This is a genomic window from Flavobacterium muglaense, assembly GCF_014305155.1.
Lineage (GTDB): Bacteria > Bacteroidota > Bacteroidia > Flavobacteriales > Flavobacteriaceae > Flavobacterium > Flavobacterium muglaense.
Genome location: NZ_JACRUK010000009.1, coordinates 1 through 57,671, shown reverse-complemented (window position 1 = coordinate 57,671; position 57,671 = coordinate 1). Strand labels below are relative to the sequence as shown.

Annotated in this window: 48 protein-coding genes, 1 tRNA gene and 2 pseudogenes (1 of these 51 running past the window's edge); 33 read left to right on the top strand and 18 right to left on the bottom strand. The window is 35.6% G+C overall.

What is annotated here, in order from left to right; genetic code table 11:
* The 3 genes from H8R24_RS06015 to metG all read right to left on the bottom strand — a co-directional run.
* Nucleotides 1–130, bottom strand: partial view of an HAD family hydrolase gene (locus tag H8R24_RS06015; RefSeq protein WP_187017657.1) — the start only. It extends 557 nt beyond the left edge of the window; the window shows 130 of its 687 coding nt (coding positions 1–130); it begins with the start codon at nt 128–130; its stop codon lies beyond the left edge, outside the window.
* Between the two features lie 68 nt (nt 131–198).
* A complete protein-coding gene (locus tag H8R24_RS06010) occupies nt 199–1,080 on the bottom strand; it encodes a DMT family transporter (RefSeq protein ID WP_187017656.1) in 882 nt (293 codons plus the stop codon).
* A 101-nt stretch (nt 1,081–1,181) separates the two neighbouring features.
* On the bottom strand, nt 1,182–3,266 hold the full coding sequence (gene metG / locus H8R24_RS06005; protein WP_187017655.1) for a methionine--tRNA ligase: 2,085 nt from the start codon (nt 3,264–3,266) through the stop codon (nt 1,182–1,184).
* Between the two features lie 473 nt (nt 3,267–3,739).
* Here metG and gndA point away from each other — a divergent pair, with 473 nt between their 5' ends.
* From gndA to H8R24_RS05975, 7 genes and pseudogenes are all read left to right on the top strand, one after another.
* Entirely contained in the window at nt 3,740–5,617 is a 1,878-nt protein-coding gene (gene gndA / locus H8R24_RS06000) for an NADP-dependent phosphogluconate dehydrogenase (protein WP_187017654.1), read from the top strand.
* 56 nt (nt 5,618–5,673) lie between these two features.
* The gene (locus H8R24_RS05995; protein ID WP_187017653.1) at nt 5,674–8,028 is read left to right on the top strand and encodes a polysaccharide lyase 6 family protein; all 2,355 of its coding nucleotides are present in this window, start codon (nt 5,674–5,676) and stop codon (nt 8,026–8,028) included.
* 87 nt (nt 8,029–8,115) lie between these two features.
* Nucleotides 8,116–8,571, top strand: a complete 456-nt coding sequence (locus H8R24_RS18350) for a FadR/GntR family transcriptional regulator (protein WP_317172567.1) — start codon at nt 8,116–8,118, stop codon at nt 8,569–8,571.
* Between the two features lie 15 nt (nt 8,572–8,586).
* Nucleotides 8,587–8,826: pseudogene (locus tag H8R24_RS18345) on the top strand (FCD domain-containing protein); the annotation flags it as partial.
* A 239-nt stretch (nt 8,827–9,065) separates the two neighbouring features.
* Complete coding sequence (locus H8R24_RS05985) at nt 9,066–9,836, top strand: SDR family NAD(P)-dependent oxidoreductase (RefSeq protein ID WP_187017652.1); 771 nt, start codon at nt 9,066–9,068, stop codon at nt 9,834–9,836.
* 270 nt (nt 9,837–10,106) lie between these two features.
* Nucleotides 10,107–10,541 (top strand): RbsD/FucU domain-containing protein, encoded by a 435-nt coding sequence (locus H8R24_RS05980; RefSeq protein ID WP_187017651.1) that lies wholly within the window; start codon nt 10,107–10,109, stop codon nt 10,539–10,541.
* A 69-nt stretch (nt 10,542–10,610) separates the two neighbouring features.
* Nucleotides 10,611–11,852, top strand: coding sequence for an MFS transporter (locus tag H8R24_RS05975; protein ID WP_187017650.1), 1,242 nt, complete (start codon nt 10,611–10,613; stop codon nt 11,850–11,852).
* A gap of 192 nt (nt 11,853–12,044) precedes the next feature.
* Here the strand turns inward: H8R24_RS05975 and H8R24_RS05970 are convergent, their stop codons facing one another.
* Together H8R24_RS05970 and H8R24_RS05965 are read right to left on the bottom strand one after the other, a co-directional pair.
* A complete protein-coding gene (locus tag H8R24_RS05970; RefSeq protein WP_187017649.1) occupies nt 12,045–12,377 on the bottom strand; it encodes a HepT-like ribonuclease domain-containing protein in 333 nt (110 codons plus the stop codon).
* Entirely contained in the window at nt 12,346–12,675 is a 330-nt protein-coding gene (locus H8R24_RS05965; protein ID WP_222617368.1) for a nucleotidyltransferase family protein, read from the bottom strand. Before H8R24_RS05965 ends, H8R24_RS05970 begins: the two co-directional genes overlap by 32 nt.
* 132 nt (nt 12,676–12,807) lie before the next feature.
* Between H8R24_RS05965 and H8R24_RS05960 the strand changes: the two genes are divergently transcribed.
* Nucleotides 12,808–12,981: a hypothetical protein gene (locus H8R24_RS05960; RefSeq protein WP_187017647.1), complete on the top strand. Its 174-nt coding sequence runs from the start codon at nt 12,808–12,810 to the stop codon at nt 12,979–12,981.
* A gap of 75 nt (nt 12,982–13,056) precedes the next feature.
* Here the strand turns inward: H8R24_RS05960 and H8R24_RS05955 are convergent, their stop codons facing one another.
* Together H8R24_RS05955 and H8R24_RS05950 are read right to left on the bottom strand one after the other, a co-directional pair.
* Nucleotides 13,057–13,494, bottom strand: coding sequence for a TlpA family protein disulfide reductase (locus H8R24_RS05955; protein WP_225876775.1), 438 nt, complete (start codon nt 13,492–13,494; stop codon nt 13,057–13,059).
* A 435-nt stretch (nt 13,495–13,929) separates the two neighbouring features.
* Nucleotides 13,930–14,000, bottom strand: a tRNA-Trp gene (locus H8R24_RS05950).
* A 470-nt stretch (nt 14,001–14,470) separates the two neighbouring features.
* Here H8R24_RS05950 and H8R24_RS05945 point away from each other — a divergent pair.
* The 4 genes from H8R24_RS05945 to H8R24_RS05930 all read left to right on the top strand — a co-directional run bounded on the left by H8R24_RS05945 (nt 14,471) and on the right by H8R24_RS05930 (nt 17,179).
* Entirely contained in the window at nt 14,471–14,641 is a 171-nt protein-coding gene (locus H8R24_RS05945; RefSeq protein ID WP_187017646.1) for a hypothetical protein, read from the top strand.
* 104 nt (nt 14,642–14,745) lie between these two features.
* Nucleotides 14,746–15,285, top strand: coding sequence for a DMP19 family protein (locus H8R24_RS05940; protein WP_187017645.1), 540 nt, complete (start codon nt 14,746–14,748; stop codon nt 15,283–15,285).
* A 204-nt stretch (nt 15,286–15,489) separates the two neighbouring features.
* Complete coding sequence (locus H8R24_RS05935; RefSeq protein WP_187017644.1) at nt 15,490–16,356, top strand: polysaccharide lyase family 7 protein; 867 nt, start codon at nt 15,490–15,492, stop codon at nt 16,354–16,356.
* Between the two features lie 115 nt (nt 16,357–16,471).
* On the top strand, nt 16,472–17,179 hold the full coding sequence (locus H8R24_RS05930; RefSeq protein ID WP_187017643.1) for a FadR/GntR family transcriptional regulator: 708 nt from the start codon (nt 16,472–16,474) through the stop codon (nt 17,177–17,179).
* 194 nt (nt 17,180–17,373) lie between these two features.
* On the opposite strand, the gene H8R24_RS05925 is transcribed toward H8R24_RS05930, so the two are convergent.
* The 3 genes from H8R24_RS05925 to H8R24_RS05915 form a co-directional block, all read right to left on the bottom strand.
* Complete coding sequence (locus H8R24_RS05925; RefSeq protein WP_187017642.1) at nt 17,374–18,966, bottom strand: RagB/SusD family nutrient uptake outer membrane protein; 1,593 nt, start codon at nt 18,964–18,966, stop codon at nt 17,374–17,376.
* An 80-nt stretch (nt 18,967–19,046) separates the two neighbouring features.
* Nucleotides 19,047–20,375 (bottom strand): SusC/RagA family TonB-linked outer membrane protein, encoded by a 1,329-nt coding sequence (locus H8R24_RS05920; RefSeq protein WP_187017641.1) that lies wholly within the window; start codon nt 20,373–20,375, stop codon nt 19,047–19,049.
* A 39-nt stretch (nt 20,376–20,414) separates the two neighbouring features.
* Complete coding sequence (locus tag H8R24_RS05915; protein WP_187017640.1) at nt 20,415–22,232, bottom strand: SusC/RagA family TonB-linked outer membrane protein; 1,818 nt, start codon at nt 22,230–22,232, stop codon at nt 20,415–20,417.
* A 185-nt stretch (nt 22,233–22,417) separates the two neighbouring features.
* Between H8R24_RS05915 and H8R24_RS05910 the strand changes: the two genes are divergently transcribed.
* The 11 genes and pseudogenes from H8R24_RS05910 (at nt 22,418) to H8R24_RS18415 (ending at nt 32,939) form a co-directional block, all read left to right on the top strand.
* Entirely contained in the window at nt 22,418–22,807 is a 390-nt protein-coding gene (locus tag H8R24_RS05910; RefSeq protein WP_187017639.1) for a hypothetical protein, read from the top strand.
* Between the two features lie 63 nt (nt 22,808–22,870).
* Complete coding sequence (serS, locus tag H8R24_RS05905; protein WP_187017638.1) at nt 22,871–24,142, top strand: serine--tRNA ligase; 1,272 nt, start codon at nt 22,871–22,873, stop codon at nt 24,140–24,142.
* Nucleotides 24,143–24,329: 187 nt separating this feature from the next.
* The gene (locus H8R24_RS05900; protein WP_187017637.1) at nt 24,330–26,108 is read left to right on the top strand and encodes a tetratricopeptide repeat protein; all 1,779 of its coding nucleotides are present in this window, start codon (nt 24,330–24,332) and stop codon (nt 26,106–26,108) included.
* Nucleotides 26,109–26,169: 61 nt separating this feature from the next.
* A complete protein-coding gene (locus tag H8R24_RS05895; RefSeq protein WP_187017636.1) occupies nt 26,170–26,481 on the top strand; it encodes a DUF4286 family protein in 312 nt (103 codons plus the stop codon).
* Between the two features lie 157 nt (nt 26,482–26,638).
* Complete coding sequence (gene rsmA, locus H8R24_RS05890) at nt 26,639–27,418, top strand: 16S rRNA (adenine(1518)-N(6)/adenine(1519)-N(6))-dimethyltransferase RsmA (RefSeq protein ID WP_187017635.1); 780 nt, start codon at nt 26,639–26,641, stop codon at nt 27,416–27,418.
* Nucleotides 27,408–28,760: a magnesium transporter gene (gene mgtE / locus H8R24_RS05885; RefSeq protein ID WP_187017634.1), complete on the top strand. Its 1,353-nt coding sequence runs from the start codon at nt 27,408–27,410 to the stop codon at nt 28,758–28,760. The genes rsmA and mgtE overlap by 11 nt, the downstream gene beginning before the upstream one ends.
* Before the next feature lie 50 nt (nt 28,761–28,810).
* Nucleotides 28,811–29,587 carry a pyrroline-5-carboxylate reductase gene (gene proC, locus H8R24_RS05880; RefSeq protein ID WP_187017633.1) on the top strand — a complete coding sequence of 259 codons (777 nt, stop codon included), beginning with the start codon at nt 28,811–28,813 and terminating at the stop codon, nt 29,585–29,587.
* Between the two features lie 329 nt (nt 29,588–29,916).
* Complete coding sequence (locus H8R24_RS05875) at nt 29,917–30,870, top strand: Fic family protein (protein WP_187017632.1); 954 nt, start codon at nt 29,917–29,919, stop codon at nt 30,868–30,870.
* A gap of 62 nt (nt 30,871–30,932) precedes the next feature.
* A complete protein-coding gene (locus H8R24_RS05870; RefSeq protein ID WP_187017631.1) occupies nt 30,933–31,322 on the top strand; it encodes a hypothetical protein in 390 nt (129 codons plus the stop codon).
* Between the two features lie 255 nt (nt 31,323–31,577).
* Nucleotides 31,578–32,543 (top strand): annotated as a pseudogene (locus H8R24_RS05865) (2-hydroxyacid dehydrogenase); the annotation flags it as partial.
* Between the two features lie 72 nt (nt 32,544–32,615).
* Nucleotides 32,616–32,939: a VOC family protein gene (locus H8R24_RS18415; RefSeq protein ID WP_394354170.1), complete on the top strand. Its 324-nt coding sequence runs from the start codon at nt 32,616–32,618 to the stop codon at nt 32,937–32,939.
* A 61-nt stretch (nt 32,940–33,000) separates the two neighbouring features.
* Here the strand turns inward: H8R24_RS18415 and H8R24_RS05860 are convergent, their stop codons facing one another.
* Nucleotides 33,001–34,806 carry a GNAT family N-acyltransferase gene (locus H8R24_RS05860; protein ID WP_187017630.1) on the bottom strand — a complete coding sequence of 602 codons (1,806 nt, stop codon included), beginning with the start codon at nt 34,804–34,806 and terminating at the stop codon, nt 33,001–33,003.
* A 137-nt stretch (nt 34,807–34,943) separates the two neighbouring features.
* Between H8R24_RS05860 and H8R24_RS05855 the strand changes: the two genes are divergently transcribed.
* From H8R24_RS05855 to H8R24_RS05845, 3 genes are all read left to right on the top strand, one after another.
* A complete protein-coding gene (locus H8R24_RS05855; RefSeq protein WP_187017629.1) occupies nt 34,944–35,708 on the top strand; it encodes an exodeoxyribonuclease III in 765 nt (254 codons plus the stop codon).
* A gap of 41 nt (nt 35,709–35,749) precedes the next feature.
* A complete protein-coding gene (locus tag H8R24_RS05850) occupies nt 35,750–36,691 on the top strand; it encodes an OmpA/MotB family protein (protein WP_187017628.1) in 942 nt (313 codons plus the stop codon).
* 83 nt (nt 36,692–36,774) lie between these two features.
* A complete protein-coding gene (locus H8R24_RS05845; protein ID WP_187017627.1) occupies nt 36,775–37,812 on the top strand; it encodes an aldo/keto reductase in 1,038 nt (345 codons plus the stop codon).
* A gap of 53 nt (nt 37,813–37,865) precedes the next feature.
* Here the strand turns inward: H8R24_RS05845 and H8R24_RS05840 are convergent, their stop codons facing one another.
* The 7 genes from H8R24_RS05840 to panC all read right to left on the bottom strand — a co-directional run bounded on the left by H8R24_RS05840 (nt 37,866) and on the right by panC (nt 46,282).
* Complete coding sequence (locus H8R24_RS05840; RefSeq protein WP_187017626.1) at nt 37,866–39,497, bottom strand: DUF4139 domain-containing protein; 1,632 nt, start codon at nt 39,495–39,497, stop codon at nt 37,866–37,868.
* Nucleotides 39,498–39,720: 223 nt separating this feature from the next.
* Complete coding sequence (locus tag H8R24_RS05835; protein ID WP_187017625.1) at nt 39,721–41,682, bottom strand: transglycosylase domain-containing protein; 1,962 nt, start codon at nt 41,680–41,682, stop codon at nt 39,721–39,723.
* Nucleotides 41,683–41,846: 164 nt separating this feature from the next.
* Nucleotides 41,847–42,359, bottom strand: coding sequence for a hypothetical protein (locus H8R24_RS05830; protein WP_187017624.1), 513 nt, complete (start codon nt 42,357–42,359; stop codon nt 41,847–41,849).
* A 15-nt stretch (nt 42,360–42,374) separates the two neighbouring features.
* Complete coding sequence (radA, locus tag H8R24_RS05825) at nt 42,375–43,736, bottom strand: DNA repair protein RadA (RefSeq protein WP_187017623.1); 1,362 nt, start codon at nt 43,734–43,736, stop codon at nt 42,375–42,377.
* Nucleotides 43,736–44,884 (bottom strand): alpha/beta hydrolase, encoded by a 1,149-nt coding sequence (locus H8R24_RS05820; protein WP_187017622.1) that lies wholly within the window; start codon nt 44,882–44,884, stop codon nt 43,736–43,738. Before H8R24_RS05820 ends, radA begins: the two co-directional genes overlap by 1 nt.
* Nucleotides 44,885–45,068: 184 nt before the next feature.
* On the bottom strand, nt 45,069–45,419 hold the full coding sequence (gene panD / locus H8R24_RS05815) for an aspartate 1-decarboxylase (RefSeq protein ID WP_187017621.1): 351 nt from the start codon (nt 45,417–45,419) through the stop codon (nt 45,069–45,071).
* A gap of 14 nt (nt 45,420–45,433) precedes the next feature.
* Entirely contained in the window at nt 45,434–46,282 is an 849-nt protein-coding gene (gene panC, locus H8R24_RS05810) for a pantoate--beta-alanine ligase (RefSeq protein WP_187017620.1), read from the bottom strand.
* Between the two features lie 108 nt (nt 46,283–46,390).
* Between panC and H8R24_RS05805 the strand changes: the two genes are divergently transcribed.
* The 7 genes from H8R24_RS05805 (at nt 46,391) to H8R24_RS05775 (ending at nt 57,556) form a co-directional block, all read left to right on the top strand.
* On the top strand, nt 46,391–47,194 hold the full coding sequence (locus H8R24_RS05805) for a glycogen/starch synthase (RefSeq protein WP_187017619.1): 804 nt from the start codon (nt 46,391–46,393) through the stop codon (nt 47,192–47,194).
* Between the two features lie 20 nt (nt 47,195–47,214).
* Nucleotides 47,215–48,831 (top strand): DUF4270 domain-containing protein, encoded by a 1,617-nt coding sequence (locus H8R24_RS05800; protein ID WP_187017618.1) that lies wholly within the window; start codon nt 47,215–47,217, stop codon nt 48,829–48,831.
* 9 nt (nt 48,832–48,840) lie between these two features.
* On the top strand, nt 48,841–50,688 hold the full coding sequence (gene glmS, locus H8R24_RS05795; protein WP_187017617.1) for a glutamine--fructose-6-phosphate transaminase (isomerizing): 1,848 nt from the start codon (nt 48,841–48,843) through the stop codon (nt 50,686–50,688).
* A gap of 301 nt (nt 50,689–50,989) precedes the next feature.
* Nucleotides 50,990–53,824 carry a TonB-dependent receptor domain-containing protein gene (locus H8R24_RS05790; protein WP_187017616.1) on the top strand — a complete coding sequence of 945 codons (2,835 nt, stop codon included), beginning with the start codon at nt 50,990–50,992 and terminating at the stop codon, nt 53,822–53,824.
* A 37-nt stretch (nt 53,825–53,861) separates the two neighbouring features.
* The gene (locus tag H8R24_RS05785; RefSeq protein WP_187017615.1) at nt 53,862–55,427 is read left to right on the top strand and encodes an SGNH/GDSL hydrolase family protein; all 1,566 of its coding nucleotides are present in this window, start codon (nt 53,862–53,864) and stop codon (nt 55,425–55,427) included.
* Between the two features lie 258 nt (nt 55,428–55,685).
* Nucleotides 55,686–57,197 (top strand): F0F1 ATP synthase subunit beta, encoded by a 1,512-nt coding sequence (atpD, locus tag H8R24_RS05780; RefSeq protein ID WP_187017614.1) that lies wholly within the window; start codon nt 55,686–55,688, stop codon nt 57,195–57,197.
* Nucleotides 57,198–57,274: 77 nt separating this feature from the next.
* Nucleotides 57,275–57,556: a F0F1 ATP synthase subunit epsilon gene (locus tag H8R24_RS05775; protein WP_187017613.1), complete on the top strand. Its 282-nt coding sequence runs from the start codon at nt 57,275–57,277 to the stop codon at nt 57,554–57,556.
* The last annotated feature ends 115 nt before the right edge of the window (nt 57,557–57,671 follow it).

Below are 57,671 nucleotides of genomic sequence, written 5' to 3'. Positions count from 1 at the left end.
GAGAGATGCTTTGCTTAGAATGATAATCACTCATTAGCGCACAGAATTTTTCTTCTGCTTCCGCAAAATAGGTTTCGTTGACAAATAAAGTATCGTCGGCATCAAAGGCTATTATTTTAAAATCGGTCATGTTTTTTGTTTTTAAAGAAACGCAGTTGTGGTTTTTTAGGGATGAACAAAGGCTCTTTTATAATGGTGTTATGTTGTCGGTTTTTGGGTAATAATGTTTTTTGTGTAAAAAGTGATTCGTATTCCTAATAATAATATCATTCCACCTATAACCATATTGAATGTTATTTTTTCATCTAGAAATACCCAGGCGAGAAGTGCGGTGATTACTGCTTGAGCGAGTAAGCTTAGTGAAACTCTGGTAGGGCGCATATGCTGCGTAGCATAACTAATGGATAACCATGCCATCAATTGGCAAACTACTGCTTGAAGTAATAATACAAACCAACCCATATCACTAAATCCTGAAAAGGGTTCATTCATTAGTAAACAAGCTATTGCTAAGTAGATTGATGATGCCAGTAAACTAATCATCATAAACGAAAGTACATCAATATGTGTCAATGCTTTTTTACTGACCAATAAATAAATCGAGTAAAATAGACCAGATAAGACGGCTAGTATAAAAGCATGGTCAAAGTTGAGTTCTAGGAAAAATTCGAAACCTACTAATAAGATCATTCCAAGTAAAGCAACGATCGTTCCGATCCAAAAATTAGTAGCGGGTTTAATTTTTAAAAACACATAAGAGATTACTCCCACCCACAACGGAGACAAATTAGTCAATAACGATGCTTGCGTAGCACTTGATTCTTGAATGGCAATATTCCAAACCGCAACATCTGAGGCAAATAATACCCCACATATAATGGCTAATAAAATGTATTTCTTTTGAGGGAGCTTAAACTTTTTAGTGATAAGCATATAAGGTAGCAGCAATGAGAAAGCGATTGCCATTCTATAAAACGCGGATATTAATCCCGGTGTAAGTCTCAGTTTTACTAAAATGGGAAAGATCGAAATACACAGTATCCCGAAAGCGAGTGCTAATCTTGGTTTTGTATTGGTCATTGCTTTTTGCTGTTCTCTATTATATACACGAATTTCACTAATTTACACAAATAAATTAGTGCAAATTAGTGAAATTCGTGCTGGTATATTTTTATTTTTTTTTAATTTATCGTTTCACCATTGGCAACACCGTCAGAACCTGTACTGAGTGAAGTCGAAGTGTCTGGATTAATAAAAACTAATTTCCCTTCGGCATTTGTAAACATCAAGATCATTCCCTGACTTTCTACACCGCGTAGTGCTCTAGGCGCTAGGTTTACTAATACAGTTACTCGCTTTCCTATGATGTCTTCCGGTTTAAAGCTCTCAGCAATTCCCGAAACTATCGTACGAACATCAATACCAGTGTCTACTTTTAGCACTAGTAATTTATTTGCTTTAGACATTTTTTCGGCCTCGATAATGGTTCCAACTCGCAAATCCATTTTGGCAAAGTCATCAAATTGAATCGCTTCTTTTTGCGGTTCAGCTTTTTTGTTTTCGGCGATATTAGCCGTTTTAGTTGCTTCCAATTTGTCAATTTGTTTCTGAATTTCTTCGTCTTCTATTTTTGCAAACAATAGTTCAGCTTCTCCTATTTGGTGACCCGCAACCAATAAATCTGAAGTTTCTGAAATGCTGTTCCAGTTCAACGGACTTTCGATTTTTAATATTCTCGATAATTTAGTTGCTGTAAAAGGTAAGAAAGGTTCGCAAAGTGCACTCAACGCGGCCGCAATTTGCAAAGCTACATACATTTGTGTTTGTACACGCTCTGGATTGTCTTTGATCACTTTCCAAGGCTCTTCATCGGCTAAATATTTATTTCCTAAACGCGCTACGTTCATCAATTCTCCTAACGCTTCTCTAAAACGGTAACGCTCCACAGAACTCGAAATTACAGCTGGATATGCTTTCAACTCTGTTAAAGTCGCTTCATCTACTTCTGATAATTCGTTTGGCGCAGGAACAATCCCGTTGTAATATTTATTAGTTAAAACTACCACGCGGTTAATGAAATTCCCGTAAATAGCTACTAATTCATTGTTATTTCTAGCTTGAAAATCTTTCCAAGTAAAGTCGTTGTCTTTTGTTTCGGGTGCGTTTGAGGTCAATGCATAGCGCAATACATCCTGCTGTCCTGGAAATTCTTCCAAATATTCGTGCAGCCAAACCGCCCAGTTTTTAGAAGTCGATAATTTATTTCCTTCTAAGTTTAAGAACTCATTTGCAGGCACGTTGTCTGGCAAAATGTAACTTCCTTCGGCTTTCAACATCGCCGGGAAAATTACACAGTGAAAAACAATATTGTCCTTGCCAATAAAGTGAACTAGCTTGGTATCTTGATCTTTCCAGTACGGTTCCCATTCTTTTCCTTCGCGTAAAGCCCATTCCTTAGTAGCTGAGATGTATCCAATAGGAGCGTCAAACCAAACATATAGTTTTTTTCCTTCGGCACCAGTCACAGGAACATCAATTCCCCAATCCAAGTCACGCGTAACCGCACGAGGTTCTAATCCGCCATCAATCCACGATTTTACTTGTCCGTAAACATTAGGTTTCCAGTCATTTTTATGTCCAACTAAGATCCATTCTTTCAAGAAATCTTCATAACGATCCAAAGGTAAAAACCAGTGTTTCGTTGATTTCATAATTGGAGTTTCACCAGTTATAGTCGATTTTGGGTTTATTAAATCTGTCGCATTCAAAGTAGATCCACATTTCTCACATTGATCACCATACGCTTCTTCGTTGCCACATTTAGGGCAAGTTCCTGTTACAAAACGGTCTGCCAAAAACTGATCTGCCTTTGCGTCATACAATTGTTCCGTTACTTGTTCTATAAAATCACCATTATCGTACAATTTTTTAAAAAAATCTTGAGCCGTATCATGATGAATTTTAGCCGAAGTTCTCGAGTAATTATCAAATGAGATTCCAAAATCAATAAATGATTTGCGAATAATACCATCGTATTTATCAATTACCTCTTGCGGACTAATTCCTTCTTTCTTGGCTTTCATCGAAATAGCCACACCGTGCTCGTCGCTTCCGCAAACAAACAAAACGTCTCTACCTTGCAATCTCAAGTAACGAGAATAAATATCGGATGGCACGTAAACACCCGCTAAATGGCCAATGTGAATGGGTCCGTTTGTATAAGGCAATGCCGCAGTAATCGTATATCTTTTTGGATTCTGTATCATGATTCAATTTTATTGGGTGCAAAAATAAGATATTTTATGATAGGACGTAGGGACAAGTCGCGACTTGTCCGTACTTGTGTGAAAAAAAATGTGATTTTTCAAATTATAATGATCGAGCTCCATATTAGAAATAAGATTTTTTATCGTAGGGTTGGGGGGGCAAGTCGCGACTTGTCCGTACGTAAATTATTCTTTTAGGTGAGAATGTTGATATATGTCAAAAATATATCTAGGTTCTAAAAATCAAATATTTAGTAGTTTTTTTTGTCAAATTCGCATTAATACTAAAATAAATTTTAATAGTAATTAATTAATATTATATTTGGTTCACCAATTTGGTTCACCAATTTATTGACGTACTAAAAAACCTCAAATTGGAATTAGCCATTTACGCTAAATCTAATGGCCGGAACAATAGCTTTTGCGCTTTGTGATCTGTTAAATTGATAATAGTTTAAAAAGATAAATCGAATATGAATAATGTAATCTTTATAATGGGTGTATCTGGCTGCGGAAAGAGCACGGTTGGACAATTGCTGTCTAAAAGGTTAAAAGTTACTTTTTTTGATGGTGATGATTTTCATCCGCAATCCAATGTTGACAAAATGAGTAATGGCGTGCCACTGAATGATGAAGACCGCTACGGCTGGTTGGTTACACTCAATAAATTGGCCAAAGAAACTCTAGAAAGTAACAGTTGTGTTATTGTTTGTTCGGCTTTAAAACAATCCTACAGAGACATTTTAAGTACTGATATTCAAAATCAAACAAAATGGATTCATTTGGCTGGAAGTTTTGACCAAATTTTAGATCGAATAAATAAAAGAGAGAACCATTATATGCAATCTGATTTATTGCAATCACAGTTTGATATTTTAGAAGAACCCTTAAATGCACTGGAAATTAAGATTGATTTAAAACCCGAAGATATTGTTGAAATAATAGCCAAGAAAATGGAAATGAAATCAGAATTTGGATTATTTGGATTGGGAGTAATGGGAAAGAGTTTGAGTAGAAACTTAGCTCAAAAAGGATTCAATATTTCTATATTTAATAGAGAAGTGGCTGGGGTCGAGGAATCAGTTGCTGCCAATTTCAAGAACGATCATGAGGAATTACAAACGGCAAAAGCTTTTTCTGATTTAGAAGCCTTTGCAAATTCCTTGCAAACCCCTAGAAGAATCATGCTTATGGTCAATGCAGGAAAAACTACTGATAGCGTTATTGCCGATTTGGTTCCGTTTTTAACTGATGGCGATATCTTGATTGATGGCGGAAACTCCAATTATTTAGACACAAAAGAACGTCACGATCTATTAAAAAATAAAAACATCCATTTTATTGGTGTTGGTGTTTCTGGTGGTGAAGAAGGCGCACTAAAAGGACCTTCGATTATGCCTGGTGGAAACAAAGAAATTTACAATTTGGTTCAACCTTATTTAGAAAAAATCGCAGCCAAAGATGCGAACGGCTTGCCTTGTTGTACCTATATAGGTGAAGAAGGTAGTGGTCATTTTGTAAAAATGGTTCATAATGGTGTAGAGTATGTAGAAATGCAATTGTTGGCCGAGGTCTACAGTATTTTTCATCGAATGGGAACTGCTCCTGATAAAATTGCCGACATTTTAGCATCTTGGCAACCTACAGCGAATAGTTATTTACTAGAAATCACGATTGCTATTCTTCGAAAAAAAGAAGGAGACGATTGGTTAGTCAATAAAATTGTCGACAAAGCAGGAAATAAGGGAACTGGAAACTGGGCAACCATTGCCACGGCCCAACTAGGAGTGCCAAGCAGTATGATTGCGACTGCATTATTTGCCCGTTTTAACTCGTTTTATAAAGAAGACCGAATTCAAGCAAGCATCAATTTTACTACTGAAAATCAGGAATTGGTTGTAGACCATCAAAAAGTTTTAGAAGCCTATCAGTTTGCTAGAATTGTAAATCATTATCAAGGATTTAAATTAATTGCTGATGCTGGGAAAGCGTATAAGTGGAATTTAAACTTAAGTGAAATAGCTAGAATCTGGACAAATGGCTGCATCATTCGATCGGACTTTATGGTGGAACTCATTGGGGTTTTAAAGGAAGAGGATGCTATTTTGAAACATAAAACCATTATTGATCAGGTCAAATTATTGAAACCATCGATAAACACAGTAGTTGCAAATTGTGTTTTAAATGAATTAGCAGCTCCCTGTTTGAGTGACGCTGTTAATTTTTTCAATGGATATACAACCGCAAATTCACCAGCAAATATCATACAAGCCCAACGCGATTATTTTGGCGCACATACCTATCAACGAACAGATGATGAGTCAGGAACATTTCATCATACGAATTGGTAACATTATTTTTAATTGAATTGTACCAAAAAGGTGCGCATTAAACACAACAGATTAATATGAAAAATTTACTTAGTCGTTTTTTAATAGCAATAGTCATTATCGTAGGGATGACTTCATGGAAAGCAAACAATAAGGAGTCTGATATTTTAGTTAAAAACGCTGCTGAATTTAACAAAGCCGTTGCCAACGCGAAACCAGGAGCTGTTATTGTACTAGCGAATGGCGTTTGGAAAAATACCGAACTTCTATTTGAAGGAAAAGGTACGGCGGCACAACCGATCACTTTAACGGTAGAAGAAGCTGGGAAAGTTACTTTGGAAGGTCGTTCCAATCTTCAAATTGCGGGAGAATATTTAATTGTAAAAGGTTTGGTTTTTAAAAACGGATACACACCATCCAACGAGGTGATTTCTTTTCGAAAAAATAAAAAGGAACTAGCTAATAATTGCCGTTTAACGGAGTGTGTAATCGATAATTATAACAATCCAGAACGCCAGTTGCAAGATTATTGGGTTGCTATTTATGGAAAAAACAATCGAATAGATCACAATCATATTGAAGGTAAAAAGAATTTAGGAGTAACCATGATTGTTGGTTTGGATACCAAAGGAAGTATCGAAAACAATCATAAAATAGACCACAACTATTTTGGGCCACGACCTACTTATGGAAATAATGGGGGCGAAACCTTAAGAATCGGTACAAGTCATAATGCATTGGAAAATTCTAAAACGGTGGTGGAGTCTAATTATTTTGACAGATGTGATGGTGAACATGAAATTATCTCCAATAAATCCTGTCAGAACACCTATAAATACAATATGTTTTTTGAATGTACAGGAACTTTAACCATCCGTCATGGTAATGAAACTTTGGTTGATGGTAATGTGTTTATTGGAAATGGTTTGGCAAGTACCGGTGGTGTTCGCGTAATCAATGAAGCGCAAACGGTCATCAATAATTACCATATAGGATTGGCGGGTTACCGATTTAGAGGTGCTTTTGTCATGATGAATGGGGTTCCAAATTCGCCACCAAATCGTTATGTGCCAGTGATAAAAGCGAAAGTAAACAACAATACTTTTGTTAATTGCGACTATATTCAGCTGTGTGCCGGTAGCGATGCCGAAAGAAGTATGCCGCCAAAAAACTCTGAAATGTCAGGGAATATATTTTACAATGATGTGCAGAAAGATATTTTTACGGCCTATGATGATATTAGCGGTATCACTTTTAAAGATAATATTTTAAGTAAAAACACCTCCACTACTTTCAAAAACGGTTTCACAACGGCCGACATGAAATTGGTAAAAAACAAGCAGGGGTTTTTAATTCCTGTTTCGAATAAAATTAAAACTAAAATCGAAATTAGTGCTCTTATTGCCACTAAAGACAATACGGGAACTACTTGGTACGCTAAAGCAGATAAAACCATCGCTTTAAATTCGGGAAAAACCATTGTTGCAAAACCAGGAATCAACACGGTATTTGATGCTGCTACAAATTCTCAGCCGGGTGATATTATTGAACTTCAATCGGGTGGGGAATATGTGTTTACCAAAGTGGTTGAGATCAAACATCCATTGACTTTTAAAACTTCGGGAGCAGAAAAAGCAACTATTTTATTCGAAAGAATGATGGCTTTCGAAATTCAAAATGGCGGAAGTATGTCCTTAGATAATTTAAAATTTGATGGAGCGAGTTCGCCAGATTATGCTGCAAATTCAGTGATTACTACCAGCAAGAATTCGATGATCGAAAACTATAAGTTGTTTATCGATAAATGTGTTTTCGAAAATTTGATCGTAAATCATTCTTTTGATGTGCTACGAGTGGCTAAGGGAACCTTTGCCGATACAATTAGTATTCAGAATTCAAAATTCAAGAATATTACTGGTCACATCGCCGCATTAGATACCGAAACCGATGATATTGGAGCTTATAATGTGGAGCATTTTATAATGAAAAACAATATCCTGAAAGACGTACAAGGTAGTGCTATACGAATTTACAGAGGAGGAACAGACGAAAGTACTTTTGGTCCTTTCTTAGATGTGGATCACAATGTTTTAGACCATGTAGGTTTTGGAACTAGAAATAAATATGGAGCGGCCATTTCTTTATACGGAGTCCAAGTTATTGCTATTGAAAATAATATTTTTAATAAAACCAAGCCGGTAAATATGCATTTAGTAGTAGGAGAGCCAGTAGTTAACATTCTAAATAATGATTTCTACGAGTCCGGTAAACTTGAAGTTACGGGAGATCAAAAATACACTGTAGAAAATCTTTGGGAATTGAAACCTTCATATGATAGTGAAACTTTTAAGTTATTGGATGATTCGCCACTAAAAGGCAAAGGAACTGATAAACTAGACTTAGGAATTATAGATCAAAAAAGCACTAAATAACTAAGTGATTTAGAAATAGCCAATTCATTAAAATAAAGCAGTTACCCAATGATTTTGTCGCTTCAATTTAATACTATTTTGTAGAATATGAACTTAGATATCCTTTCGAAAAACGAAAATTTAGAAATAACTGCGCGTGTTAATACCATCATTAGTCAAATCAATGAATTAATAAACAAGAAAAATTTACAACCAGGTGATCGATTGCCACCGGAGCGAGAATTAGCCGAGAAATTTGGAGTAAGCAGAAGAAGTATTCATACGGCCATTTTGAAATTAGAATCCTATGGAATCTTACAATCACTGCCTCAAAGCGGGACTTTTATTCCCAATATTGGTAGCATTGCTATGAACGGAATGATTGAAGATATTTTAAATCTTGGAGTACCCAGTTTTAAATCTTTAGTTGAAACTAGAATTGTATTAGAATTAAAAGCGGTGAAGTCGGCGGCAAAAAAACGCACAAACGAAGGCTTAGCAAATATTAAAAAAGCCTTGGATGCACATGAAAAAAAGATACTGTCTGGTGAAGATGCCGTGTAGGAAGATTTATTATTTCATTTGGCTATAGCCAAAGCCAGTGATAATATTACCATGAACCAAATTATGATTGCCATCACACCGCAAATTATTGTAGATTTTAAGAAGTACCATGTAGAATACAACCAGCTAGATGATTTGAGAATCAAGGAGCACACAGAAATCTACGAAGCCATTCGGGATCAAAATCCAAAATTGGCCAAAAAAAGAATGAAAGAACATTTCAAGTTACTATACGAGTACTGCGACATTAGTTAGCATTAAAAAGGAAGTCGAAATAATTAATGACTACGTAATCCCAATTCATCTTTAGAAACAGCTGTATAAAGTCTTCGCTTTTTTGTCAGGTTGAGCGAGTCGAAACCCTTCAATTCTAGAAAATAGTAAATTAAAAACATCTCGACTGCGCTCGATTTGACAACCTAATGTAAGCAGTGTTTTTAATGCTAAAATGATTAGGAATAAACCGAAAATTATCAAATAATAGAAATAAAATCATGAATAACAATACAAAATTAACCGGAAAAAATATCCTCATCACTGCTGGTGCGCAGGGTATCGGTGAAACAATAACGAGACACTTTATAGATAGCGGTGCCAATGTTGCCATACATTATTTTTCTAGTGCAGCGACCGCAAACGAATTGGTGGAATATGCAAGTAGCAAAGGGCAAAAAGCCTTGGCAATAGCAGGTGATTTAACCCAAGAAGCCGATGCAAATGAATTAATTGAAAAAACAGTAAATGCTTTAGGAAGTCTAGATGTCCTAATTAACAATGCAGGTTCGCTAGTTGCCCGAAAAATGCTGAACGAAATGGAAATAGAGTTCTGGCATAAAGTCATGGATATCAACCTTACGTCCATGATGTTGGTCACACGTGCGGCAGCGCCTTATCTCGCCAAAAACAGCAATAGCAGTATTGTGAATCTGGCGTCACTTGCAGGGCGTAAAGGCGGTCATCCGGGCTCACTGGTATATTCAACAAGCAAAGGAGCGATTTTAACTTTTACAAGAGCACTTGCATCAGAATTAGGACCTCAAGGCACTCGTGTGAATGCTGTTGCTCCAGGACTTATTCTGGGTACTTCTTTTCATAATACACATACAACGGCAGAGTCCGCAGCTGCTACAGTCGCAGGCATTCCTATCCAGCGAGCAGGTAATGCTGATGATGTAGCGCGAGCAGTTGTATACCTAGCGTCCGAGTATGACGGTTTTATAACTGGGGCTACTCTGGATATTAATGGCGGAGTCTATAATATGTAGTTCTTTGTTAAATGGCATGCCAATAACCAGTTAAATAACCCGTTGGGTGTAATTAATAAAAATTTTAATTAACCATTTAATAAAAATTTAACCACATAGAAACATAGGAAAAAGTGTAGGATAGTCCAATTCTTGGTTTCACATAGCTCTGTTTTCTTTAAATAAAGTGAAACATCTATTAAAATTTATGTTTCTATGTGGTTAAAAAATTAAACAAATTGAATTACAGCCAACGGGTTAGTTAAAATAATAATTTTCAAAACCATCATTATGTTAAAGACCGCAGTAATACACCCAACTATATTAGAAGCTTTGGCGCGTTCTGGGCACTTTGCCCAAGTAGTTATTGCAGATGGTAATTTACCTGTGGGTGCCATGACAGGCCCCAATTCTACTACAGTACATCTCAATTTTCGACCAGGATTATTAGACGCAGTTACGGTCTTGGAAGGATTATTAGAAGTCTGTCCTTTTCAAGGGGCAATCGTTATGGAGAAACCTGCCGAAGCCAATGCCGACATACACCTTGCTTACAAAAACTTGCTCGGAGACGTCAGTTGGGACGAGATGGAACGCTGGGCTTTCTATGACAAAATCAGAGAACCATCTACGACATTAATTATTCAAACTGGAGAACAACGTCGCTTTGCCAATTTAATTCTTATAGTAGGTGTTGTAAAAATGGCCGAAGAAAGTAGTTTTTGAGCAGGCGACCAAGATAAGAGTAGCAGTAAACTAATAATTTAATTATGCCCAAAGGGTCAAACATACAATATGAAAAATTCTAAATTTTATCCTTGGGTTCTTGTCGCTTTACTTTGGGTGGTTGCCTTATTAAATTATATGGACAGGCAAATGCTGGCTACAATGAAACCAGCTATGATGGTCGATTTCGCAGAATTAGAAACCGCCGAAAACTTTGGTAGATTGATGGCGGTTTTCATGTGGGTGTACGCCTTTATGAGTCCCGTATCAGGTCTTATTGCTGATAGATTGAATAGAAAATGGCTCATTGTCATCAGTTTATTTGTATGGTCCTCGGTCACTATTGCCATGGGGTATGCCGAAACTTTTCAACAACTCTACTGGCTTCGTGCCATAATGGGAGTCAGTGAAGCCATGTATATTCCGGCTGCTCTGTCATTAATAGCCGACTTTCATTCGAATAAAACAAGGTCACTTGCCATCGGGATTCACCTTACTGGTTTGTTCATGGGGCAAGCGCTAGGTGGGTTCGGCGCTAGTATTGCAGCGCATTGGAACTGGAAGTTTACCTTTCAGTTATTTGGCCTCATAGGAGTAGTATATTCCTTTGTATTGATCTTATTTTTAAGAGAATTCAAACGTTCCAAAGCCGAACTTGCAAAAGATAAAATTGTAGAAAAGAAGGTGCCAATAATGAAAGTCTTTAGCGTCTTGTTTAGCAACATTTCCTATTGGATCATCTTATTTTATTTTGCCGTTCCATTTTTACCAGGTTGGGGAACAAAAAACTGGTTGCCAACACTTTTTGCTAGTACACTGCACATTGATATGGCCCAAGCCGGTCCACTATCGACGATTACTACAGCCGTTTCATCTTTGTTTGGTGTTATAATTGGTGGAATTCTATCCGACAAATGGGCACGAAAACACCTCAGAGGGCGAATTTACACTTCTTCTTTAGGCCTGGCCTTGACTATTCCTGCCTTGCTATTGCTTGGTTTCGGACACTCGTTAACTCATATTATAATGGCTGCTTGTTGCTTTGGTTTCGGTTTCGGAATGTTTGATGTCAATAACATGCCTATTCTTTGTCAGTTTGTTGCGCCAAAACACCGCGCAACCGCTTTTGGATTTATGAATTTAACCGGAATTCTAGCAGGTGCTTTTATCACTGATTTATTAGGAAAATCAGCAGACGAAGGCCATCTTGGTCATGACTTTGGCATTATGGCGGGCGCTGTTTTAGTGGCTCTAGTGGTTCAACTTACTTTCCTTAGACCTACTGTTGCTGATTTTGTTGAAGAAGATTAAACTTTTTAGGAGCTATTTCCCGCTATCCATTACAATCTTTTACTTTAAAAAAAAAGTAAAAGGATTTTCACTGCTATCGGGGCTAGGGAATATGGGGTTGTAGTAGTAAGTTTGGAATTATTTCACATTCTTTCAATTCGTAAGTGAAACGTTATGACTATGTTTCTAGACTAATTAGCTAAATAAATTATTTTAACCTTCCATGCCTTCAATCTCCAGTTTTAACTTCTCTAAATGACGTTTAATTATTGCCCAAACAATGGAATTGTCAATACTGTCATAAGCATGAACTAGCCGATTGCGAAAACCAATAATCTGTTTGTCATTTTCAATTGTAATTCCAGATTCAGTTTGTCTAAGTTTATTTAAAGCTTCTCCAATAATGACCAACTGTCTTTCAACAGCACTTTGGGTTTTTAAGTCTTTTTCGTAACTATTGAAGTCCGTAACGTCAATACTAAATAGGCGAATTAAGTCTATTGCCCTCAAGACATCAGAAACATACTTTTTGCTCTTTTCCGTCATAAAGTAAAATTTTGGTACTGTCTATATTTTTTCTAAGAATTGGATTTTTGATAGAAGAGAGCGTTAGTAAGTCCACTTTTCGTTGGAAAAAGTCTTCGAGTTTATCCCAAATATCCATTAAATTTTCGCCTCGTTCGATAGGATCTTCCGTGTCAATTTCGATTAATAAATCAATATCGCTAGACTCCTCATTGAAATTTTCAGTCACCGCAGAACCAAAAGCATAGATGTTTTTGACTTTATGACTTTTGCATAAGGTCAAAAATTCCACTAGTTTGGTTTGTATGGACTCTTTCATTTTCATACTGCTAAGATAGGTTATTTTTAGAAAAGTAACATTTTCTGGGGTGATGCAAATGATAGTATGCTTTTTAGTTAATGATTTGATTTCTTTATCTTTGCAACTCGACAACTAACGAATCCTATCACCATGGCAAAAGGACCCGAAAAAAATACCAAAAACAAAGCATTACACACCAAATTGCTCAATAAGAAAAAAGCAAAATTGCAAGCTGATAAAAAAGCATCTGCTTTAAGATTGAAAGCTTTGGTGGCTAAAGTTAATGCGCAAAAGAAAGCTAATGATGATTCTGTAAACGGATAAGTACTATAGTTTATCCAAATTATATTTTACGCTTTATCATATAGCTATTTAGTCGTTTTGTACGCTGTTACAATATCAGTTTTTTGGATTTTTATATTTCTTTATAATATCCTTGATGACATCTGAAGTTAACTCAAACCCTTTTAGTAGCGGGTCGCCTTCCCATCGGACAATGCCGTAGGGATCAATGATTATACAATGAGGTAGTGCTTTTAGTTTTAATAATTTATTTGATTTCCTTCTGCTATCGATCGCGCTGTAATATTCAATTTTAGGCTCTATTAGTTTATCCACTTTCCTTTTAGATTCATCGCTTATACCTATTATGATTAAGTCGTTTTCAAACTCTGTTTTAAATTGGTTTAATTGGGGTATGACTAAATTGTAAGTAGTACACCAAGTTGCCCAAAAATCAATTAGTACAAATTTTCCTTTGGTGTCTGGTATATCCGAAATCCATTTTTCTACCACTAATACCGGTGCTTTTTTATTTAAGATTGATTCTGCGTACATTTCTTTTTCTTGTGAAAACGAATGTAATGGAAGCAAAAACAATAGTAGTAACAACAACTTTCTCATCATTGATTTTTATAGTATGATCAAATATATTCTTTTTTTTATGATATTAACAGAGTCCTCGAAATCTAGGTATTCCAATCCTTAACTTACTAAAAATATATTCTTGACGTTCTGAAATATTAGGAAAATAGAACTAAAAAAAATACTAAATATAGAGCCTTGCATACCAAATTGCTTAATCTTTGAAATTCCTTGTTGACAAAATAAATAAACATACCTATAGAGAAAGTAGGTGCACATCGATTTTTCTTCACGACCTTTAATTATTTATTTTTGTGCAGAATTTGCATTAAATGTAGCAGTGGTTTTTAATTTGAATAACAAAGTCTAAGGATTAATCCTTAGACTTTGTTATTTAAATTTTGCTTGCACGGGCGGAGGGATTCGAACCCCCATCAACGGTTTTGGAGACCGCTATTCTACCCTTGAACTACGCCCGTAGTATAAGCAGAACGAACTGCTCTCAAGACGCAAATATAGTATTATTTGGTACAAAAACTAATAGAAGCAGCAGGTATCGCTGATAAATTTTGAGTATTTACTTAATGGATTGAATGTCAGATAATGGTTTTTAATTTTAATTAAATAAATTTTCTTATCAGTTGAAAATACCTGGGAGATTTTGGTTGTAAAATATTTTTGAAGTTGTTAATAAGTGAAAATATTTTATTCCTTTTAGTGAATTTAACAATGCTATTTATTACGGCAGTATATTTCAACTATTATGTACATAAAAATAACTCTAGATATTCTTCAGATTGGATTGATGTTGCATTGTACTTTTTAGAAGGTATGTTGTTTTATCTTTACCAAAGAGTAAAAGATAAGAATGCTGACAAATTATAAACAGTTGATCTGAAATATAAGCTATTGCTAAACAATAAAACTCAAATTTTGATACCAATAAGCCATGGCAAAAGGACCCGAAAAAAACACTAAAAATAAAGCCTTGCATACCAAATTACTTAATCGTAAAAAAGCCAAATTGCAAGAAGAGAAAAAGGAAAAAGTATTGCGCTTAAAAGCTTTAGTTACTAAAATGAACCAACAGAAAAATGAAAATGATTCTGAAAAGGAGTAATCAATTAATTCCAATATTTGATTCAGACAATCGTTCTTAAAAAACATTTCCATTCCTCACTATTTTACCCGAAATTTGCCGTCAATTCAGTAAACAACATTCAAATGGAATTCGGTAAAATAATTATTTCAGAAACGGCCGCTGCTAGCGAAAACCCACAAGACATTATCAACTCTAATATTTCGGTGATTAACTTAATGCGTGAGGAAAAAATTGATGATGATCTAATTCATGAAGACGCTTTGATGAGTTATTATTTAGATTATTATACATCACAATATACCGAAGGGAATTTTGCCCAGTTTGTCTACAATTCAAAATGGAATCTAGAATTAAACGAACTTATTGAAGAAGGACTACAGCTTTTAGGAGCCGAAAAGCATTTGGAGTTATTCCAGCAACAATGCAAGAAAGTGAAGTTGATGAGTTCCGTAAAAAGAGAGAAGTTCTTTAAAGGAAAGTTAGAAGGCGTTAATCCCGTAAGAGACTTAATGAATAGCGATACGTTCTATGAAATTGAAGAGAATTTGGTGCATCTTAATGCTGCTTTCTTGAAGTCTCATCCCGATACCGAAGTCCTATCGGTAGACGAAATGTTTGCTGCTTTAGAAGAGTTTGTAGGGCACGAGATCACAAGAGCATAGTTTTATATTAAGTTGAATAATCCACAGGCTATTTCCAAAAAATGACTGTGGATTTTTTATACGATAGATTTACAAAAAGCTGCTTTGTAGGATCATTTTTGAGGCTTGATTTTTGTGATAGCTTATGTTTTTTCAATCGATTTAGTTTCTATATTTGGTTTTCCAATTTGGTTTATTCGAAACAAAAAATTAATCAAAACGATTATGATGAAGGTACATTATTCTAAAATTGCTTTGCTCAGCACGATCGCTCTTGCAACGGCAAGTTATGGTCAAGTTGCTAACGAACGCAAGAACGTAGCCAAAATTGATTTGTCACATTGGACATTAACAACCCCAGAGGAAGATACAGATCATCCCGGTAAAACCTTAGATTTAAATTATCCTGAAATTCTTGATTTTGCTTCCAATGAAGCTACTAAGAAATACATGTATGAGGATCCAAAAGACAAATCACTTGTTTTTTATGCCTTTCCATCTGGAACTTCTACGGCCAATAGTCACTTTTCTAGGTCTGAGTTGAGAGAAACAATGGTTATTGGAGATAAAAACACCAACTGGAACTTTGCAAAAGGGGGGCGTATGGAAGCTACTTATAGAATGCAAAATGTATCTAAAGAGGAAGAGGGTAAATACAGTAAAGTGATTATTGCTCAAATACACGGTAGATTGACAGATGAGCAGCAAAAATTACTTGGCCAAAAAGACAATAATGCCGCTCCAATTTTAAAAATCTATTGGGATCAAGGTAAGATTAAAGTCAAAACTAAAGTTTTAAAAAATCCAGCAGCAAGTTTAAAAGAGTTGTTGCCAGCTGATGCCTGGGTTGATGACGATGGTCGTGTTTTTAAAGAAAAAGTCGATTTTGATCGATTTACTTTAGAGGTAAAAGTATCTGATGGTAGGTTAGAGGTGATCTTAAATAATGGGGAGTCGTTTGTTTATAATGATGTGAACATCAAGAAATGGGGTGTTTTTGATAATTATTTTAAAGCAGGTAATTACTTTCAATCTAAGAATCCTGGAACCTCCGCGACGGTTAAAATTTATGCTTTGAAAGTTTCTCATTAATAATAATTTAGTTTTTTATTTATAAAAGGTTCATTTTAATTTTGATATTGTTATTTTTTTATAAATTTACCGACTAATTAGGTTAGTTAGAGGTTTTTAAAATGAATATAATATTATGAAGTTAGAGGTAATTACCAGGAAAGAGAATAAAGAGTCTGTCAATGCTATCATTGGTCAAATTAGAGATTATATCAATTTTAAAAATTTAGAGCCACAAGATAAATTACCTTCTGAAAGGATGTTGTCTGAAAGGTTTGATGCGAGTAGAAGCAGTGTGCGTGAAGCCATACAAAAGCTAGAGTTCTACGGAATTTTAAAATCCATTCCGCAAAGTGGTACCTTCGTGGCTGATATTGGGAAAATAGCTATCAATGGTATTATTGACGAAATTCTCCGCTTGGGAACTTCGGATTTTAAATCACTTGTAGAGACTAGAATTCTTATCGAATTGAAAACAGTTCGATTGGCAGCAACTAGAAGAACCGAAGAAGATTTGATTCAAATTAAAGCCGCTTTAGACGCTTTTGCTGAAAAAGCTGCTGTGGGAGAAGATGCTGTTCAAGAAGATTTAATTTTCCATTTGGCTATAGCCAAAGCAAGTGGTAATAATACTATCAATAATTTAATGTTGATTATCACTCCGGAGATTATCACCAATTTTGAAAAGTACCATGTATGTGATAAGAATGAAAATGATGGGATGGAACGAATTCAAGAACATACGGATGTGTATGAAGCGATAGTGGCTCAAGATCCACAATTGGCTAAACAAAGAATGAAAAAACATTTCAAATCATTATATGAATACTGTTACAATATCTAATAATTAAGAAGATCTCGTAAGATGAAAAAGAGTCACCCTGTCGAAAGATAGAGGTGATTTTTTTTGTCGGTATCCAATCCAATTTTGGCGCTGTAAGACATAAAAAAACTCCCTTTAATACTTACTTAATAAGTATCAAAGGGAGCTAAATTCAATTACTAGAATGAGCTTCTATCTAATAAAACCATTTATTTTTAATAACCAGTATTCTGAGTAATTGGATTTTTAGTATTTGTAACAATTTCCACATTAGGAATTGGAGATAAATCAAATTTAGGATTATCTACTTTCGCTTCTAATTGTGCTGTTGTATACGGGTTGTTAAACTGTGTATAGTACGTAGACATTAATGCGAAGTGACTTTTCATAACTGCTTTTGCATTCACTGTTGGCATTGTAGTGGTGAAACGCAACAAGTCAAACCATCTTTGGTTTTCCATTGCAAATTCCCATCTTCTCTCATTGGCAACCGCTTTTTCATAGGTAGCTTGAGTACTTACACTTGCAGCTGTTATAGCAGTTGGTACGGATCTGTTGTGTACTTGTGTTAAGTATGCAAATGTAGTTGTGTTGTAAACACCTACTGCTTCGCAATACATCAACAATACATCACTGTATCTTAATACTGGACAATCTAGCTCTGAGTCATTTAAACTAGCAACAGCGATGTTGTGTTTACCAGACCAAAATAATTGACTAGATGCTGGTGTTGCAGTCTTCGTTTTGATGTTAAAAGTTCTTCGAGTGTCATTAGTAGCGTATGATGTGTACAATTCAGGAGTTGGGTTGTTGTATCCACCTCTTGTTCCAGTAGGATAAACCAAACCTGTAATTTTTTGGTCAGTTGTGCTAGAGAATAAATTAGATAATGAACTACCATATCCTAATGATCCAGATTTGAAACGGATTGCAAAAAGGATTTCAGCATTCAATTCGTTAGTTGCAGAGAACACATCAGCATAAGGTGTAGTTCCAGCAGTAATTAATGAGTGACCACTTGCCGAAATGACATCAGTTAATAATGGGATAGCATCTGTTTTTTGTCCTAAAGTAAGGTATACTTTAGCCAATAAAGCTTCTGCAGCCCATTTTGTTGCAGCTCCTCCAGTACCAGCTGTAGCTAAGTATTTAGCAGTAGTGCAATTGTCTTTTGCATTTTTCAAGTCGGCAATGATAAATTTATAAATATCTGCAGAGGTTGATCTTGAAAGTAACAAGGCTTCATCTGGTGTAACAATTTTATCTAATAAAAACACACCTCCATAAGTACGTACTAGGTTAAAGTAGTGATACGCTCTCATAAATGAAGCTTCACCGGCGATTCTCTTTCTTTCAGCAGTAGATAAGGGGAACGTAGCCGCAGTTGCAGCATAGTCGATCGTACCTGTAGATTGGTTGTACGTAGCACCTAGTGCATCTGTTAAACCGTTAATGCTACGAATACTTGTATAAGTTGTTGCCCAGTATTGCTCAATAAATAAGTCAAATGACGGCGCTTCAAATACATCATTACTGATGATTTGTAAGTTTTGAGGATTAGTCGTTCCGTAGTTATTAAGGTAAGTGTTATCTGAACGTACTTCGGTTAACATCCATTCGTAAGCGATTGGTGCTCTTAAAGTACTGTAACAACCATTAAGCCCTACAGTAAAGTCTGATGCTGATTTATAAAAGGCATCTTGTGTTGGTGTATTTACGTTATCTACATCTAGATTATCAGAACAACTTGCTAGCGAAAAAATCGAAAATAAAATAAAGAGTTTATTTATTTTGTTGTAAGTTTTCATATTTATATTTTTAAAAAGTTCTAAAGAACGGGCACTAAAACTACTGTTAGAATGATTTCGTTCTTGTCAATTATTTTATATTAGAAACCAATTTCTACTCCGAATAGAACTGTTTTCTGAATTGGGAATGCACCTCTTTGGTAACCATCAGTTAATGCACTACTTGTTGCGGTTCTAGCTTCGATATTGATTCCTCTGTAGTCTTTGTTGTTTACAAAGAATAAGTTTTGTCCAGTCAAAGAAAGTCTTAATGTAGATAATTTAAGTTTTGAAGCATCAAAACTATATCCAAGAGCAACTTCTCTTAATGTGAAATAAGTAGCGTCTTCTACAGCTGCATCAGTAAACAATGGGTTAACTCCATTTGTTAAATAAGGTGTTTTACCATCTCCAGGATTACTAGGGCTTACCCATCTGTTCCCCATGTAATTTGTTACTCTTTCTTTAATTTCGTTGTAATTAACGTCACCATTGATTAATTCACCACCTACAACCCCTTGAAGTGTAAAGTTCAAATCTAGGTTTTTGTATCTTAAATTGTTTGTGATTCCCCAAGTAAAGTCTGGGTACGGATTTCCTAATATTACACGATCTTTAGTATCGATTACTTTATCACCGTTGGTATCAACAATTTTTAACCCACCTTCTACTAAGTCTCCCGTCAATGTAGATGTTAAGCCATTTAGTTTAGCTGCATTAATGTCGGCAGTACTATTCCATACACCATCTGTTTTATATCCAAAGTAGCTGATTAATGGTTGACCTACAATTGCGTAGTTGTTCAATCCATTTCTACCATCTATTGTTGGTGAAATTAAAGATGTTTTATCTCCTAGTTCCGTGATTTTGTTTTTAGCTTGTGAGATATTGAAATCTGTAGACCATGTAAAATCTTTCGTTTTAACGTTTACTGTAGATAATTCAACTTCAAATCCTCTGTTATTCATACTTCCAGCATTAGTAATGATCGAGCTAGATCCCGTAATTAATAATGCTGAATTTTCTAGTAATAGTTTTTCAGTATTTGAGTTAAATACATCGATGTTTAAGTTCAATCTGCTTTTGAATAATGACAAGTCAAAACCTAAGTTAGTTGAGAATGTTCTTTCCCAAGTGATGTCTTTATTGCTGTATACAGAAGCTAAGTTAGCTAAACCTGTCGATACCGTTCCGTTTCCAATTCCGCTAACATAGTTTGAACTATTTAATGTTGATTGGTATAAAAATGAATCAATTCCATTATTTCCTACAGCTCCATAAGATGCTCTAAGGGCAAGTCTATTGATTGCAGTTACATTAGCTAGGAAGTTTTCTTTAGATACTACCCATCCTGCAGATACTGCTGGGAATCCTCCCCATTTATTACCAACTCCAAATAATGAGCTACCATCTGTACGGTAACTAGCCATCAATAAGTATTTGTTTTTGTAGGCATAGTTTACTCTTGTTTATACGGATGCTAAGTTGATTGTAATATCTGATTGAACAGGCTGTAAGATTACAGTAGCATAGTTTAAATTACGGATACTTTCGCTTGAGAATGTTGTTCCTGCAGTAACTAGTGATTTTGTGTTTTTTGTTTCGTACGTTGCACCTACTAAAGCAGTGAAGTCATGATTACCAATTGATTTGTTGTAGTTCAACGTGTTTTCCGTTAAGAAATCATAAAAACGTGTACTTGTGTAAGTCGCATAATTTGGATTTCCAAATCTTGCTGCGTTCGTTTCACCTGTTTGTTTTCTTTCTGTATTTCTAAAGTAAACACTTTGTGTTGTTTTGAATGATAATCCTTTTGCAAGTTCGAATGTCAATCCAGCGCTTCCTTGAAAACGGAAGTCGTTTGTTTTGTCATCTTGTTGCGTTAAATTACGAATAGGGTTTGTATTCGAAGTGTTAAACGGTCTGTTGTTTGTATTATTAGATACAGTATAAGCATTCCCTTGTGGATCAATACTTGAATAAGCGATTCCAGAGAAGTCATCATCTTCTGCAAAATCACCTACTTTGATGTTTCTTGTAGGGTCTTGTGCATTGATATAGTCAGCTGTTTTTTGTGTGTGATACACTGGCATAAAACTTGGAAATCTTGCGAAATCAATAAAGTTGGCTGCTGGTCTTTCTGTGATAGTGTTTGATGGATTTAAATTAACGTTTAATTTTATTTTATCTGTCAATTCTGAATCGAACTTAAATCGGAAATTTAATTTTTGAAAGTTGCTTTTTAGCATTAAACCGTCGTCTTTTTGAAATCCACTTGAAACATAAAAACTATTTTTCTTGCTTCCTCCAGATACGTTGAATTGTAAATCTTGGTAAAAAGCAGTTCTTAATGCTTCTTTTTGCCAATCAGTTCCTTGACCATTCAAAAGTTCTTTTTCGATTGCATATTGAGATTGGAATTTACCCAAAGACCCAATAGTATTTGCAAGTGTAGTTCCTCCAGTCCATAATGGATCGTTGATTCTTAATGTTGACTCTGCGTACAAACGTTCTACATAGTCAGTAGTACTCATTACGTCGTATGTTTTAGCAACGCTTTTGATACCTGTAGTGTTACTAAATTTAAATTTAGTTTTACCTTCTTTTCCTTTTTTAGTAGTAATCATGATTACCCCACCAGCAGCTCTAGATCCGTAGATAGCAGCAGATGCAGCATCTTTTAAAACTTCAACCGATTCTACGTCAGCGTTGTTTACAGATCCCATACCGTCAGCCATAGGTTGGCCATCAACCACAACAAGTGGTCCAGCTCCCGCGCTAATAGAGGCGATTCCTCTAATATTGATTTGTGTTGTCGCTCCTGCTTCAGATGAAATATTTTGTACTCTCACACCCGCAATTTTTCCTTGGATAGCTTGGTCTAAACGAGATACTGGTGCTTTTTCGATTCTTTCGCTTTTTAATTTAGCAACAGATCCAGTTACGCTAGAGCGCTTTTGAGTTCCGTATCCTACAACTACAATTTCATTAAGTACGTTATTTGACTCTAATAATGTCACGTTTAATGTACTGTTCTTTCCAGCTTCAACCGATTTTGTGTCAAATCCTAAATAAGAAAATTTAAGAACCGATTTAGCGCTTTTTACTTGTACTGTGTATTTTCCATCCAAATCAGTAATAATACTGTTGCCATCAACTGAGATAGTTACATTTGGTATAGCTTGCCCGGTATTATCAACGACCTTTCCTGATATTTTTTGCTTATCAGTTTGAGCGTTCATAATAGCTGAGAAAACTAGTAGAAACATTAAAATTGTTTTTTTCATAATTTAATCCTTTTGTTAGTTGTTTTTTTGTGGTTTTAGTGTAGTCGTTTATTTCGTACAACTACATCGATTTAGTTTTTTTTGCAACCAATTTGATTTTTTAGAAACCAAACTAAATAACCAAATTGGTTAACCAATCGATTTGACAAACATATTTTTTTTTCACCAATTAAAATCAGGAAATATTGCAAAAAATTCTACAAAAGAAATTAAAAACATATTTTATTATTAATGATCTATTTTATTGCGGTTTTTTTAGTGAAAATGCGATTTTAGTAAAAATTATGCTAATTTTAACAGTGTTTCACGAGCCGAAAACACTCCTTAAAAATGAATTTTGTAAGTTTAAGAGTACTAACAAAGGTTTTGGCCTTAAAAAAATCATAAAAACTAGGCTAGTGGTGCACCAGTTAGATAAAAAAACTTTTTGCGGGATTAATTTGGAGTTTGGTCAAAGGGATAAAAATGTAACCAAAATTTTCAGTGTATTTTATCGAACGGTTTACTACTTATCTAAAGGAAGAAAGTCTAGTCCTACTTACAAATATTTCATTCCTCAAAAGTTTCCGCTGTAAGTATTAAACATTTCCTTAAATTTGCTTCCATTATATAAAAAAGAAGATTAATAAAATCAAGCTATGTTACAAATCGCATTTATTAGAGAGAATCAAGAAAAAGTAATCAAGGCTTTGGCAAAAAGAAATATGGATGCCACTAGCATTGTTGAAGAAGTTGTTCAACTAGATGAAAAACGTCGATCTACACAAGTAGAACTAGACGGAATTTTATCTGAATCTAATAAATTATCCAAAGATATTGGAGAACTGATGAAAGCGGGTGAGAAATCAAAAGCGGCGATCCTAAAAGAAAAAACAGTTTTGCTAAAAGAGAAAAGTAAAGTGTTGGCTGAAGCAGCGGATGCCTTTGCTGCCGAGCTTTTAGAGAAATTATATACTTTACCTAATCTACCTGCAGCTATTGTTCCAGAAGGGAAAACGCCTGAAGAAAACTTAAATGTTTTTGAAGCTGGCGAAGTGCCTGTTTTGCATGAAGCTGCACAACCACACTGGGAGTTGGTGAAAAAATACGATATTATTGATTTTGAATTAGGAGTTAAAATCACGGGTGCTGGTTTCCCTGTTTATAAAGGAAAAGGAGCTAGATTACAACGTGCTTTAATCAACTATTTCTTAGACAAAAACACTGCTGCGGGTTACAATGAAGTACAAGTGCCTCATTTTGTTAACGAAGCTTCGGCTTATGGAACAGGACAGTTACCAGACAAAGAAGGGCAAATGTACCACGATGCTACAGATGATTTGTACTTAATTCCTACTGCTGAGGTTCCAGTAACGAACTTGTTTAGAGACGTTATTTTGGCGGAAGCCGAATTGCCTATTTTAACTACTGCTTACACGCCTTGTTTCCGGAGAGAGGCAGGTTCTTATGGAGCACACGTACGTGGATTGAATCGTTTGCACCAATTTGATAAAGTAGAAATTGTACGAGTTGAACATCCTGATAATTCATACAAAGCACTTGACGGAATGGTGGAGCACATAAAAGATATTTTGAATGATTTAAAATTGCCTTATCGAATTTTACGCCTTTGCGGAGGTGATATGGGATTCACATCGGCTTTAACTTATGATTTTGAAGTGTTTTCAACCGCACAAGACCGTTGGTTAGAAATTTCATCAGTATCTAACTTTGAGACTTTTCAAGCCAATCGTTTGAAATTACGTTTCAAAGATAAGGACGGAAAAAATCAATTGGCACACACCTTAAACGGAAGTGCATTGGCCTTGCCAAGAGTTCTTGCTGGAATTTTAGAAAATTACCAAACTCCAGAAGGTATTGTAATACCAGAGGTTTTACGCCCATACTGTGGTTTTGATATTATAAACTAATTCCAGTATTACAAATAGTTTTTTAACCATTAAGAAATTTAGAAGTATTGAACTAAATAATCTTAATTTCTTAATGGTTTAATTTTTTGATAATGAGATAGTATTTCAGTTTTGAAGAATAATTTGCGAATTTGCAGCTGTACAGGTTTGTAATGAATAAGTATATTGCAATTAAAAAATAGAAATAATGAAAAAACTCTTTCTACATATCTCCCTGTTTTTTTCATTATTTTGTTTTTCTCAAAATGAACAATTAGCCGACTACTATTACGACAAAGGCGATTTTGAAAAAGCAAAACTAAGTTACGAAGAGCTACTGCAAACTTTGCCTCAAAACATGCGATACTTTTTAAGGTCGGTGGATTGTTACCAGCAATTGCAGCAATATGATGTTGCCGAAAAATTGATTCAAACACGATTGGACCAATACAAACAAGGAAGCTTATTAGTGGAGCTAGGATACAATTTTCAACTCCAGAAAAAAGAAGCTAAAGCCAAAGTTAATTATGACTTGGCTATTGATCGAATCCGGAAAAACCCAAACGAAGTCTATGCTGTTTCTAATGCTTTTGAAAAAAAGGTACTGCTCGATTATGCCTTGCAATCCTATCAAATTGCAGGTGACTTAGTGCCCAATTATAATTTTAATTATCAAAAAGGGTTGCTTTATGGGCAATTAGGGAATACTCAAATGATGATTGCTACTTTTCTGGATGAAGCTGTCTCTACGCCTCAAAATTCGATTATGATTCAAAATCAGTTGGCACGATATATGGGCGAAGATATTGATGGCACTTTTAGTGCTATCTTAAGAAAAGAGCTTGTTTTGAGAGTCCAAAAAACACAAGACCTTTTTTGGAACCGCTATTTAAGTTGGTTTTATGTACAGCAAAAGGAATTTGGTAAAGCCTTTATTCAAGAAAAAGCCATTTACAAACGCAATCCCGAATCATTATCCGCAATTGTTAGCTTGATTCAGTTGACAATTGAGGAACAAGACGAGCAAAATGCCAATGAAATGTTGCTTTTTATAATCGAAAACACCAAGGATTTGTCTCTCCTGGTACAAGCACATACCTACATATTGAATTTAAAGATTGACAAAGCACAAGAAAAGGATTTTGCTGCAATCAACTCAGAGTTAGAACGTTTGCTGACCGAATATGAAATAACACCATTTACCTTATCTTTGCAACTTATTCAGGCTCATTTTGTAGCTTTTAATCTAAAGAATCCGGAACAAGGAAAAGCAATAGTGAAGAAAGCACTCGAGATGCAATTGAATGTGTATGATCAAGCCAAAGTGAAAATGGAATTGGCGGATATTTTGCTTTTCGAACAAAAGTTTAATCAAGCGTTGATTTATTATTCGCAAATTGAATTGGATCTAAAGAATGATGTTGTTGCTCACGAAGCCAGTTTAAAAGCGGCTAAAACCAGTTATTTTAAAGCTGATTTTGTTTGGGCGTTAAAACAATTTAAAGAGTTAAAAGCGGCCAATACACAGTTGATTGCTAATGATGCTTTAGAATATTTCTTATTGATCAATGATAATACCGTGGCCGATTCGACACAAACAGCTTTAACAGCATTTGCCAAAGGAGATTATTTATTGTACCAAAATAGAAATAAGGAAGCTATTGAGCAGTTTCAGTCCATTTTGAAACAATTTAAAGGTGCAGAAATTGAAGCAGTGACGCTGTTGCGTTTAGGGAAGATTTATGAAAAAACAGCCCAATTTGATTTGGCTTTAAGCCAATATCAAGATATAATTACCAATCATGCTGACGGAATCTATATTGATGAAGCACTCTATTTTTCGGCAGAAATGTATAATAAAAAGCTAAACGAACCCGAGAAAGCAAAACCACTTTATGAGCAAATTATTTTTAATCATGAAGACAGTATTTATTTTGTGGAAGCTAGAAAAAGTTTTAGAAAGTTAAGAGGAGATACTAATTTATAATAAAATGGGGATTTGTTTAGTCAATGAAACAAAGGAACCACCAACAATTAAACAGAAAAAGATGATTATATATAACGTTACAAGCAACGTACACGAAAGTATTCACGATCAATGGATGATCTTCATGCAACACAAGCACATTCCAGAAATCTTAGCTACTGGAAAATTTGTTTCGGCAAGATTAGTGCGTGTTTTAATTGAAGAAGAAATGGGCGGTGTTACGTATTCGGCTCAATACACAACAGATAGCAAGGAAACTTTAGAAAAATATTACCAAGAAGACGCTCCTAAATTTCGTGCTGAGATCGAAAAATTATTTGGTGAGAAAGTATTGGCTTTTAGAACAGAGTTGCAAGTAGTATCGGATCACTAAAATTTTTTTAATGTGCAGCTTTAGGGCAATTACAGTAAAAAAAGATGGAATACCTATTAGACGAAGCAAACAGCATCTCTAATTCAAAAATAGTTTATTGAATACGGGTTGAGTTGAGAAACGGAAGCCGTAAAACTTTAAACTTTAAACAAAAATCATGGAAAAAGTAAAAGCAAAAAAACACCTCGGACAGCATTTCTTGAAAGATGAGAGCATTGCCAAGGCAATCGCAGATACCATCAATCTTGAAGGCTATGACGACGTGTTAGAAATAGGGCCAGGAATGGGAGTGCTTACAAAGTACTTGCTTGACAAGCCTACAAATACGTATGTTATTGAGATCGATACCGAATCTGTAGCGTATTTAGACGAGAATTACCCAAAATTGAAAGATAAAATTATCTCACAAGATTTCTTGAGGTACGATATTAATGAGATTTTTCAAGGAAAGCAGTTTGCTATTATTGGGAATTTTCCGTACAATATTTCTACTCAAATTGTTTTTAAAACATTAGAATTAAAGCACCAAATTCCGGAATTTGCTGGGATGTTTCAAAAAGAAGTAGCGCAACGTATTTGCGAGAAAAAAGGAAGTAAAGCCTACGGAATACTATCAGTTTTGGCGCAAGCCTTTTATGATGTAGAATATTTATTTACCGTTGACGAAAACGTATTTATTCCACCACCCAAGGTAAAATCAGGAGTGATGCGCATGCGTAGAAAAGCTGATTTTAGTTTGCCTTGCGGCGAAAAGCTGTTTTTTACGGTAGTCAAAACTGCTTTTCAGCAACGCCGCAAAACGCTTCGTAATAGTTTGAAAACATTAAACTTATCTGATGAATTAAGAGAAGACACTGTTTTTAACTTACGACCAGAACAACTTAGCGTGGAAGAATTTATTGAACTGACTAAAAAAATAGAAGCCGATGGAATTTAAAATCAGTAAAGACTTAATACTCGAATTAGAGCAATACATTGTCCACAAGGACGACGCCGGTTTAGAGCGTTTACTTGGTGAAATGCACCATGCCGATATAGCCGAGATTCTGGATGAACTAGATTTTGACGAGGCAACCTATATTTTTAAGGTCTTAGATTCAGAGAAAACATCTGAAATACTTCTTGAATTAGAAGACGATCTAAGAGAAAATATCCTTAAAAGACTTTCTGCAAAAGAGATTGCAGAAGAGCTTGATGAGCTGAATACCGATGATGCTGCGGATATCATCGCGGAGCTTTCGCAATCTAAGAAAGAAGAGGTAATCTCTGAGCTGGACGATTTAGAACACGCAAAGGACATTATTGACCTATTGCGCTATGACGAGGATACCGCTGGGGGATTAATGGGTAAGGAGCTTGTAAAAGTAAACGAAAATTGGAGCGTGCTTACCTGCGTTAAGGAGATGCGTGCCCAAGCCGAAAATGTTTCGCGCGTGCACTCTATTTATGTCGTAGATGACGAAAATAGATTAAAAGGTCGCTTGTCATTAAAAGATTTATTGACAACTTCGACCAAAACGCAAATATCAGATATTTACATTAAGAAGGTTACCTTTGTTAATGTAGATGCCGAGGATGTTGAGGTAGCTCGTATCATGCAAAAGTACGATCTTGAGGCTATTCCTGTAGTCGATGCTATGGGGCGCTTAGTGGGTCGTATTACCATTGATGATATTATTGACGTAATTAGGGATGAAGCCGATAAAGATTACCAGTTAGCGGCCGGTATCTCCCAGGATGTTGAGGCAGATGATAGTATTCTTGAATTATCTAAGGCACGTCTTCCATGGTTGGTTTTAGCGCTTCTAGGAGGATTCATCACCGTAAGGGTGTTGGGTTTGTTTGAAGGCGCCATGGCTGAACACGGAAACCTTTTCTTTTTTACCCCACTTATTGCCGCAATGGCAGGAAACGTAGGGGTTCAGTCATCAGCGATTATTGTACAAGGTTTGGCTAACAATACCTTGAGCGGTTCGCTTTTTAGACGATTGATAAAAGAGATTTCACTTAGTTTATTAAACGGAGGAATCTTAGCTGCAATCTTGTTTTTAGGGAGTTACTTCTTATTGGGTGAACCACCTATCATCGGATTTGTAATTTGTGCCGCTTTAATGTCGGTGATTATTATTGCCTCATTAATTGGAACTTTCGTGCCGTTATTGTTGGATAAATTTGGTGTCGACCCCGCTTTAGCAACCGGACCATTTATCACAACCAGTAATGATATCTGCGGAATCCTAATCTATTTCTCTATTGCGAGAATGATTTTGGGCTTTTAAAAAATGCATAAAACTATTGAACTATAACAACCAACTAATAACTATTAACAATGAATATTCACATTATTGGAGGCGGTAATCTAGGGGCCTCTGTTGCTATTGGGCTTGCTAAGTTTTCCAGCAACCATAAAATAACGGTAACCCGCAGGAATATTAGTAAAATCCAGCATTTAGAGCCGCTAGGAATTACACTTTCTACAGATAATACACATGCCATTCAAGAAGCTGATATCGTGATTTTAACCGTAAAACCCTATCAGGTAGATTTGGTTTTATCAGAGATTCTACCAGTCATTAAAAATAAAATTATCGCTTCGGCGGTAACTGGACTTTCTACAGAAGCTTTGCAAAATAAAATAGGACAAGAGCATCAAGCAATCCGCATCATGCCTAATATCGCAGCACAATTTGGAGAGTCGGCGACTTGTATTTCTTTTCATGAAAATAATGCGGCCCAAGGTCAAAAATTAGTAACTCTTTTTGCTGATTTAGGTACTGCTCCTGTAATTGATGAGAAGTTGATGGATGCTGCAACCGTGCTAGCTGCCTCAGGAACTGCCTTTGCATTGCGTTACATTCGTGCGTCTATGCAGGCAGGAATCGAAATAGGTTTTGACTGGCAAACTGCTTTAGAAATTTCGGCACAAACCGTAAAAGGAGCAGCCAAAATGCTAATGGAAGAGCAAGTCCATCCAGAACAATTAATTGATCGCGTGACTACGCCACAAGGTTGTACCATAGCAGGATTGAGCGAAATGGAGTCGCACGGCTTTAGTTCATCAATAATACGCGGAATCAAAGCAGCATTAAAAAAAATAAAAGGGTAAGCTAGAACGAATATCGTTTTGGGCGTGCCCCCATAAAATAAAAGGGTCTCATCAGCAAAGTCTTGATGAGACCCTTTTTTTTATGGCGTCGGGCTATACGCGCTACTTCGGTAGCTAGCTGCTATCCCTCACGCGAGAGTGGTGGTGCTATTTAAGTCAAGGAGATACTAGAACATTCGTTAACAAGATCTTATTGCAATCAGCTGAAATAAGGGAGTACAAAAGAAAACATTTGTAAGGCCTATCGTTTTATGTTGCAATTTGTTCCTGATTTATTTGCTTGAATCAATAAGTAAAGCTACTTTTGATAGTATCAAATGATACTATCAATGAAACCTCCGTATGACATTACACCCAAAATATTAAAATTAATTAGTAGTATATCTGAAAAGTTAGGTGCGGTAAATGCCACATTTTTAAGCAGGCAATCACCACAACTTAGAAAACAGAATCGTATTAAAACAATTCATTCTTCCTTACAGATAGAGGGAAATACCTTAACCGAAGAACAAATCACCGCTTTACTCGAGAACAAAAGAGTTATAGGTCCTGAAAAAGATGTTTTGGAGGTTTTAAATGCAATAAAAGTATATTCTAAGTTAAACACTTTTAAATTTTCATCGGCTAAAGATTTTTTAAATGCTCATGCAGACTTGATGACAGGTTTAATGGGAAATCCAGGAAGATATCGCAATAAAGGGGTTGGTATTGTGAAAGGTAATAAGGTGGAACATGTTGCGCCACCTCATGCAAATGTCCCTTTTTTAATGAATGATCTATTTGATTATTTGAAAGACAATGATGAATTGATACTTATTAAAAGTTGTGTGTTTCATTATGAAATGGAGTTTATTCATCCTTTTCTAGATGGTAACGGTAGAATGGGCCGATTGTGGCAAACTTTAATCTTAATTTCAGAATATCCAGTATTTGAATTCTTACCATTTGAAACATTAATTAGTAAGACTCAAACAGAATATTATCAGTCATTGGCGATGAGTGATAAAACAGGAAAGTCAACTTATTTTATGGAGTACATGCTAGCAGTGATTGAAGAGGCATTAGGTATTTTGCTTTCTTATAATAACAGAGTTTTAAAAAATATTGACCGTCTGGATTATTTTTTAAGTCTAGGTTTAGTCGATTTTACGAGGAAGGATTATATGAATATTTTTAAAGACCTTTCATCAGCCACTGCAAGTAGAGATTTAAAAAAAGGAATGGACTTAAACTTGTTTAAAAGTGTGGGATTAATGAATAAAACAAAATATGTAATTGTGTAAGTTTGTCGGTTTGGAGCGCAACCTTTCTGTTTTTCAATCATCTAAACTAAAAAGTATTTCTTATGAAAAAGTGTCTCGCAAGTATTATATTGGTTTTTGTTTTGGCAGGTTGTTCTTCAACGGTTGAGCCTGGTACAAAGGCGCTTGTTGGTAGCTGGGAATGGGTCGAGTCTAGCGGTGGTTTAGCAGGAACGACTACAAGTCCTAGTTCAACAGCAAGCAGCAGGCAAATAGTGATTACCGCAACTACAATTCAATATTATCTAGACGGAAGTCTTTTGCAAACGGATTCTTATTCGATTCAAACTAAAAAATCAATTTTTGGTGGTGACAAACAAATGTTAGTCTATGAATCAGGAAGACCTAGTCAATCTTTTGAGGTGGATGACAATAAATTGTTTTTGAATGATGAGTGTAATGATTGTTATCAAAGTGAATATGATAGGAAATAAGTATAAATAGTTCCCATGAAACCACAGTAGAAGAAATGAGTAAAAATCATGTTGTTGACAGGTATTGTGTTTGCAACTTTCGCAACATTTTTTGATTGGTACGATGGTAAAACGTTCCTTTTTTTAAATTTATAGTACACTTAATGGTGTTTGGAGGGTTAATGCAATTTGTCCATCGATCTAATTATACAAACAAATTAGAAACGATTCCTGATTCAAATTTGTAACTTTGGGCAACAGTAAATAAAAAATTCCATGTTGCATCCCGAAAACATCAAAATACTACATATAGATAGCAATAATTCCATTATGTGGGAGCAATTGCAAGCATTAGGATTTACGAATGAGTCTGATTTTAGTTCGACCAAAGAAGAAGTGGAAGCTAAAATTCACGATTATCAAGGAATCGTAATCCGCAGTCGCTTTAAAATTGACAAACAATTCCTCGATAAAGCCACAAATTTGCAATTTATAGCACGTGTAGGCGCCGGTCTTGAAAGTATAGACTGCGAATATGCAACTAGCAAAAAGGTAACGTTAATCGCGGCTCCTGAAGGAAATCGTAATGCAGTTGCCGAGCATTCTTTGGGGATGATTCTTTCCCTGTTCAATAAATTAAACACAGCCGATAAAGAGATCCGTTCTGGACACTGGAACCGAGAAAGCAATCGCGGTCATGAACTCGATGGTAAAACCGTAGGAATCATCGGTTACGGAAATATGGGAAAATCATTTGCCAAGAAGCTACGTGGTTTTGACGTTCAAGTCTTGTGCTACGATATTCTAGAAAATGTAGGTGATGGAAATGCGAAGCAAGTTTCCTTTGAAGAATTCCAACAAAAAGTAGAAGTCCTAAGTCTGCACCTTCCGTGGACGCCCGAGACGGATAAAATGGTGAATGCCGCGTTTATTAAAGGCTTTGCTAAACCGTTTTGGATTGTCAATACCTCAAGAGGAAAAAACATCGTAACGGCTGATCTTGTTGCTGCTATGAAAGCAGGCGAGATTCTAGGAGCAGGACTGGATGTTTTAGAATATGAAAAACTATCTTTTGAAACTTTATTCCAAGAAGACAATACACCCGAAGCTTTTCAGTATTTATTAGATGCTCCAAATGTGATTTTGACACCCCATGTTGCGGGCTGGACATTTGAGAGTCATGAACGCCTGGCGCAAGTAATTGTCGATAAAATAAAAGCAAAGTATTTTGGGGAGCCGGAACTGGGTAAAGTCGAAAAACGCGTAACGGGAATTGGAGGCTTTTTCTTCAAGGCCGAAAATTCTAAGGAGCTAGTGGCTTGGTACGGTAAACATTTGGGTTTAAAAACAGATGATTACGGGTCGACGTTCTGGTGGAAAAACAACGATGGCGAAGACTGTTCTACGCAATGGTCGCCTTTTGCAGCCGATACTGCTTATTTTGCGCCAAGCGAAAAGCAATTCATGCAAAATTTCAGAGTTGAAAATCTAGAAAATTTGTTGAAAAAATTAGCTAATGAGGGTGTAACAATTGTAGGGGAAATGGAGACCTATGATTATGGGAAATTCGGTTGGATTTTAGATCCAGAAGGAAACAAAATAGAACTATGGGAACCGATAGATAACGCTTTCAAATAATATGAAATTAAATTAAAAAGTCTCGACATTGTCGAGACTTTTTAATTTATAGTTAGATAATTTACTCTTCTTTTTCAGCCAACTTTCTTTCGAGTTCAGCTTGAAATTCCTCCATAACGGGTTTCATAGTGCTTTCTGGAATATCGGCGATTCTTATATACATTAAACCATCGACTGCATTGTTGAATAAAGGATCGACATTAAAAGCAACCACCTTCGCATTTTGCTTGATGTATTTTTTTATCAATACAGGTAAGCGTAAACTTCCGGGTTCTAACTCGTCAATAATTTTATCAAATTTATTCAAATCGGCTTCTGTTTCATTAAAAATGAAATCTTTGTCGGCATCTTTCAGTTTAACTTTATAGGCTTTTTTAGGATGTATGTACTGTGCAATATACGGATCGTAGTAATTTGATTTCATGAATTCAATCATCAATGATTTTGAGAAATCCGAGAATTGATTGCTAATACTCACACCGCCAAGCAAGAATTTATGCTCTGGAAAACGTAAGGTAGTATGAATAATACCTTTCCATAACAGGAATAAAGGCATCGGTTTTTGTTGGTATTCCTTGATGATAAAGGCACGACCCATTTCGATAGATTGATGCATCATATCATGCAATTCAGGTTCAAAACGGAAAAGTTCATTTAAGTAAAAACCTTCAATACCATATTTCGGGAAAATTTCAGATCCCAATCCCATTCTGTAAGCACCTGCAATTTTCTTTGCGTCTTCATCCCATAAAAATAGGTGGTGGTAATATTGGTCAAATTTATCTAAATCGATCGACTCGTTAGTTCCTTCGCCAACTTCTCTAAAGGTAATTTCGCGTAAGCGTCCTATTTCATGCAATACATTGGGTATGTTTTTTGCTTCGGCAAAAAAGACTTCGTAATTTTTGCTTTGTAATAATCGGCAATCGGTGTCTCGTAAAGCATTTACTTCGGCAATCATTTTTTCGCCATTTGCAGGAGTTGCAATTTCTTTCGGGATGCTTTTGGGTAATTTTAAATGAGGTGTGTGTAATAATTTGCTTTCCTTTTCAAAAGGATTAGCAAGCATGTATGTTTTTTTTCTCAAGAACTCCGAATAGGATTCTAGTGAAAGATGTTCGTTTTGTTCTGCAACAGAAATGGGTTTACCAATTCGTACTTTGATGACGCGATTGCGTTGGCTAAAAACTTCAGATGGTAATTTTGCGGTACGTAAAGTGTCGCTAATTTTAGATAAAAAGTAAAAAAGCCTACTGTTTTTGGCATGGAAATATATAGGAACAACAGGGACTTGTGCTTTTCTAATTACCTTGATAGCTCCTTCTTCCCATGGTTTGTCAACCATTAACTGCCCGTCTTTATAGCTTGAAACTTCTCCCGCAGGAAACATTCCTAGTGGTTTGCCATCACTTAAATGACGTAAAGTTTCTTTAATCCCTACAACGCTTGATTTGACATCCTTATGATTTTCAAAAGGATTTACAGGCATAATGTATTTTTTAAGCGGCTCTATACGGTGCAAAAGAAAATTAGCTATAATTTTAAAATTAGGCTCTCTTTCTAACATTAATTTCAATAGCAAAACTCCATCAATTCCTCCTAATGGATGATTAGAGATAGTAATATAAGCGCCTTCTTTAGGTAATCGTTTTAAGTCTTCTTCGGGAATTTCAAATTTTATTTGGAGATCGTCAACAATAGCGTTTAAGAATTCTACGTCTTTTAAGTGTTTATTACTATCGTAAAATTTATTAAGAGTTGAAATTTTTAACACTTTCATCAATACCCAACCGGAAAAAGTTCCTAAAACTCCGTATTTTTCTGCATTTATTGCTTTTGCAACTTCTTTGGCGGTAACTAAACCCATTTACTTTTTGTTTTTGAGCGAAAAACAAAGATAGAAAAAAACTCGATTAACCACCTATGTAGCGATTCGATTTTCTCGTTATTTATACGAGATGCTTTTTTATTTTTAGTATTTTTGGAAACCAAAATTAAATTTAGATGAAGATTATTTCTTATAATGTGAACGGAATTCGAGCGGCAATTTCTAAAGGATTTATCGATTGGTTACAACAAGCTGATCCTGATGTCATTTGTCTACAGGAAATTAAGGCAAGTCCTGAGCAAATTCCTTTGCTTGATTTTGAGCTAGCAGGTTACCCTTATCATTACTGGTTTCCAGCTACAAAAAAAGGGTATAGCGGTGTAGCAATCTTGTCAAAAGTGAAGCCTAATAATGTGGTTTATGGTACTGGTATCGAGCACATGGATTTTGAAGGTAGGAATATTCGTGTCGATTTTGATACGGTTTCTGTAATGAGTTTGTATTTGCCTTCGGGAACCAATAGTGAGCGCTTGAGTCATAAATTCATGTTCATGGATGACTTTCAAAATTATATTACCGAATTGAAAAAGGAAGTGCCTAACCTTGTGATATGTGGGGATTACAATATTTGCCACGAAGCTATTGATATTCATGATCCAATACGCAATAAAAAAACATCTGGGTTTTTACCTGAAGAACGTGCTTGGTTAGATGCCTTTTTGAAAAATGGATTCATAGATAGTTTTCGTTTGCTAAATAAAGAACCCGATAATTATACCTGGTGGACCATGCGTTTTCCATCGGCAAGGTTAAACAATAAAGGATGGCGTATTGATTACTGTTTAGTAAGCGAACCTCTAAAAGACAAGATTAAAAGAGCATTTATTCTGCCCGAAGCGAAACATTCTGACCATTGTCCCGTTGTTGTTGAAATAGCATAAGCGAATTATAAAAAAAATAATTAAATTTTAAATTAATAAAAATGATAAAGAAAATCTCAATTGGTTTGTTGATTATAGCACTTTCTACTTCATGTGTGTCTAAGAAAATATACACAGATTTAGAAAATAAGTACACTGATCTAAAAAAAGAAAACAGAAGTATATCTGATGCGAATGGGAAATTATTGAAAGATAAGAACCAGTTAGAAATGGATTTGAACGCCTTAAAAGTGGCTTCGGATAAAGTAAAACAAGAACGTGACAAATGGATTGCTGACAATGCTGCTTTAAAAACGAAAATGGATCTTTTGCAAGAGTCTTATAAAGCTTTAGAAAAAAACAGCAGCGAAGCCTTAACATCTAATATGGCTAAAAACCGTGATTTATTAGCGCAGCTAGATGCAAAAGGTAAAGCATTGGCTATTGAACAAGAGCGTTTGAATAAAAGTTCACAGCGTTTACAAGAAATGGAATCTATAATTGCTGCGAAAGAAGCTGCAATGAAAAAATTAAAGGAAACGTTATCTAAAGCCTTGAATAGTTTTGAAGGAAAAGGATTGACTGTAGAACAAAAGAACGGAAAAGTATACGTGTCTATGGAAAATAAATTGCTATTCAATTCTGGTAGCTACTCTGTAGGTTCTGAAGGAAAAAAAGCGGTAGTAGAATTGGGTAAAGTATTAGCAGATAATCCAGATATTTCGGTCTTGATCGAAGGCCATACTGATGATGATGGTTTTTCTAGCGCTGGACCTATTGCAAATAACTGGGATTTATCTACAAAAAGAGCGACTGCAATTGTGGCTATTTTAAGCGAAAATAAAATGATCAATAAACAAAGTTTAACAGCTGCAGGTCGTGGAGAATTTTCTCCATTGGCAAGTAATGCAACTGCTGAAGGAAAAGCAAAGAATCGTAGAATCGAAATTATTCTGACGCCAAGATTAGACGAAATTGCTCAAATGTTAAATACAATTAATTAATTTTTTGTGAAGTAGAGAGTCATGAAATAGTTCCCTTTTTTGGATAAACTTCATGACTTTTTGCTTTATAATTTTGAAACAATATGAAATATACCACATTACCCAATACCGATGTAAAAGTTAGTAAAATTTGTCTTGGAACGATGACTTTCGGGGAACAAAATAACGAAGCTGAAGGACATGCTCAAATGGATTACGCCTTAGAGCGTGGTGTGAACTTTTTTGACACTGCCGAGATGTATTCTATTCCTGCAAATGAAAAAACCTACGGAAGTACGGAGAAAATTATTGGTTCTTGGTTTAAAAAATCAGGAAATAGAGATAAAATTGTTTTAGCTTCAAAAATCGCAGGTCCTAATCCTAATTTTACCTATATGCGTGAGAAAAATGATTTCTCAGCGGCTAGTATTAAATATGCATTAGATAATAGCTTGCAACGTTTACAAACGGATTACATCGACTTGTACCAATTGCATTGGCCAGAACGGAAGACTAATTATTTTGGTCAACGTGGTTTTAGTTTGCAAGACGACGCTTGGGAAGATAATATTCATGAAGTACTTACAACCCTTGATGGTTTTGTAAAAGAAGGAAAGATCAAGCATATTGGTTTGTCTAATGAAAATGCTTGGGGAATCATGCGTTTTCTGGAAGAGAATAAATACAATAATTTGCCTAGGGTAAAAACAATTCAAAATCCATATTCTTTATTAAACCGCCTTTTTGAAGGTGCTTCTTCTGAAATTTGTTTTCGTGAGAATGTTGGTTTATTGGCGTATTCGCCAATGGGTTTTGGTGTTTTGTCAGGTAAGTTTTTAACGGGTGAAAGTCATCCAAAAGCCCGAATTAACTTGTTTCCACAATACACAAGATACAATAGTGCGCAATGTACTGAGGCAACAAAGTTATACCATGATATCGCAGTAAAAAATGGCTTGACGTTAACGGAATTAGCCTTGGCGTTTATTGAGCAACAACATTTTTTAACCAGTACTATCATTGGTGCTACCACTATGGAGCAATTAAAGGAAAATATTGACACGATCAATGTTACTTTATCAGCTGATGTGCTCCAAGAAATTAATAAAGTACAAGAGTTGATCCCTAATCCAGCGCCATAATTTATTCTTTAAATTAACAAAGGCCCTATAGATTTGATCTCTAGGGCCTTTTATTATAAATTATCTAGTATTCTATCTTTGGGATATTTCACTTGATAACTCATTCTAATTTTTTTGGTTTCATTGGGTTTTAATTCAAGATCCCAAGTCAGTATTCCGGTTTCGGTATTGATTTTTGCTTTGTCGCTTTGCAATAATTCAATTTCGATATCCTTGTCTGAACTCAATGGGTATTGGTCTTTCAGGAGTATTTGAGCCGTTTCTTTTTTGTTGTTTTTAACGGTTATGTCGAAGGTAAAGGTTTGTTCTTTTTTTGATGAGAAAAACTTAGTTCCAGATTTGTCAGTGACCTTCTCACGACTGATTGCTATTTTTTTATCTCTTCCCATGCTCAGGCTTAGGGTATCCGCAGTTTGGTTGGGGTTGATCATCGTTTTACCCACATACATACCCTCAAAAATAATATTAGCTTCTCCTCTTAGCAAGTTGTATTTCGAGTAATCAGCAATTTCGGCTAGTAGGAAAGCTTCTTTTTCTTGTCTTGGTGCTGCGTAGTATTTGTAAGTCGCAGGTAGTTTCAATGCTTTCAACGCCACGCTATGCCCTTTTCCATTCGATAAAATATCATACGGAATGTCAATATCAAATGAAATGTTAAGTTGGTTTTCTGAGATGTTCGATGGAATGGCTCTAACTACGGACTCATTTAACATTGCCGGTGCAACTGTCAGTACCGCATCAGCGTCACCTTGTATGACTTCTTCGGCCATTTTTCTTTTGGTCATTTTTTGCGCGTAGGCAACAGGCGCTACACTTGGCTCATATCTTAAAAACCAAGGATTCACAGTAGGCGCTTGATTGTTTTGATTTGGATTTCCCGAAGATAAGGTTAGTTTAATATTTTTCCAGTCAATCCCCGTGTTTTGGGTTACTTCGGCTTTATACATCATCTCCATCGGTTCCGTGATGCTGTTTGCTCTCAAGTCATAAAAGGGTCTCCATGATGCATAAGAAGCTAAGTAATTGATCGAAAAATCTACTTTTCCGGCTTCGTCATTCATGACTTGCAAGATGAGTTTTCCATTTGATACCACCTCTTCGTTTTTAGTGTTAGTTTGCAACCTACCGTTTAAGTTGTTCAATTGTAACCTTAGTTTGTTTTCTTTTTCGTCAAGTGCTAGTAAACCGTTACTCAATTCGTTGCGTTTGGGTTTGTAGTAATCAATCAACTTCATTAGTTCGGCTACGTTGAGTCCTGAGTTCAAGCTGGCTACTTGTTGATTTGTATCTAATATTTCTATGGTTTTAGTAGTCGAGTTTTTGTCGATAGCGACTTTCTGTAATTCTTTTTTGACCCAGAAAATACTGTCTAGTACTTTTTTTAGTGCTGGATTTTGGTTGGTCGTTTCATAGTCCGAAACATAGTTATTTGAAAATTGTACGGATAAGATGGTGACATTTGCAGGAGCACCTATTTGTATGGTGCTTTCATTGACGTAATTAGCTATATTACTAATCACAATTTCGGATGTGCCTTTGGGAAGTGTTGCTGATGCTGCTTGTAAAATTTCGGCCGAATTGGTGTAGACAGTTACTGCTTTGGCCTTAGCCGAAGATAAAATTACTTTTTGTGCCAAACCTATTGTTGAAACCAAAAGTGCAAACAATAAATAACTTTTTTTCATGATTTGTTTTTTTATAAAATTCATCCAACTTAGTGAAATGACTTAGTTAAAGTCAATAATTTAATTTTTAATTGCCAATAAATAACCAAGCGCTAACGTCATTTTTCTATGTTTTAACTTAGAATAATTTACAATATGTAGTATTTCTAGAACAAATAACGATAAAAATAAGCAATTTTCAACTCTTTAAAATACAGATTGTTAACGGTAGTTCATTGGAGCGCTAAAATTCGAACTCGTTTTTTATAGTAGTGGAGTCTATTGCTGTACTGTCTTGAACGCGTAATTTAATAAGTGATTTTGCAGGTCCGGTAATAAGGATAGGCTGTGTTTTATAAATGGTGTCGTCTGCGGTGAGCAAACCTCTACGCATCATAATGGAGGTCAAAAAGGTTTGTTGCTTTTGAGCAAAATCTTTCAATAGTCCTTGGTCATCAAATTGATACATGAACTTTTTAGGACTTGGAATGATTCGAGCCAAATACAAACATTCGTTTAACGTAAGTTCAGAAGCGGGTTTTTGAAAATAGTATTGGCTTGCTTCGCCAATTCCATAAACATTTGGCCCCCATTCGATAATATTAAAATAAACCTCTAGCATCCTTTCTTTACTTACAATTCTGTTGTTTTCTAAGATGTAAACGAGTAAAATTTCTTCTAGTTTTCTCGAAAGTGTTTTTTCACGGGTTAGAAAAACGTTTTTGATTAATTGCATGCTAATCGTGCTAGCACCTCTTGAGAATTTTTTGGTTTTTATGTTTTTGACAATAGATTGCTTAAACGCTTCATTGATGAAACCGTGGTGGGTGAAAAATGAAGGATCTTCAGTAGTCAAGACGCACTTTTGTAAATAAGGCGATATTTGATCCATCGTGCTGTAATTTGCATTAGCGGTTCCTACTAAAACCGGACGTTGCAACACATTGTTGATAATGGCTCGGTAGATAAATTCACCATTGAGTTTGTTGAGATTGGCTTCTCCGTATTTTGTAATTTTGAGGTTTTCTTTTTTGAGGTTACTGTCAAAAACAAGTTGGTCTGGTTTATTTTTATTGAACTTAAAATTTAATTTATAATCGAAGGTTCCTTCGGCTTCCATTCCTTGAAAATGCGTAAATAAACCGTCAGGTAGGGACGATATGAAGTCTTGCGCTTCCATTTTTGGAATGTTTACCTTGAGTCTGTATACCGTGTCTTTCTCTGTTTCGTAGGCCACATAAGGATGGAATTTTATAGCATTGAACTGCGCAGTTGAACTACTGTCAACCGAGATAAAATTTGAACCAAGCAGCAAACGATAATCAAATCGAGCATTTTTTATGAGGACATCCTTACTAGCAATCTTAGGATGGTTTATACGCAGGTTGGTGATCGAAGTATAGCCGTCAATATGAAGTTCGCCACCACTTTTGTCAATGTTTGTGATTTTTAATCGGATGGAGTCAAAGCTGGATTGCAAGTTGTAACGTTCGTCAAAATAAGGCACTTTTATTGCCCCTGTATCTATGTTAAAAAATTGTAAGTCGGCTTTTTTATTGCGCGGATCGGCAAAACCTTTGATTTTCCATCGTTGAGAGAACGTATTTGTTGTAACATTAATAGATGTTTCAACTTGTGATTTATCGAGTACTAATTGCTTGATGTCAATTTTTGCTTTTTTTCCGTTGTCATCGAGTTTAATGGTGAGGTTCTCGATTTTCATATCAGTCGGAATCAAATTAAGCGTTTTCGATATAATACGGTAAGCAAATTCGGCATAATCACGTTTTTCGGTTGTGTTTATTGCAGTACTGTCTTTTTTTAAAAAAGCAGCAAAATTTTTCACCTTTCCTTTTTGAACCAGTTGTACTAAGCCGTTGTTTATTTTTAATGTTCCCAGTTGAATGTCTCCAATAAATAAATGCCAGAAATTGACGGAGGTTTCCATTTTTTGGATCCTAAAAAGCGTGTCGGCATCTTTAGGAACCAATGTCATATCGGTAATTTCTAAACCAGACAATCCTACGAAGGCAGCTTTCTGGATAGTTAAACTGCTGTTGTAATCTTGTTTTAATTTATTCGAAGTTTTCTGTATGACTTGGGCTAGGACCGCATCTCTAAAAAAGAAAAAACCACCTATGATTAAGAGAAATACGATGGCAAGCGCAATACAGGTTTTAAGAATAATTTTTTTGCTTTTTTTCATTTATTTGGGTCATTTGAATCACAACTTTTAATACAATTAGTAAGGAAGTTGTCATTTGCTAAACAAATTTAACTCAATTGTATCAAATATATTTTACTGTTGTTGGAAAAAGCAATTTTTTATAAAATAATTGGCAGTACTATTGGACTATCAGGTTCTAGGGGTTATGTCATGGATAGCAGTAAATGGGTAATTTCCATTTTTTCATTGGCGTATTTTTGTTGTAGCGCACCGTCTTTCTCCATTCGATTGTAATATTCTAATGCTTTGTTGGCAAAGAATTTTTTATGAAAAGGAGATACATCAGGAATTAAGGGGTAGTTTTTGTGGAACAGCATTTCATAGTAGGCTTGCCATTCTCTTTCATTTTTGTCTGCTACAAGGTTTTCTTTGGTTTTTTGCCCCACATGTACCATTTCATGTGCTAGTAAATTGAGCATTAATTCCAATGGAAATGCAAATGTATTCTCTGGAATGCGTATGATTTGAGGCTCACCAAGAACGCCTTCGGTGGTCATTAATATAAAATTAGGTTTGGCTATTTCTCGTAGTTCAAACCCTTTGAAGTTGGCGTGTTCTAAGCCGTACTCTTCCAGAAGGAATTGTGCGGCTAGAACGGTTTCTCCTAGTTCGTGGAAATTGTTGATGATTTGTAACTGATCGGAATACGATTTCATTGTAATAATGTTTTATTAGCCAAATAACATACTCGCTACATCTTCAATTTTAGCCACTAATTGAATTTTAATACCGGTATTTTTCAATGCGATTTTATTGTATTTGGATACAAATATGGTCGAAAAACCAAGTTTCTCTGCTTCTTGAATGCGCTGATCGACACGGTTAACAGGTCTTATTTCTCCGGAAAGTCCCACCTCGCCAGCAAAACAAAAATCTTTGTTCACAGGGATGTCTTCATTCGAAGATAAAATGGCTGCCACAACAGCTAAGTCAATTGCAGGATCATCTACTGATATTCCTCCGGTTACGTTCAGGAAGACGTCTTTGGCGCCAAGCCTAAAGCCAGCTCTTTTTTCAAGTACAGCTAATATCATATTTAGCCTTTTGGCGTTGTAGCCAGTGGTGCTGCGTTGCGGTGTGCCGTAAACGGCTGTGCTTACCAGTGATTGTATTTCGATCATTAAAGGTCGCATGCCTTCTAATGTCGAGGCAATTGCGGTTCCAGATAATTCTTCGTCCTTATGCGAAATTAATATTTCGGATGGGTTGGAGACTTCGCGTAAGCCACTTCCTAACATTTCGTAAATTCCGATTTCGGCTGTGGAGCCAAAACGGTTTTTTAACGAACGCAAAATGCGATAGACATGGTTGCGGTCTCCTTCAAATTGGAGCACGGTATCCACCATGTGCTCTAATATTTTTGGCCCTGCGATATTTCCATCTTTGGTTATATGCCCAATCAAAATTACAGGAATGTTGGTTTCTTTAGCAAATTTTATGAGCTCGGCTGTAGTCTCTCTAATTTGAGAGATGCTTCCTGCAGTTGATTCAATGTAATCTGTATGTAAGGTTTGAATTGAATCAATAATAACTATTTCGGGCTGAATGGCTTCGATCTGTTTGAAGATATTCTGCGTTTTTGTTTCGGTTAATATGTAGCAATTGTCGCTGGAAGGAGTGATCCTTTCGGCACGCATTTTTATTTGTTTCTGACTTTCTTCACCGGATACGTATAAGGTTTTATAAGGTAATTTTAATGACACTTGTAGCAGTAAAGTACTCTTTCCTATTCCGGGCTCACCACCTAATAGTGTTAAAGAACCGGGAACAATACCACCACCCAAAACGCGATTTAGCTCGGCATCAGTAGTGTTCATGCGCACTTCCTGTGTTGAGTCTATTTCGGTGATTCGTAAAGGTCTTGGAGCTTTAGTCACGGGTGTAGCTTCGGTTTTCCAAGCTACTTTTTCCTGTTTTTGGATTATTTCTTCGGCAATGGTATTCCATTCTTTGCAGGAGTTACATTGTCCTTGCCATTTGGCATATTGAGCACCGCAGTTTTGACAAAAAAACGTAGTTTTAACTTTAGACATTATTTTTTTTGTGTTAAGCTTTTCATATCATCGTATTTTTCAAACATCATGTCCTTGGTCAAATCGCCAATTTCTTCTAGTTGAGAAGCGCGTTGGTATTTTTGAGCAGCTCTTTTGGCATCGCCTTTTTTCTCGTACATTAAACCTAGCTGGTAGGAGGCCAGCATTGATTTAGGGTAGTTTTTATCGGCAATTTGTGATAATTGATCCAGTTCATTGTAAGCGTTATTTTTTAGGATCGCGGCTTCTATAGCTTTGAAATCGTTTAAGCGAACAGGAATTTTCATGCCTAAGGTTTTGTCGATCAAGTCGTATTTTTTTACCAAATAATCCACATATCCTTCTTGTAGTACTACGATTTTTTCTGCAAATTCAGCAGATGAAATGGGTTTGTATGATTCAAAAATCTGGTACAAAGCGCTTGGAATAGAATATAGAACAAGTGAATAGTGCGAGGCGTTTGCAAAGTCGTCAAACTTGTAGTTTAACAAAGGATTTTGAATTTTTTTGATGTTTTCGTCTAATTCTTGGATGGGTTCTCTTAATTGTTTGATATCTCCAGATCCAGAAGATTGGTAGTAAAATAAAGGTTGTTTTAATTTGGCTAAGTTGATCGAGATACGCTGTTCCATTTTTGGGGCTAACTCCGGACTTAATGAAATATAGGCATTAAATAATGGGTAATCTTTGTAAAGGAAGAAGTTCAAGAACCCTGCAGTTGTGTCATGTCCTGCAATGATTCTAAACGGTGCAGTACGGTATTTGCTTTCGATATAAGGAATAAGTTCACCACCTAAAAATTCAAAAAAAGCAGCTCCTTTGTTGGTAGGCACCCCTTCTGATTGGTCGTAACTAGAATCACTTTCTCTATCGTTGTTTTTGTTTTGTGTGATACCTACTATGATGGTTTCGGGTAAATCATCCCAATATGCACCATAGGTTAAGGCTCCATTAAAAGGGTCAAATAAATATTCTCCATCTAATAAAATTAGGAGTGGGTATCTTTTTGTAGGTTCCTTTTCGTAGGAAGCGGGTAGGCTGATAATTATTGGACGAGAAGTACCCAGCTTTGCTGATTTGAATAGTTCGGTCGTTTTTTGTGAAAACATTGATAATGTGAAGAAGAAGAACAGTATAATTTTTTTCATGTTTTTTATTTTAGATCATAATAGCATTAAAATAACGATGTGAAAATACAGATGTCAATTATCACAAAGGTAAATCTACAATATTTTTTTTGCAAATGAAGGAAAGTGAATCGTATGTAAATAAGTAAGTCTTTCAATATAGCAACTATATTGAAAGACTTTGTTATAATGTGGGTATAAGGAACTAAGTTAAGGAGTTGTCTTTTTCATTTGGAAAAATAATCCACGGTTTAAAGGTTTTTGCCTCTTCAAATTCTAAAGTGGCATAAGCGATAATAATGATAATATCATCTTTTTGCACTTTACGAGCTGCAGGACCATTTAGGGTTATTTCGCCTGAATTTCTTTCGCCTTTGATAGCGTAAGTTTCGAAACGTTCTCCATTATTGATGTTAACAATTGCCACTTTTTCTCCTTCAATAATATTCGAAGCTTCAAGAAGTGTCTCGTCTATAGTAATACTACCGATATAATTTAAATCGGCTCCAGTAACTTTTACTCGGTGGATCTTTGATTTTAGTACTTGAATTTGCATGCTACAAAAGTAAATTAATTTAATGAAATGGTGTCAATCAATCTAATATTATTGACAAATACAGCTATGAAAGCGCGGTATTTTTTGTTTTTGTTTTTTCGAATGCACGGTAAAAGCGTTGCTACTTCGGCAATTTGAAAATATTCTAATTCGAATGTGTCGTTTTTTTCGAATGTTTTTTGAACCCAGTCGCTGATCTCTTTGGCGCTATTTTTTGTAAATTGATCTTTGGTGGTAAGTAGTGTTTCGTAAATTAATGCGGCTTTATTGCGTTCGTCTTCCGTAAGGCGTTCGTTTCTGGAGCTCATTGCTAAGCCGTTTTTTTCTCTGTAAATTTCGCAGCCAACAACCTGTACGGGTAGTTTAGTTTTGGCTACCATTTTTTTAACAATTTGAAGTTGTTGAAAGTCCTTCTCTCCAAAATAAGCTTTGGTTGGAGTTACAATCTCGAACAAGCGTTTTACGATGGTTCCCACACCATTGAAATGTCCAGGTCTAAATTTACCTTCCATTTGGTGTTCCAAACCGTCAAAATCAAAATCCTGTGATAGTATTTTTCCTTCGTATATGTCATGAACAGTAGGGGCGTAGACAATTATTTCGGTACTTAAACTGCTAATTTTTTCAATATCTTTATCTAAAGTTCTTGGGTATTTTAATAGGTCTTCAGGATTGTTAAATTGAGTAGGATTGACAAAAATACTAATGACTGTTTTGCTGTTTTCTTGCAATGATTGTTGCATTAGTGAGAGATGTCCTTGATGCAAAGCACCCATTGTAGGAACAAAACCTATAGTGGAATTAGTCGTTTTAATAGAGCTCAAATGGGCTATTAAAGCTGCTTTTCCAGTGAAAATTTGCATTGTGATTTTATTTAAATTCTATGCAAACATAATATATTAGTTAATAACTGCATAAAATTTTGTAATTTTGCGTGGTTTTTATTGCCAATAAACTAAGCAAATTACAATATGAAAGACAAGAGGATATTATACGTATCATCTGAAGTGGTGCCTTATTTGGCTGAAAATGAAGTTTCTTTAATGTCATACGATGTACCCAAGATGGTTAATGATCAAGGTGGACAAATAAGAATTTTCATGCCTAGATATGGAAATATAAATGAAAGAAGACACCAATTACATGAAGTAATTAGACTTTCAGGAATGAATTTGGTGGTGAACGACTTGGATATGCCTTTAATTATTAAAGTAGCATCAATCCCAAAAGAGCGCATTCAAGTTTATTTTATTGACAACGATGAGTATTTTAAAAGAAAAGCAACATTCGCCGATGAAGAGGGTGTAATGTATCCAGATAATGATGAACGTGCTATTTTCTTCGCCAAAGGAGTTGTGGAAACGGTAAAAAAATTAAATTGGGTTCCAGATATTATACATGTTCATGGATGGATGGCAGCAATGTTGCCTATTTATATGAAACATTATTATAAAAATGAAGCTTTGTTTTCGGATACTAAAATAATAACTTCAGTGTATAGTCAGTCTTTTGACGGAATTTTAGATGCTGAGATGATCAATAAAATAGGTCTTGATGAGGTGCCTCTAGAAGCTATTGCCGACTTGAAAAATCCAGATTATGAAAGTATTATTAAAGCAACAATAGACCATTCAGATGGTATAATCATTGCATCTGATAGTCTGTCTTCAAGTTTAACAAAATATATAGAATCTTCAGGAAAACCTTTTTTACCTTTCGTGCCCAAAGATGCTTTCGCTGAGGCGTATAGTACCTTTTACAACGAGATTATTTAATTTTAATTTTATTAACAAATATGTATAATACTTCTTTTTTTAAGAAAGTTCTAATTGTTGCTGTAGTTCTTTTCTTGTATTCTTGTGATAAAGATTACAATACAATAGGTAGTGATTTAATTGGTGACAACCATTTTGGTTTTGAAAAATATACTTCGGCAGTGGTATCTTATAATCAAAAAATAGGACCAATTCAATCCAATAATTTAAATGTAAATGCTTTAGGTGTTTATGATAATCCAGCATTTGGAACAACCACTGCAAATTTTGCCAGTCAAGTTAGTTTAGAAACGCTTAATCCTACAATTGGTAATAACCCAGAGATTGCAAGTGTAGTTTTGACAATTCCGTACTATAGTACATTATTATCTACGGATACTGATGGCAATCATGTTTATGAATTGGATTCTATCTACAGCGGAGGAACTGATGCTAAAATAAAACTAAGTGTTTATGAATCGGGTTATTTTATGAGAGATTTGGATCCAATAGGAGGTTTTCAAACCGCTCAGAGTTTTTATACAGATCAAAATGCTGATTTTGACAATGCAAAAGTGGGCGCTCGTTTAAACGATGCTACTAGCACTGCAGAGAACGATGCTTTCTTTTTTGATCCAGCCGAGTATAAAACTACAGTCAATACAACTGGTACAGATGTGGTGACTAGAGTTGCTCCGGGAATGCGTTTGAATCTTAATACAAGTTTCTTTAAAACTAAAATTATTGACGCTGCTGCTTCTGGGAAATTAGCAACTGCAGATGTTTTCAAAAATTATTTTAGAGGATTGTTTTTTAAAGTAGAAAAATCAGGTAGTAGTCCTAGCGCTATGGCGATGATGGATTTTAAAAAAGGTAAAATTACAATCACGTATAAAGAGGATACATCACTAACAGATGCTACTCGTGTAGAGAAAACAATAGTGCTTAATTTGTTAGGGAATACGGTTAATTTGTTAAATCAAACAAATACAAATGCCGCTTACGCAAATGCTACTACTGCTCCTAATACAACTGATGGAGATGAGAAATTGTTTTTAAAAGGTGGTGAAGGATCTTTAGCTATTTTAGAACTTTTTGGTAAAGATTTATATGGCGTAGATGGTTTAACGGGTAGTCCAAATGGTGTGGCTGATGAAATTGATCGCATTAGAAAAAATGGTTGGTTGATAAATGAGGCTAATTTGGTTTTCCACGTGGATGCTGCTGCAATGGTTAATAGTTTTGAGCCCAATAGAATTTATTTGTACGATTATAACAACCATAGGCCAATTGTAGATTATTACAATGATGGTACAACTGGTACAACTACTAAGAAGGATAAAAGTGTTTTTGGTGGTCTAATCGTTAAGGAAGCTGTAACCGGCGGAAGAGGTTTGACTTACAAAGTGCGTGTTACAAATCAAATTAGAGGACTGATTAAAAACGTGGACTCTACAAATGTCAAGATGGGCTTAGTTGTTACTGAAGATATTTATACAACAGCCTCAAGTAAATTAAAAACAGCAACGACAAAGATTTCTCAGGCGCCTAGAGCGAGTGTAATGAATCCTTTGGGGACAATATTGTACGGTGGTAAGGCTACTGTAGCTGATGAAAAAAGATTGAAATTAGAAATTTATTATACAAAACCTAATTAATAAAAGTATATGTGTGGAATTGTTGGATACATAGGTCATAGAGAAGCTTACCCAATTGTTATCAAAGGGTTGCAAAGATTAGAATACAGAGGGTACGATAGTGCCGGAGTAATGATATATGATGGTGAAGATGTCAAGGTGTGCAAAACTAAAGGTAAAGTTGTTGACCTAGAAGCTAAAGCAGCTATTGAAATGAAAACTGGAGGTACAATTGGTATAGGACATACTCGTTGGGCAACACATGGTGTTCCTAATGATGTAAATTCGCATCCACATGTGTCAAATTCAGGTGATTTAGTGATTATTCACAACGGGATTATTGAGAATTATGCCCCTTTGAAAGAGGAGTTGATAAAAAGAGGTTACGTATTTCATTCGGATACTGATACGGAGGTATTGGTGAATCTTATTGAAGAAATTCAGAAAAATGAAAACCAAAAATTAGGTAAGGCAGTTCAAATTGCTTTAAACCAAGTAGTGGGAGCTTATGCTATTGCGGTTTTTGATAAGAAAAATCCAACTGAGATCGTTGCAGCGCGTTTAGGTAGTCCTTTGGCTATTGGAATTGGTGAAGGAGAATATTTTATAGCGTCAGATGCGTCACCTTTTATTGAATATACTTCAAATGCGGTATATCTTGAAGATGGAGAGATGGCTAACATCAGACTGCACAAGAAAATCAAGGTTAGAAAAATACAAGATGACTCGCTTGTTGATCCTTACATTCAAGAACTTCAGATGAATTTGGAGCAAATTGAAAAAGGAGGTTACGATCACTTTATGTTAAAGGAGATCTATGAGCAACCTAGTGTGATAAAAGATACGTATAGAGGAAGATTACATGCAAATGAGGGTATCATTCAAATGTCCGGTATTGAGGATAATTTGGAGAAGTTCTTAAATGCGGATCGAATTATAATTGTTGCCTGTGGAACTTCATGGCACGCTGGTTTAGTAGCAGAATATATTTTTGAAGAATTTGCAAGAATTCCGGTTGAAGTAGAGTATGCGTCTGAATTTAGATATAGAAATCCTATTATAAATAGTAGGGACGTTGTTATTGCAATTTCACAATCGGGTGAAACGGCTGATACTATGGCTGCTATTAAATTAGCGAAAGAAAATGGTGCTTTCGTTTTTGGTGTTTGTAACGTGGTGGGTTCGTCTATTTCTAGAGAATCTCACGCGGGTGCCTATACACATGCAGGACCGGAAATTGGTGTTGCCTCTACTAAAGCATTTACTACTCAAATTACTGTATTGACGATGATCGCTCTTCGTTTGGCGAAAGCCAAAGGAACGATGTCATTATCTGATTTCCATATGTATTTACAAGAGCTTGAGTTAATTCCTGAAAAGGTTAAAGAAGCGCTTGAAACGAATGATAGAGCCAAAGAAATTGCAGCTACCTTCAAAGATGCACCTAATTGTTTGTACTTAGGTCGTGGCTATAATTTCCCTGTTGCTTTAGAAGGTGCTTTGAAGCTAAAAGAGATCTCTTACATTCATGCTGAAGGATATCCTGCAGCCGAAATGAAGCACGGTCCTATTGCTTTAATTGATGAGCACATGCCTGTTGTGGTTATTGCGCCTAAGCAAGGGCACTATGACAAGATTGTTAGTAATATTCAAGAAATTAAATCTAGAAGCGGTAGAATTATAGCTATTGTGACTAAAGGAGATACACAAGTACGTGATTTAGCGGATTATGTAATTGAAATTCCAGAAACATCAGATGCGTTATCGCCATTAATAACTACTATTCCATTGCAATTATTATCATACCATATTGCGGTATTGAGAGAGTGTAATGTCGATCAACCAAGGAACTTGGCAAAATCTGTTACGGTAGAATAAATTTTAAATCGATTTTATATAAAAGGAGTAAGACTTTAGGTCTTGCTCCTTTTTTTTTATGATAAAATTTTTTAAAAAGGGTTTTTTTATGATAAATGTATTTTTATTGTTAATTTATTATGTATGCATAGTACTTTTGGTTTTTTTAACAATTTTTTATGCTTATTACTTAACAAATCGGCTGTTTTGCTGTGTTTGAGGAGGTTGTTTTTTGTGATAATACTGATTTATTTTTAACGTTTTTTTAGTAATATCAAAATTATTTGTACTTTGGTAACATAAATCTTAAAAAATTAACCAAATGAGAGCTTATTTACTTTTTTTGTCATTGTTTTTTTGTTGCATTAGTTTTGCGCAAAACTCAATTTCGGGTTCGGTAGCTGACAGTGATGGACAACCAATCATTGGCGCTAATATTAAAATAGTTGGAGAAGACATTGGATCTGTTACAGATATTGATGGGAAATTCACACTTGCTTCTTCAAAAAAACCTCCTTTTACTATTGAGGTAACTAGTATTGGTTTTGGATCAAAAAAAGTAAGTATTACATCAACTAATCAAAAAGTAGCTGTTGTTCTAGTTGAAGAACAAAACTTACTAAACGAGATTGTTGTTTCGGCGTCTAGAACTCCGGAACGTGTTTTAGAGTCTCCTGTAACCATTGAAAGAATGGGCGTTGCGGATATCAAGAAATCGGCTTCGGCTTCTTTTTATGACGGACTGGAGAATATGAAAGAGGTGCAAATGAATACAAGTAGTTTGTCATTTAAATCAATTAACACTCGTGGATTTGCTACTGTAGCAAATACACGTTTCATGCAATTGGTTGACGGAATGGATAACTCTTCTCCTTTGTTGAACTTTGTATTGGGGAATATGATTGGTATTTCTGAAATTGATGTTCAAAGTGTGGAACTTTTACCAGGTGCTTCTTCTGCTTTGTATGGTGCAAATGCCTTTAATGGTATTTTATTTATGACAAGTAAAAGCCCTTTTACAAGTCAAGGAATTACTGCTTACGCAAAATTTGGGCAAACTTCTCAAAAAGCTGCAGGAACAAATGATTATGTAGATTACGGAATTCGTATGGCTCATGCGTTTAGTCCTAAGTTTGCTGCTAAAGCTAACTTCACGTACATGCGTGGTACAGACTGGTTTGCTACCAATACAAATGATAAAACAGTTGCTGGTAGAGATAGAAGTCATTATGGTTATGATGGGATCAATGTTTATGGAGATGAAGTAGCGACGATTATAGGCGCGCCAACATTGCCTAGCGAGAAGGTTTCTAGAACGGGTTATAATGAAACTGATCTTACAGATAATAAAGCGAGTAATACTAAAATTGATTTCTCGCTACACTATAGACCTTTTGGGGATGAAAATCTAGAAGTGATTTGGCAAAGTAAATTTGGTTATGGTAATGCAGTGTATCAAGGAGCAAATAGATATTACTTGAATAACTTTTTTATGCAGCAACATAAATTAGAAATTAAAGGTAAAAACTTCTTCGTGAGAGGGTATACTACTACTGAAGATGGTGGAAATTCGTATGATATGTTGTTTACAGGTATAAACATAAATAACCAATGGAAGTCGAATACGAACTGGTTTAGAGATTATGGTACTGCATTCGCTCAAGCTACATTGGCAGGGCAGTTGCCTGCGCAAGCGCATGCTGGAGCTAGAAATTTTGCTGATTACAACATCAGTCCTACGGGTTTAATAGGTGGTCTTGTATTGACGCCTAATGTAAATGGAAATGAGCCTAGAGGAACTAGATTGATGCCGGGAACACAAGCTTTCAAAAATGCATTTAACAAAGTAATTGCAGGTGAAAATGTTCTTACAGGTTCTAAGTTGGTAGATAATTCAAGAATTTATCATTCAGATGCAAATTATAACTTTAAAGATTTAATCGAATTTGCAGAGGTGCAGGTGGGGGGTTCTTACCGTCAATATGAGTTGAATTCTTTTGGTAGAATTTACACAGATGCAAATGGTCCTATCTATTACAATGAGTACGGTGCGTACACGCAGCTTTCTAAGAAAATGATGGACGATCGTTTGAAATTTACAGGATCAGTTCGCTATGATAAGTCTAAAAATTTTAATGGAAATGTTTCGCCAAGAATTTCATTTGTGTATTCAGGTGGAGAAAGTAGAAAACACAATTTTAGAGCTTCGTTTCAAACAGGTTTTAGAAATCCATCTACGCAAGATCAATATATTGGGTTTAATGTTGGAAGTGCAGTATTGTTAGGTTCTGCTCCAGACAACTTAACACGTTTTGTAGAGACAATAGATATTAAAGGTGATGTAGGTAAAGCACTTAACAACGGAAATGGTTCTCAAACCATCGATGGTACAAGAGCATACAATAACTCTTATCTTGCTTCATCCGTTTTGGCATTTGCGGCAGCGGGAAATCCTGCCTTGCTGCAAAAAACTAATGCAAATTTAGTTAAGCCTGAAGAGGTTAAGGCGATTGAATTAGGGTATAGATCATTTATCAATAAAACATCGATTGATATCAACGGTTACTATAATGTTTATAATAATTTTATAGGTAATTTAAACGTTATTACTCCTTTGTATGGTCAAGCTTTAGATGGCGGTGGGTTGACAGACCCTGAAGGATCAAAAGCTTTGCAAGCATTGCAAAGTGGTAATACACGTACTTTTCAATTGTATACTAATACTCCTTTAGAAATTAAATCTCTAGGTTTCGGAATAGGATTGGGTAGAAAAGTTTACAGAGATTTTGAGGTAAGTGTAAATTACAACTATGCAGATTTTAGTTTTGATCAATCAAAAGATCCTAGTTTTGAAGCTGGGTTTAATACGCCTAAGCATAGAGCTAAAGCTTCTTTTGGTAATGAAAAATTATTTGAAAACTTTGGATTTAACATTAGTGGAAGATGGAGTAGTTCATATTTATGGCAATCGTCTATGGTTGACGGTATGATTGATGCTGCAACAGTTATTGATGCACAGGTTAATTACAGTTTTCCTAAGTTGAAATCTACTTTAAAAATTGGTGCTGCTAATATTGGTGGTAAAGAATATGCTCAAGTATTAGGAGCTGGTTTAATTGGTCAGCAATATTTTGCTTCATGGACAATTACTCCGTAAGCAATTAATATTCATTAATAAAATAAAAACATTTACAATGATAAAAAATTTAAAATGGCTGCTGTTGGTTTCGTTAACCGTAGTAGCATGTAGTAGTGATGATTCTGGTGTTGCACAGGCGGATGTACCGGCAACCTCAGGCTCGGCAAGTTTTACAAAATATGTCGCCTTAGGGGATTCTTTTGCTGCAGGATATAGCGATGGAGCTCTTTTCAAGAAAGGTCAAGAAGGGTCGTATGTTAATCTTTTAGCGAAGCAATTTATAGAGGCTGGAGGATCTGAGATAAAGACTCCGCTTATGTCTGATAATATTGGAGGTTTGCTTTATGGAGGTACTCCTATTGCAGCTGTGCGTTTGTATTTTAACGGGACAGGTCCAGCTTCTGTTGATGGGTCGCCTACGACTGAGGTTACAACTCGTATTACAGGGCCTTTTAATAATTTAGGGGTGCCAGGTGCTAAGAGTTATCATTTAGTTGCTCCAGGATACGGGAGTGTTACAGGAGTGCCAACTGGAGCTGCGAACCCTTATTTTGCGAGATTTGCTACTTCAAATACAACAACTGTTATAGCGGATGCTTTAGCGCAAACGCCTACTTTCTTTTCTTTATGGATTGGAGGTAATGATGTGTTGGGTTATGCTACTTCTGGTGGAGTGGGTGTAAATCAAACAGGTAATCTAAACGCAAGTGGGTATGGCTCTAGTGATATTACTGACCCTACTCTTTTTGCAAATGTGTATTCGAATTTAGTAACTGGTTTAACAGCAAATGGAGCTAAAGGTGTTGTTGCTAATTTACCGTATGTGAGTACGCTTCCTTATTTTAAAACAGTTCCTTATAATCCTTTAAGTGCGACTGTTCTGGGTTCAGGAAATCTTGCTGTAGGGCAAGCAACTGTAGCGGCTCTTAATGCACAGTTGTATTCACCTTTGAAAGCTGCTTTAACTGCTTTTGGAGCTGGAGATCGTATTAATTTACTTTCTGCTACAGTAGCAAATCCATTGCTGATTAAAGATGAGTCGTTGCCTAATTTATCAGCACAATTAACTGCTGCGTTTACTCCTTCTTTAGGTTTGGCAACCGCTACTTTTTATGGTACTGTTTTTGGTCAAGCGCGTCAAGCTACCGCTGCCGATTTGGTTTTATTACCAACTCAGTCCGTTATTGCCGCTGCACCTACTGCTATTAATTCAGGTATAGGTATTGCTCCGCCTTCTCCTTTGAATAAATTTGGAATTACATATCCTTTGCAAGATGCTCATGTTTTAATTCCTACAGAAATTGCTGAAATTAAAGTTGCTACAGATGCTTATAATGTGAGTATTAAAGCAGCTGCAGCTGCTAAAGGGTTGGCTTTTGTGGATACAAAAGCAATTATGACGCAATTGTCATCAGGTGGTATTGTGGCTAATGGTTTTACGGTTACTTCAGCCTATGTGACAGGTGGTGGTTTTTCATTAGATGGGATACATCCAAGTCCTAGGGGGTATGCTTTAATAGCGAACGCTTTTAGTACAGCAATCAATGAAAAATACGGATCGACATTGAAGAAATTAGATTTAAGTCTTTTTCCAATAGTGTATCCAAAAGTAATTCAATAGATTAAAACCAATATAATAAAATAAAGCCACCCGTTTTTTTTGACGTGGTGGTTTTTATTTATACTGAAATGCAAGGATTTAGCAATTTTTAATGTGATTTTTGGTCACTCTTTTAATAGTTGCTGTTTTTTATCAAAAAAATAATTGATTTTTTATTTTAAAAAATTATCTTTGCACTCTGAAAAAAGGGTTTAACCGATATGTTTCGGTTAACTATATTTCATAAACCTAAATAGCTATTTAATAAATACATAAGTAATGTCAAAAGTAATAGGAAAAGTTGCGCAAATCATTGGTCCAGTAGTTGATGTAGTTTTCAACGGTAAAGATGTTGAACTTCCAAAAATTTATGATTCATTAGAAATCACAAAAAAAGATGGTACTTTACTAGTACTTGAAGTACAATCTCATATTGGTGAAAACACAGTTCGTACGATCTCAATGGACTCAACAGATGGTTTGAGTAGAGGTTATGAAGTAGTAGGTACTGGGAATCCAATTCAAATGCCTATTGGTGCAGATGTTTACGGACGTTTGTTCAATGTAATTGGTGATGCAATTGATGGTTTACCTGAATTGCCTAAAACAGGTGAAAACGGAATGTCAATTCACCGTCAAGCTCCAAGATTCGAAGATTTATCAACTTCATCAGAAGTTTTATTCACAGGTATTAAAGTAATCGATTTAATTGAGCCTTACTCAAAAGGGGGTAAAATTGGATTGTTTGGTGGAGCCGGTGTTGGTAAAACAGTATTGATTCAAGAGTTGATCAACAATATCGCAAAAGGTCACGGTGGACTTTCTGTATTCGCAGGAGTAGGAGAAAGAACACGTGAAGGAAATGACTTACTTCGTGAGATGTTAGAGTCAGGTATTATAAAATACGGTGATGAATTCATGCACTCTATGGAAAATGGAGGATGGGATTTATCTAAAGTTGATTTACCAGGAATGAGAGAGTCTAAAGCTACTTTCGTTTTTGGACAAATGAATGAGCCACCAGGAGCTCGTGCTCGTGTAGCACTTTCTGGATTATCTATCGCTGAGTATTTCCGTGATGGAGCAGGATCAGACCAAGGGAAAGATGTATTATTCTTCGTTGATAATATCTTCCGTTTTACACAAGCAGGTTCTGAGGTATCGGCACTTTTAGGTCGTATGCCATCTGCAGTAGGATACCAACCAACATTAGCTACAGAAATGGGAGCGATGCAAGAGCGTATCACATCTACAAACAAAGGATCTATTACATCTGTACAAGCGGTTTACGTACCTGCGGATGATTTAACGGATCCGGCACCAGCAACAACATTTGCTCACCTTGATGCAACAACTGTATTGTCTCGTAAGATTGCTGAGCTAGGTATTTATCCAGCGGTTGACCCGTTAGATTCTACTTCTCGTATCTTAACACCACAAATTCTTGGTGATGAGCATTATGACTGTGCTCAAAGAGTGAAAGAAATTCTTCAAAAATACAAGCAATTGCAAGATATTATCGCAATTCTTGGTATGGAAGAGTTATCTGAAGAAGATAAATTATCAGTTTCTAGAGCACGTCGTGTGCAACGTTTCTTATCTCAACCTTTCCACGTAGCAGAACAGTTTACAGGATTAAAAGGTGTTTTAGTAGATATCAAAGATACGATCAAAGGATTTAACATGATTATTGACGGTGAATTAGATCACTTGCCAGAATCTGCATTTAACCTTAAAGGTACTATCGAAGAGGCTATCGAAGCTGGAGAGAAAATGTTAGCGGAAGCTTAAAAAATAGTTTAAGGTTTAAAGTTTAAGGTTCATTAGTAACTTTAAACTTTAGACTCTAAACCTTTAACTAAAAAATTATGATTTTAGAAATAGTATCACCAGAGGCATCTTTATTTAAAGGCGAAGTGACTTCAGTATCTGTACCAGGTGTTAACGGAAGTTTTCAAATTTTGAATAATCACGCTCCTATAGTTTCATTACTTCAAAAAGGAATTGTAACTATTACAGCTCCAAGTTTTAAGTTTGATAAGGAAACGGCAGGTTTATTCTCGAAAGTAAATGATCAGAATTATACCCTTGCAATTTCTGCTGGAACTATTGAGATGAAAGGCAATAAAGTTATTGTACTCGCAGATTAAATTAGTTTTAATTTATATAAAAAAACGTCAAGCTAAGCGAGGGCACTGAAAAAGTGTTTCTAATAAATTAAGACCTAAAAAGGAGTAGATATCTATGGATTTCTACTCTTTTTTT

Excerpts from the sequence above, each read along its gene's own strand:
- H8R24_RS06010 (WP_187017656.1), bottom strand. The coding sequence starts at position 1,080 with ATGACCAATACAAAACCAAGATTAGCACTCGCTTTCGGGATACTGTGT.
- metG (WP_187017655.1), bottom strand. The coding sequence starts at position 3,266 with ATGATACAGAATCCAAAAAGATATACGATTACTGCGGCATTGCCTTAT.
- gndA (WP_187017654.1), top strand. The coding sequence starts at position 3,740 with ATGAATAATGTAATCTTTATAATGGGTGTATCTGGCTGCGGAAAGAGC.
- H8R24_RS05995 (WP_187017653.1), top strand. The coding sequence starts at position 5,674 with ATGAAAAATTTACTTAGTCGTTTTTTAATAGCAATAGTCATTATCGTA.
- H8R24_RS18350 (WP_317172567.1), top strand. The coding sequence starts at position 8,116 with ATGAACTTAGATATCCTTTCGAAAAACGAAAATTTAGAAATAACTGCG.
- H8R24_RS05985 (WP_187017652.1), top strand. The coding sequence starts at position 9,066 with ATGAATAACAATACAAAATTAACCGGAAAAAATATCCTCATCACTGCT.
- H8R24_RS05980 (WP_187017651.1), top strand. The coding sequence starts at position 10,107 with ATGTTAAAGACCGCAGTAATACACCCAACTATATTAGAAGCTTTGGCG.
- H8R24_RS05975 (WP_187017650.1), top strand. The coding sequence starts at position 10,611 with ATGAAAAATTCTAAATTTTATCCTTGGGTTCTTGTCGCTTTACTTTGG.
- H8R24_RS05970 (WP_187017649.1), bottom strand. The coding sequence starts at position 12,377 with ATGACGGAAAAGAGCAAAAAGTATGTTTCTGATGTCTTGAGGGCAATA.
- H8R24_RS05965 (WP_222617368.1), bottom strand. The coding sequence starts at position 12,675 with ATGAAAGAGTCCATACAAACCAAACTAGTGGAATTTTTGACCTTATGC.
- H8R24_RS05960 (WP_187017647.1), top strand. The coding sequence starts at position 12,808 with ATGGCAAAAGGACCCGAAAAAAATACCAAAAACAAAGCATTACACACC.
- H8R24_RS05955 (WP_225876775.1), bottom strand. The coding sequence starts at position 13,494 with ATGTACGCAGAATCAATCTTAAATAAAAAAGCACCGGTATTAGTGGTA.
- H8R24_RS05945 (WP_187017646.1), top strand. The coding sequence starts at position 14,471 with ATGGCAAAAGGACCCGAAAAAAACACTAAAAATAAAGCCTTGCATACC.
- H8R24_RS05940 (WP_187017645.1), top strand. The coding sequence starts at position 14,746 with ATGGAATTCGGTAAAATAATTATTTCAGAAACGGCCGCTGCTAGCGAA.
- H8R24_RS05935 (WP_187017644.1), top strand. The coding sequence starts at position 15,490 with ATGATGAAGGTACATTATTCTAAAATTGCTTTGCTCAGCACGATCGCT.
- H8R24_RS05930 (WP_187017643.1), top strand. The coding sequence starts at position 16,472 with ATGAAGTTAGAGGTAATTACCAGGAAAGAGAATAAAGAGTCTGTCAAT.
- H8R24_RS05925 (WP_187017642.1), bottom strand. The coding sequence starts at position 18,966 with ATGAAAACTTACAACAAAATAAATAAACTCTTTATTTTATTTTCGATT.
- H8R24_RS05920 (WP_187017641.1), bottom strand. The coding sequence starts at position 20,375 with ATGGCTAGTTACCGTACAGATGGTAGCTCATTATTTGGAGTTGGTAAT.
- H8R24_RS05915 (WP_187017640.1), bottom strand. The coding sequence starts at position 22,232 with ATGAAAAAAACAATTTTAATGTTTCTACTAGTTTTCTCAGCTATTATG.
- serS (WP_187017638.1), top strand. The coding sequence starts at position 22,871 with ATGTTACAAATCGCATTTATTAGAGAGAATCAAGAAAAAGTAATCAAG.
- H8R24_RS05900 (WP_187017637.1), top strand. The coding sequence starts at position 24,330 with ATGAAAAAACTCTTTCTACATATCTCCCTGTTTTTTTCATTATTTTGT.
- H8R24_RS05895 (WP_187017636.1), top strand. The coding sequence starts at position 26,170 with ATGATTATATATAACGTTACAAGCAACGTACACGAAAGTATTCACGAT.
- rsmA (WP_187017635.1), top strand. The coding sequence starts at position 26,639 with ATGGAAAAAGTAAAAGCAAAAAAACACCTCGGACAGCATTTCTTGAAA.
- mgtE (WP_187017634.1), top strand. The coding sequence starts at position 27,408 with ATGGAATTTAAAATCAGTAAAGACTTAATACTCGAATTAGAGCAATAC.
- proC (WP_187017633.1), top strand. The coding sequence starts at position 28,811 with ATGAATATTCACATTATTGGAGGCGGTAATCTAGGGGCCTCTGTTGCT.
- H8R24_RS05875 (WP_187017632.1), top strand. The coding sequence starts at position 29,917 with ATGAAACCTCCGTATGACATTACACCCAAAATATTAAAATTAATTAGT.
- H8R24_RS05870 (WP_187017631.1), top strand. The coding sequence starts at position 30,933 with ATGAAAAAGTGTCTCGCAAGTATTATATTGGTTTTTGTTTTGGCAGGT.
- H8R24_RS05860 (WP_187017630.1), bottom strand. The coding sequence starts at position 34,806 with ATGGGTTTAGTTACCGCCAAAGAAGTTGCAAAAGCAATAAATGCAGAA.
- H8R24_RS05855 (WP_187017629.1), top strand. The coding sequence starts at position 34,944 with ATGAAGATTATTTCTTATAATGTGAACGGAATTCGAGCGGCAATTTCT.
- H8R24_RS05850 (WP_187017628.1), top strand. The coding sequence starts at position 35,750 with ATGATAAAGAAAATCTCAATTGGTTTGTTGATTATAGCACTTTCTACT.
- H8R24_RS05845 (WP_187017627.1), top strand. The coding sequence starts at position 36,775 with ATGAAATATACCACATTACCCAATACCGATGTAAAAGTTAGTAAAATT.
- H8R24_RS05840 (WP_187017626.1), bottom strand. The coding sequence starts at position 39,497 with ATGAAAAAAAGTTATTTATTGTTTGCACTTTTGGTTTCAACAATAGGT.
- H8R24_RS05835 (WP_187017625.1), bottom strand. The coding sequence starts at position 41,682 with ATGAAAAAAAGCAAAAAAATTATTCTTAAAACCTGTATTGCGCTTGCC.
- H8R24_RS05830 (WP_187017624.1), bottom strand. The coding sequence starts at position 42,359 with ATGAAATCGTATTCCGATCAGTTACAAATCATCAACAATTTCCACGAA.
- radA (WP_187017623.1), bottom strand. The coding sequence starts at position 43,736 with ATGTCTAAAGTTAAAACTACGTTTTTTTGTCAAAACTGCGGTGCTCAA.
- H8R24_RS05820 (WP_187017622.1), bottom strand. The coding sequence starts at position 44,884 with ATGAAAAAAATTATACTGTTCTTCTTCTTCACATTATCAATGTTTTCA.
- panD (WP_187017621.1), bottom strand. The coding sequence starts at position 45,419 with ATGCAAATTCAAGTACTAAAATCAAAGATCCACCGAGTAAAAGTTACT.
- panC (WP_187017620.1), bottom strand. The coding sequence starts at position 46,282 with ATGCAAATTTTCACTGGAAAAGCAGCTTTAATAGCCCATTTGAGCTCT.
- H8R24_RS05805 (WP_187017619.1), top strand. The coding sequence starts at position 46,391 with ATGAAAGACAAGAGGATATTATACGTATCATCTGAAGTGGTGCCTTAT.
- H8R24_RS05800 (WP_187017618.1), top strand. The coding sequence starts at position 47,215 with ATGTATAATACTTCTTTTTTTAAGAAAGTTCTAATTGTTGCTGTAGTT.
- glmS (WP_187017617.1), top strand. The coding sequence starts at position 48,841 with ATGTGTGGAATTGTTGGATACATAGGTCATAGAGAAGCTTACCCAATT.
- H8R24_RS05790 (WP_187017616.1), top strand. The coding sequence starts at position 50,990 with ATGAGAGCTTATTTACTTTTTTTGTCATTGTTTTTTTGTTGCATTAGT.
- H8R24_RS05785 (WP_187017615.1), top strand. The coding sequence starts at position 53,862 with ATGATAAAAAATTTAAAATGGCTGCTGTTGGTTTCGTTAACCGTAGTA.
- atpD (WP_187017614.1), top strand. The coding sequence starts at position 55,686 with ATGTCAAAAGTAATAGGAAAAGTTGCGCAAATCATTGGTCCAGTAGTT.
- H8R24_RS05775 (WP_187017613.1), top strand. The coding sequence starts at position 57,275 with ATGATTTTAGAAATAGTATCACCAGAGGCATCTTTATTTAAAGGCGAA.